This is a genomic window from Providencia xihuensis, assembly GCF_041953405.1.
Taxonomy (GTDB): Bacteria; Pseudomonadota; Gammaproteobacteria; order Enterobacterales; family Enterobacteriaceae; genus Providencia; species Providencia vermicola.
The window spans coordinates 4,090,354-4,148,024 of record NZ_CP169565.1 but is presented as its reverse complement, the minus strand read 5'-3'; the positions used below and the strand labels follow the sequence as shown (position 1 = coordinate 4,148,024).

The window sequence follows — 57,671 nt, the reverse complement described above, 5'->3', positions numbered from 1 at the left end:
TAATAGTTGAGCGTAACTGATAACTTGTGGATCAAAGACAACGCGTACAGCTTCTGCGTGGCCTGTTCGGCCTGAACAAACTTCTTCATAGGTTGGATTGGGAGTCACACCACCGCAATAGCCCGCAGAGGTAGTATAAACCCCTGACTGTTGCCAAAATAATCGCTCAACACCCCAAAAACAACCCATTGCAAAATAAGCTATTTCCATATTCTTAGGAATAATCTCAATCGAATGATGGCTAACAGCGTGATATGGTGAATAAGAAAGTGCGCTGGTTCTGCCATGCAGAGGCTGTGAAATATTTGCAGAGTGAAATTTATTAAAAGGCATAATGATTCCTATTGGTCTTGACCACACAAATAAGCTAAAAATTAGGATAAAAACTTGTGTCTCGCGCTAATTTTACTCAAAATAAATTGATATGAAGCCTTTAGTCAATCTTTTTACCACCTTAGGAGCAGGCGTGTCGAAATACCCTCTAATCTGTTTTCTCTGCTTAACTGCGGCTGTGCCAGTGGTATATGCAGCTAATCTTCGCCTTAATATAGAAGGACTTGAAGGACAACTTAATCAAAACGTTCGAGTACAGCTTTCTAATATATCCCAAGACGAAGTGGTGCCCAATGGCCGTTTTCGAGCGCGTGTCGAGAAAGCAATTCAGGAAGGTTTAAAGCCGCTGGGTTATTACGAACCGACTGTTGAATTTAGTTATGAAGAAAAAACACCGCCCGCACGCTCGATATTAACCGCAAAGGTGAATCCGGGTGAGCCTATCTTACTGAAAGGCGTGAAGGTCGAACTTCAAGGTGGGGCAAAAACAGATCCAGATTTTAAAGAGATGGTGTGGAAATTCACACCAAGGCTCGATATCGTGCAAAACGATGGTCACTATGAAGATTTTAAAGGCCGCTTTAGTAGTTTAGCGATTCGTAAAGGCTATTTCGACGCAGTGATGGAAAAGAGCCAGCTAGGGATTTCCCTCGATCACCATGCCGCATATTGGGATTTTGATTTTAATAGTGGCGAACGTTATCGGTTTGGCTCTATTTCTTATCAAGGTTCGCAAATTCGCTCAGATTACCTCAATAACCTCGCACCCTTTAAAGAAGGGGAATATTACACGTCAGAGCAACTTGCTGAGTTTAACCGTCGCTTAGCGGAAACAGGTTGGTTTTCTTCGGCGATTGTGACGCCAAATATTGCTAAAGCACGCGATGATGGTTCAGATGTATTGCCAATGGAAGGGGTTATGGTGCCTCGAGCGAGGAACTTTATCGAGCTTGGTGGCGGCTATGCAACGGACGTTGGGCCTCGCGTGAAAGCGACATGGAATAAACCGTGGGTTAATTCACGAGGCCAAAGTTTAACGTCAAGTATCAGCTTGTCCCAGCCTGAGCAATTGATTGATGCTAGCTATAAAATTCCCTTAAAAGCCAATCCACTTGAGCAATATTATGCAGTGCAAGGTGGCTTTAAACGTACGGATTTGAATGATACCCAAGCGAATACGACGACACTGAATGTATCTCGTAACTGGGAGTATTCATCGGGTTGGCAGTATGGCGTGAATATGCGCTGGATGCTGAGTAACTTTACTCAAGCTAACGTCACTAATACCACCATGCTGTTATATCCAGGCGCTTATGTTAGTCGCATTCGTCAGCGGGGTGGTGTTATGCCGACGTGGGGCGATAGCCAGCGTTATTCCATTGATTACTCAAATAAAATTTGGGGTTCTGATATCGACTTTGCAGTTTTACAAGCCAAAAATGTGTGGATCAGAACGCCGTGGGAGGGCCACCGTTTCGTTGTGCGTGGTAATGTAGGTTGGATTGAAACCAATGACTTTGACAAAGTGCCACCTGACTTACGTTTCTTCGCAGGGGGGGATGGTAGTGTTCGTGGTTATGGTTACCAAAAAATCTCACCAGAGGATAGTCGCGGTAAGCTCACAGGGGCATCAAAGCTAGTCGTTGGGTCAATTGAATACCAATATAATTTTACGGGAAACTGGTGGGGGGCGACCTTCGTGGATAGCGGCGAAGCCGTCAATGACATTAAAACCAGTGACTTCAAAACGGGGGCTGGTGTTGGTGTGCGTTGGGTTTCTCCTGTTGGGCCGATTAAATTTGACCTCGCAACACCGATTGGCGACTCCAATAATGACAAAATACAGTTTTACATCGGCTTGGGGACAGAATTATGAGGTGGTTGAAGTGGTTAAAATGGGTCAGTCTTGCCATTTTATTCATTCTGGTTCTGGTGATTGGTGCGCTTAGCTGGGTAATTGGCACAAAATCAGGTTTTCACTTTGCCTTAAATTCGGTAACACGCTTTGTCCCTGAATTAACTATTGATGGCATTGATGGTGATATTCGTGACCTCACCTTAACGGGTGTGAAATACCAAATGCCGGGTATAGATGTGAATGCAGGGAAACTGCATTTGGCCGTGAAACTAGGGTGTTTGACTAGTCGTGAACTGTGTATTAACACATTAGGTACGGAAAATGTCACGGTTAACGTTGATACCTCACAGCTTCCGCCATCGGAAGAGACTCCGCCTTCTGAGCCATTGACAGAGCTAAAAGCGCCTTTAACTATCCGTTTAAGTCAGCTGTCATTTGTGGAAACGCATGTCATTGTGGATGGCATGGCTATCGATTTAGCAAAATTTACCACTGGGGCAACATGGGAAGGGAAGGCGATTACCCTCGCTCCAACGGATATTATTAATCTGGCAATTAATATTCCTGAAAGCTCGGATGTGAAGCCTGAAGAAGAAAAACAGCCAGACTTGACACCAATCAATGAGCAAAAATCCCTTGCGGATGAGCTTAATGCGTTATTTTCGAAGCCATTACTAGCCGAATTACCAAAAGTTATTCTCCCTGTTGATTTAAATGTGGAAGGGATTAATGCCTCGAATTTCCAATTAACGGGCAGTACTGACGTTAAAATCAACCAATTGCACCTCAGTTTATCCAATCAAGGGCAGCAAGTATTGGTTAAACAGCTCAAAGTGGATGCGCCGCAAGGCAATGTGTCGTTATCGGGTACTGCAACGCTGCAAGATAAATGGCCAGTTTCATTGTCGGTTATTGGGGAAAGTCGTTTAGATGATTTGGATGGGCAGAAAGTCGATTTATCCCTTAAAGGTGGGTTGATTGATGAATTGAAATTGGCACTTAATTTACAAGGGCCAATTAATGCTACGCTTGATGCAGAAACTGACTTATCCCAAGCAGATTTGCCAATTTTACTCACCCTTGAAAGCGATAAACTTGCGTGGCCGTTAGTTGGGGATGCGCAATATCAATTAGATGGCACGCGCCTGCGTTTAAACGGTCGTCCATCAGCTTATGATTTGTCGTTGCGTTCTGCAATCACGGGGCAAGATTTACCCCCATCGACCTTGATGCTAGATGCAAAAGGTAACGAAGCGCAAATCAATTTAACGCGTTTACGCCTTGCCGCGTTGCAAGGAAATGCGGATATCACGGGTGTTGCTGATTGGAGCAAAGCCATTAGCTGGAATGCAATACTGACTTTGTCTGGGATCAATACAGCAAAACAGTATCCAGAATGGCCTGCAAAAGTGGACGGTAAGATTGCTACCCGTGGTAGTTTATACGGCGGTAGTTGGCAGTTAGATATCCCTGAAATTATGCTCGATGGTAATGTTAAAAATAATTTACTCAAAGCCCGTGGGCAGGCGAAAGGTAATGCCGCAGGCCAATGGGATATCCCTCATTTTAATTTAGCTTTAGGCAAGAATAATGTAGACGTTAAGGGCTCTCTTGCCGAGAAATGGAACCTTGATGCCAAAATTAGTGCGCCCGCACTAAACGGGTTATTGCCAGGGCTTGGTGGCGTGATTGCAGGGGATGTGAAATTACGCGGTAATTTACAAACGCCGGAAGCGTTGGTTGACCTGACTGCACGAGGCGTGAAATGGCAAAATGATCTCGCTATCGAAAATGTTGCTATCAAAGGTAATGTTGCGACTGGTGAGCAAATCAAAGGGGATTTATCTGTTGTTTTACGTCAGTTAAGACAAGGGGATTTAGTCGTTAGCAACTTGACGTTAGATGCCAAAGGTAGCGAAAAACAGCATACCCTGAAATTAAATATGAAAGGTGAACCTGTTTCTGGCCAGTTAGCATTAGCGGGTGGGTTTGATCGCCAAACTGAGGTGTGGAAAGGCACGTTATCAAATACGTTATTTGATACGGTGGTTGGCGAATGGCGCTTAAACCAAGCTATGTCACTCAATTATGCAAACCAAACGCAAGAAGTGACGATTGGCAGCCATTGCTGGGTAAATCCAAACGCGCGTTTGTGTGTGCCAAAACCTATTAAAGCAGGAAAAAGCGGCAGTGCGGACATTGTGTTAGAGCGTTTCGACTTAGCAATGATAAAACCGTTTATGCCAAAAGATACCCGTGTTAGCGGTGTGTTCAGTGGTAAAGCGAACGCGAGCTGGAAAGCGGATGGTAGCATGCCGCAAGTGCAGGTCGATCTACGTGGCAATGATGTGAAAGCGACCCAGTTTGTTGAAGGAACGCGTTTACCCATAGCATTCGATACGTTAACTCTCAGCGCCGCCTTGAAAAATGGTAAAGCAGACCTTAATTGGTTATTTGGCCTCGCCAATAACGGGCAGATGCGCGGAAACTTGCAAGTTTCAGATATTGAAAAACGCCGTTTGTTATCGGGAAATGTTGAAATAAACTCGATTACCTTGGATTTAATCAAACCGTTACTTGGTCAAAAAGAAGTGGCGAATGGCCGTTTAAATGCAAACCTTCGTTTAGGTGGTTCAGCGAATAACCCGCTGTTAAATGGGAACTTATCACTTTCTAGCTTAGAAATTAAATCTGCTATGATCCCGTTTGATATTAAAAGCGGTCATTTAGGCATTAATTTCAATGGCACGAGTTCGGTAATGAATGGGCAGATCAATACCCCTGAAGGGTATCTGAACATTGATGGTGATGCGGATTGGCGAAATATCAATGCGTGGCGTGCGAAAGTCATGGCGCGCGGGAACAACCTGCGTGTGTCCATGCCACCGATGATTAAAATTGATGTGCAACCTGATATTGTGTTTAATGCTTCGCCATCGCTCTTAACGTTAAGTGGTTCTGTGACTATTCCATGGGCAAGAATTACGGTTCAAGAGCTGCCTGAGTCAGCAGTTAGTGCGTCTTCTGATGTGGTGATGTTGGATAACAACTTGCAGCCGATAGAAGAAAAAGCGCCTTCTATTCCGATTCAAACCAATTTAGATATTAAAATTGGTAATGATGTACAGCTAGATGCATTTGGTCTAAAAGCGCGGTTAACGGGCTTACTGAAGGTATTGCAGAATAAGCAAGGGCTCAGCTTGAATGGGCAGATTGACATTCCTGCGGGGCGTTTCCGTGCTTATGGTCAGGACTTAATTGTCCGTAAAGGGCAAATTCAGTTCTCAGGACCTGCGGATCAACCGTTCTTAAATTTAGAGGCGATTCGTAATCCAGAGAACACGGCAGATGATGTTATTGCAGGTGTTAAGGTCACAGGGCTTGCAGACAAACCGAAAGTCGAGATATTCTCTGAGCCAGCCAAGACACAACAAGAAGCGCTTTCCTATCTGTTAAGAGGGGAAGGCTTAGAAAGTGGTGACGCAAATGGCTCCCAAATGACATCGATGATTATCGGCTTAGGTGTGGCTCAAAGTGGGCAACTGGTAGGTAAGATAGGTGAAACATTCGGGGTTTCTGATCTGGCACTCGATACTCAAGGTGTGGGCGATGGTTCCCAAGTTGTGGTGAGCGGTAAGATAACCAATGATTTACAAGTGAAGTATGGAGTTGGTATCTTTGACTCATTGGCAACCTTGACCTTACGCTATCGGTTAATGCCAAAATTGTATTTAGAAGCTGTGTCTGGTGTGAACCAGGCCTTGGATCTCCTTTACCAATTTGAGTTTTAGATTATGCGTGTAATTGTTTATGGCAGCTTAAGACAAAAGCAAGGAAATCATCACTGGATGACTTATGCTCAATTGTTAGGCGAGCACAAGCTAGAAGGCTATGAACTGTATGATCTTGGATTTTATCCCGCTGTGGTGAAAGGCGATGGAGCCATTGAGTGCGAAGTGTACCGCATCAACCCATCGATTTTGACCGAGCTAGATGAGCTAAAGAAAAACTCCCAGGATTATGTAAGAGAGTTGATCCCAACGCCATATGGCAACGCTTGGATTTATCTGTATAAGCATTCGGTTGATGGCCTGCGCCAAATTAAAAGCGGCGACTGGCTCAAACGTGATGAAGAAAAATAACCACACACTATTTTGTTGAGTGGACAATGTGCAGTACGCCGGCAATATTGCCGGCGTTTTTACATTTAAAGGCATAAAAAAAGCTCTGGGGTTAACCAGAGCCTTCAATAATATTTCCTGAAGGGGAAAATTATTTTTTCGCAGCGCGCTCGAAAGAGGCGATAATTTCCGCTTTAGCAGCTTCTGCGTTATCCCAACCATCAACTTTAACCCACTTACCTTTTTCTAAATCTTTGTAATGTTCAAAGAAGTGAGTGATTTGTGCTTTCAGTAACTCAGGGATATCGTTCACATCTTTAATGTGGTCGTATTCTTTGCTCAGTTTAGTGTGTGGAACAGCCACTAATTTCGCATCTTCACCTGATTCATCGGTCATTTTCAGGACGCCAACTGGGCGACAACGAATAACAGAACCAGGTTGTAATGGGTATGGTGTTGGGACTAACACGTCAACTGGGTCGCCATCTAAAGACAGTGTGTTGTTGATGTAACCATAGTTGCATGGATAGAACATTGCTGTTGACATGAAACGGTCTACAAACAGCGCGCCAGATTCTTTATCAACTTCGTATTTGATAGGATCTGCGTTAGCTGGAATTTCGATGATAACGTAGATATCTTCTGGCAGATCTTTACCTGCCGGTACATTGTTCAGGCCCATTTAAATGTATCCTTTGTGTGAATAATGAATTTACCCGTTTACTATTAACGTACTGATTAAATAGTGTTAGTTATCGACTTTCAAGCCGCTCACATTTTCGGGTAGATAGCGTGGGGGACATTATAGCCGCAAAAAGGGGAAAAACTCACTAGTTGGCGAAAAAAAGGGACAAAAAAGGCGGGAAATCCCGCCTGAGCATTAGTGAATTAGATTATTCAGCGTCTGGGAATTCACGCATGAATGATTCAGCTTTTTCCACCATAGATTCGGTTCCGACGAAGAACGGAGCACGTTGGTGTAATTCACTTGGAATAATATCTAAAATACGGTTCGCACCATCGCTTGCTTTACCGCCAGCTTGTTCAGCTAAGAATGCAATTGGATTGCACTCATACAGTAGGCGCAGTTTTCCATTTGGGTGACTTGCTGTGCTTGGGTAGATATAGATACCCCCTTTGAGCAAATTACGGTGGAAGTCTGCCACTAAAGAGCCAATATAGCGCGTGGTATAAGGGCGGTTAGTTGCTTTATCTTCTTCTTGGCAGTATTTAATGTACTTTTTAACACCCATAGGGAACTTGATATAGTTACCTTCGTTAATGGAGTACATTTTGCCTTCCGATGGGAACATGACTTTCTCATGAGATAAGCAGAATACGCCTAATGATGGGTCGTAAGTAAACGCATGCACACCAACCCCTGTGGTATAAACCAACATAGTTGATGAACCGTAAACAACGTAACCCGCAGCAACTTGGCGGTTACCTGGTTGCAGGAAGTCTGCTTCAGTCACAGGTTGGCCAATTGGTGTAATACGGTGGTAAATTGAGAAAATTGTCCCGACGGAAACGTTTACATCGATATTCGAAGAACCATCTAGTGGGTCCATTAATACGACATATTTTGCGTTTTCTGCACGGTCTCCTTCGAAAATGACAATTTCGTCTTCTTCTTCAGAGGCGATACCAGCGACTTCTCCGCGTGCTTTTAGGGCCGCTTTCAGTTTTTCGTTTGCATACAGGTCAAGCTTCATCTGGACTTCACCTTGAATATTCGAAACACCATTAGTGCCAAGAATATCGACGAGTCCAGCTTTGTTAATATCACGGTGGATAATTTTAGCGCCCAGTTTAATTGCTGACAGTAGTGACGTCAGCTCACCTGTTGCATGAGGAAAATCTTGTTGCTTTTCGACGATGAATTCGCCTAATGTTTTCATGACGAAGGTCCTGAATAAAATTGACAAAGGTTTTGCGGGACGATTATACCCCGCGCGGGGGAGAGTTTAACTAAATAAAAAAAAGATTAATAGGTTAATGCATTTATAAACCTGCTATTGATGGGTAGAATAGTGACAAACCTCATGCTAATTGGATGAAAAAGAATGCACATACATATTTTAGGTATATGCGGTACCTTTATGGGAAGTTTAGCAATATTGGCGCGATCTTTAGGCCATAAAGTGACGGGATCAGATGCAAATGTTTATCCACCAATGAGCACATTGCTTGAAAATCAAGGCATTGAGCTTATTCAAGGTTATGACCCTGCTCAGCTCGAACCGATCCCAGATATGGTGGTGATTGGCAATGCCATGACGCGTGGTAACCCGTGTGTTGAAGCTGTATTAGAACGAGGTTTACCTTATACTTCAGGCCCTCAATGGTTACATGACCACGTATTACCTGAGCGTTGGGTACTTGCTGTGGCGGGAACACATGGTAAAACCACGACAGCAGGAATGTTAGCGTGGATCTTAGAAGACTGCGGTTATAAGCCAGGCTTCTTAATTGGTGGTGTGCCAGGCAATTTTGATGTGTCCGCTAAACTTGGCGAAAGCCCATTTTTTGTGATTGAAGCCGATGAGTATGATTGTGCATTCTTCGATAAACGCTCAAAATTTGTGCATTACAGTCCAAAAACCTTGGTTTTGAATAACCTTGAGTTCGACCATGCGGATATTTTCGAAAATCTCGAAGCAATTCAAAAACAATTTCATCACCTTGTTCGTATCGTCCCTGCCAGTGGAAAAATCTTTACCCCAGACAATGACAATCATTTAAAACAAGTGATTGGCATGGGGTGTTGGAGTGAGCAAGAGCTGGTGGGCGGTGAACATGGCGAATGGCAAGGGGTGAAGCTAAACCACGATGGTAGCCACTTTGAAGTGTATTTTCAGCAAGAAAAAGTGGGCGAAGTCTCTTGGTCACAAGTGGGTAACCACAATATCCAAAATGGTTTGATGGCGATTGCAGCTGCTCACCATGTTGGTGTACCTGCTAAAGAGGCTTGTATTGCATTGGGTAAATTTATCAATGCACGTCGTCGCCTTGAATTGCGTGGTGTGGAAAATGGTGTCAGCGTTTATGATGATTTTGCGCATCACCCAACCGCAATTTTGGCAACACTCGAAGCGTTGCGTAGCAAAGTGGGTGGGACTTCACGAATTATTGCTGTGTTAGAGCCCCGTTCAAATACCATGAAAATGGGGGTGAATAAAAATGACATTGCGCCTGCTTTAGGCCGTGCAGATGAAGTCTTTTTATTCCAACCAACCAATATTCCGTGGATGGTCACTGACATCGCTGAAAAGTGCGTTCAGCCCGCTCGCTGGAGCGCGGATATTGACACACTGACGAACATGGTGATTGAAGCTGCACAGCCTGGTGACCATATACTTGTCATGAGCAATGGTGGCTTTGAGGGCATCCATGGGAAATTGCTAGCGGGTTTGAAAGCGAAAGCGGAAACTGAAGTAGATGAGTAATTAAGCCTACTGATAATAGTCTAGATAGACCCCAGTGTTCATTAAGATTGCTGGGGTTTTTTAATGTCTGATGTATCGAATGGGCATTGGTCTATCACCCAGCTTAATGTTACTGGGTTATTCATTTCTTTTTTTAGGCTGCCCATATAGCAATCGAGTGAATCGGTAAAAAGATGGAATAAGCACCCGACAGCTACAGCTTTAAGCTTCCAGGATGGCATAAACAGTAAAATGACATAGGCAATCGCGGCCCAAAGGGAATGAAGGGGATGGAAGCCAATGCCACAGCGATCAGGGTCAAAAATAGGGTCTGCTAATAAGTGGTCTAAATCGATAGCCATTGTTGCAATCATAATCAATGCGGCTAACTTCCAATTTTTTCGCCAAAATAGATAGGCGAACAAAATTGGCATCAAAAAATGAAAGCCGTAATGCACAATATTGCGAAAAATTTCGAATAGCACGGTAAAGCCCCTAATCTTTGGCTTAAATAAAAAAGGGAAAGTCGATACTTTCCCCCTTAGTTTGGCATCAAACGATTGATGTCAATTAGAGCTCTTGCTCGAACAACGCTAAAATCGCTTCGTATAGCTCTTTCGTCGTGAAGTTATTCGCTGGTGTAGAGAAAATCGTATCATCCCCTGCAATACTCCCTAAAATACCTTCGGCTTTACCTAATGAGTCTAGTAAGCGAGCAATTAATTGAGCTGCGCCTGGGCTAGTTCTAATTACCACAACTGATGGGTTGTAATCGATATCCAAAACGAGGTTTTTCAATGGACTGGTGGCGGTTGGCACACCAGGCTCACTTGGCAAGCAATACACCATTTCCATTTTCGCATTACGAGTGCGAACAGCGCCAAACTTGGTGAGCATTCTGGAAATTTTAGATTGATTAATGTTTTCGTAGCCTTCTTCCTGCAAAGCCGTGACAATTTCAGCCTGAGAGCTAAATTTTTCTTCTTTGAGTAGGGCTTTAAAAGCCTTAACTAAGTCTTCTTGTTTAGACGGAGTACGCATAATTAACCCATTCATCGGCATTAAACTAAGTTGTATTATCCGTAAAAGTGCATTTTTATGCAACAAAATTGCGTTATGATGATTTAATAATCAATGATAATGGAATCTTTTAGGTTTTATGTTGTTTTATTTGCAGCGCTAAAAGTCAATTTATCTTAAATTGTTAGTGTGGAAAATTAGCATAATATATCAATGAATTTAGCTTATTAAAGTTGTAAGTTTATTGTTAATAAAAGGGTTTGTGCTTGAATAATGAACAGTAAAAACAACTTATTGTGCGAAAAGCAATAGAGAGAAAAACTATTTGTTAAAAAAGTGCCCGTTATCTCATTAACAGATAAGGAATTTGTTTAGAATAGGGGGAATTAGTCAACAAATTCTCTAGCGTTAAACTCTCTCTCTATCTGTTAAGAAATTGTTTTTTATACGTAATGCGTTTAGTGCATAACCAAATAAAGTCATATTTTTTTAAAGTACAAATTAAGGAGTTTCAGAATGAAAGTTGCAGTCCTAGGTGCAGCAGGTGGTATCGGTCAGGCTCTCGCCCTTCTTCTCAAAAATCAGCTTCCAGCTGGTTCAGAACTCTCCCTCTACGACATCGCACCCGTTACTCCAGGTGTTGCTGCTGACTTAAGCCACATCCCAACAGACGTTAAAGTGGCTGGTTTTGCTGGTGAAGATGCGAAACCTGCACTGAAAGGTGCGGATATTGTTCTTATCTCTGCGGGTGTTGCACGTAAACCTGGCATGGACCGTTCAGACCTGTTTAACATTAACGCAGGCATCGTTCGTAACCTTGTTCAACAAATCGCAGAAACTTGCCCGAAAGCATTAATTGGTATTATCACTAACCCAGTGAACACAACTGTTGCAATCGCTGCCGAAGTTCTGAAAAAAGCAGGTGTATACGACAAAAACCGTTTATTCGGTGTGACAACATTAGATATCATCCGTTCTAATACTTTTGTTGCGGAATTAAAAGGCAAAAACGTCAACGATATCGAAGTTCCAGTTATCGGTGGTCACTCCGGCGTGACGATCCTGCCTCTGTTATCACAAATTGAAGGTGTAAGCTTCTCTGATGACGAAATCGCAGCATTAACTAAACGTATCCAAAATGCAGGTACTGAAGTAGTTGAAGCAAAAGCCGGTGGCGGATCAGCGACACTGTCTATGGGACAAGCAGCAGCACGTTTAGGTTTATCTTTAATTCGTGGTCTGCAAGGTGAAAGCAACGTGGTTGAGTGTGTTTACACTGAAGGTGAAGGCCAACATGCACGTTTCTTCGCACAACCTGTTGTTTTAGGTAAAAACGGTATCGAAAAACACCTGCCAATTGGCAAATTAAGCGCATTTGAAGAAAAAGCGCTGAAAGACATGTTAGATGTCCTGAAAGCGGATATCGAATTAGGTGAAAAATTCATTAATGGCTAATGCTAATTAATTTTTCCTAATCGAAAAGGTTGAGTTTCTTTTTATAGAACTCAACCTTTTTAATTTCTATGAGACGACTACGAGGCATGCTGTCGCATCCAATGATCCCAGTGTGGATCTGACGGTATTTTTTCCACTAAAAAATCAATAAATGTTCTGATTTTCGGTGAGTGTGTATGAGCTGGGTGATATAACGCATACAGTGCAAATGGTGTCGATTTGGGGTCATAATCCAGCAAGACAGGGATCAGCTCGCCATTTTCAATATAATTGCCTAACATATATGTGGGTAAGCAAACAATGCCCTGGTGGCAACGTGCAGCTTCTAATAAACCTAAGCTACTATTCACCTCAATCATATTATTAATTTCCAAAGGATAAGCGCTACCATCTTTATCCGTCATTCGCCATGTGTCAGGAATATTCGGGTTAATTAAGCAATTATGTAATGCAATATCGGCGGGGGACTGAGGAATACCATAACGCTCAAAATACGTCCGACTACCACAATATACCCAGTTAATGTTGCAAATTTTTCGCAGCGCAAAATTCTCAGGCGGGTGACTAGTAATACGTAATGCAATATCAAAATCCACTTCATTTAAATTAATTAGCTCATCATTAAGGTCAACGGATAAACTGACTTTGGGATTCGTTTCGCGGTATTCACTGTAGATTTGCATTAAATGGCAGACACCAAATGCAATGGAACAGGTGATCTTTAATTGCCCTTGAGCATGTTGGTAGAAACTTGCGGTATTGATCAGAGAGTCATCAAGATCAGCCAATAAGTTTTGCGATCTCTGCAATAAATAGCGCCCGGCATCGGTCAAAATAAAATTTCGGGTTGTTCGTTTTAGCAAGACTACACCCAATTGATCTTCTAGCTGCTGTAGCCCTCGGCTGACGGATGACGGCGTTACATTCAGCTTCTTCGCCGCTAGGCTAAAGCTATTACATTCGACGATTTTGATAAATAACTCTAAATGTCGAAAAATCGCGTAGCTGTCAATTTTTGCTTTGAACGCAAAAGTGTTTTTATTTATTAGCATTGTCCCGCCCTATCAAACCCATTTATTCCAGCATACTATAATTGTGAATTTATCGCAGTTTGCTCGAGCCACACCAGTATTAAAAAACGGCGATAATGAAAAATTAACGCCTACAAATAATGTTGTTCCTAACTTTTTTAATAATTAAATCTATAACGTTGAGGAATAGACTATGTCTAATAGTATTCAGGCAAGTGCAGGTAATCCTATTGATACCAAAAAGATCCCTTTTACAAAATATGATGTAGGTTGGGTGATTTTATGTATCGGGATGGCGATTGGCTCAGGAATTGTATTTATGCCTGTGCAAATTGGTATTAAAGGCATCTGGGTGTTTATTGCCGCAACCATGCTTTCTTATCCAGCCATTTATTGGTTACAAAACTTATATCTTAGAACGCTATCTGAATCTGAAGAATGCAATGATTATGCGAGTGTTATTACGCAATACTTGGGTAAAAATTGGGGGATAGCATTAGGGATAGCTTACTTTTTAATGCTATTGCACGGTATGTTTTCTTATTCATTAGCCGTGACCTTCGACAGCGCCTCGTATATTAAAACCTTTGGATTAACCGAAGGGTTATTATCTGACTCTATCTGGTATGGGTTGATTATTATTTCCGTATTGGTCGCGATAGCGGCGCAAGGAGAGAGGCTACTGTTTAAAGTGTCAGGCCCAATGGTTATTGTGAAATTTGGGATTATTGTGCTGCTTGGTGTTGTCATGGTGCCATATTGGAACTTTGCGAATATCACTGCCTTTCCTGATTTTCTCCCATTTATGCGAGATGTTTTCTTAACATTACCATTTACGTTGTTTTCTATTTTATTTGTGCAAATTTTGAGCCCAATGAATATTGCTTATCGTAAGTTAGAAAGCGATAAACGCATTGCGACTTACCGTGCAATACGGGCTAACCGCGTTGCCTATATTATTTTAGCCGTCGCCGTATTATTCTTTGCATTTTCGTTTACCTTTTCAATTAGCCATGAACAAGCGGTATCCGCTTTCGAGCAAAATATTTCTGCATTAGCGATTGCTGCGCAGGTGATACCAGGTGCTGTGGTGAAAGTGATGACGGCATTATTGAATATTTTTGCAATCTTAACGGCATTCTTAGGGATTTACTTGGGCTTCCAAGAAGCGATAAAAGGCATTGTGGTGAATATTCTCACTCGATTCATGCCTGAAGAGCGCATTAACCAAACGGTACTGCACTATGGCGTATGCTTAGGCGTGATTATCGCACTGTGGTTCTGGGTTTCAACACGATTCTCAATCCTGTTTTTTATGCAGTTAGGTGGTCCATTGTTTGGTATCGTTTCTTGTTTGATCCCATGTTATCTGGTTTACAAAGTCCCAGCACTGCACAAATTTAAAGGCCCAACAGTGTGGTTTATCATTTTCTTTGGTGTGCTGTTGTGTCTGTCACCATTCTTTAAGTTTTTCGAATAAATAATGATGTTGATGAGAGGATCTCATGAAGAAAAAAGCAGTTTCTGAGTTTCATGTTGATACACAAGTGACCCAGCTTGGAAGAGACCCTGCGAAGCAATCAGGGTTCGTGAATGCCCCAGTTTATCGTGGTTCGACGGTGGTGTTCCCAACGGTTGATGCCTTAATCAACGATAGAGCCGAATTTAACTACGGTACAGCGGGCACGCCAACCATTAAGCAACTTGAACAGGCGTGGTCTGTTCTCGCAGGGGCAGAGGGGACGGTGTTGTCACCGTCAGGATTAGGAGCAATAGTCCTAGCCTTGTTAACGACACTGAAATCGGGTGATCACCTACTGATGCCAGACAGTGTTTATCGGCCAACCCGTAAGTTTTGCCACGGGTTATTGGATAAAATGGGGATTGAGACCACTTATTACGATCCGATGATCGGTACAGAGATTGAAACACTTGTGCAGCCAAATACCAGCACCATTTTTTTAGAGTCTCCAGGTTCTCAAAGTTTTGAAATTCAAGATGTTCCTGCGATTGTTGATGTTGCGAAACGGCATAATATTGCCACCATCATCGATAACACATGGGCAACACCGTTGTTTTTTAAAGCGCATGAACTGGGCTGTGATATTTCACTCGAAGCAGGAACAAAATATTTAGGTGGCCACTCTGATTTGCTGATGGGGATTGTGTCTGCAAATCAAGCATGGTGGCCAAAACTACGTGAAACTTATGACTACATGGCGATGTTGCCTGGAGCGGAAGACTGTTTTCTGGCTTTACGTGGTATGAGAACGTTGCCTATTCGCTTAAAAGAAGCCCAAGAAAGAGCGCTAAATATTGCTCACTGGTTACAGCAACGCCCTGAAGTTATTAGAATTTTACACCCCGCATTTCCTGATTGTCCTGGGCATGAAATATGGAAAAGGGACTTTACAGGGTCATCAGGGTTATTTTCCATCGTGTTAGACCCGAAATACACCCAGACTGATATTGCGAACATGTTAGATGGGCTATCCATTTTTGGTATGGGCTACTCATGGGGTGGCTTTGAAAGCTTAATTATTCCATTTAATTGCGCTGAATACCGTACAGTCACACATTGGGAGCCAGGTGGCCCAACACTGCGACTTCAGATTGGTTTAGAAAATCTGGATGATTTAAAGCAGGATCTGTCTGACGGTTTTGCGCGTATGAAATAATATTTTCTTTATTGAGTAATGATAAAAAGATAAAGCCGTGGATCAATAAAGTTATTATTCACGGCTTTATAACTATTTTCATTCGATTTTAATCTTCCATTGGTGTTTTTTCTCTCACTTTCCTTTCTAATAAATTACCTGTTATCGGGTCGTAATATCGGCTTGGCCAGATTTCAGATGGGTGAATTCCTAAAAAATTGGCAATAATCCATTCTCCTTTAGGCCATGGACGTGAAAGGGCATTCGCGAGAGTTGAAGAGCTCAGCCCTGCTTCACGTGAAATAGCAGCAAGTGTTGTTCCACGCTTACGTAATGCTGCGATGATGTCTGCTGGGTGCCAGTCTGACTTCCGTAAAATCATTTTTTAGTCCTTTTTTCATTCAGAATCATGTAGAGTTAATGGTACGAGTAACGGGATATTGTGATACATTCAATACAATCTCCCTGTTATTGGAAATAAAATAACAGAAATTTTCCAAAATAATTTCTGGTTTTTTCTAAAAATTCTATTTTATGAAACTATCGTGGTTTTTGTGAAATTAAATGGAAAGTTAGAATTAATAACTGTGAATTAAGATAAAACTTTGAAAATAAAACTAACTCTTTCGAGTTAGTATTGGGAATGGCGTATTTACTGTTACCCGTTACTTGTATTGGTAATATATCTAAATTACTCAACAAAATTACTTAAATTATTAGCGAGTAAATTATTTAATTGTCTGTTATTAAAAGAAATTAAAATGCAAATAACATATATGATTTGTATATTATTATTTCCTGTTATTAATAAAATGAATGATTTAACTGTTTTTAAGAAAGTATAGATAGTTTTCAGCAACTGAAAGTGCGTTGTCATCAGGACTAGGAGGGTCAGTATGTACAAGGAATGGCTAACAGCAAAAGAGTTAGTTGGGTTGCAAGGGCTTCCAATGACGACTCAGGGTATTAATGCCATGGCTAGGCGTGAAAATTGGACTTGCCGCAAAAGGAAAGGTATCCAAGGAAAAGCGTTGGAATACCACATTAGTTCGATATCGATAGATATTTTTGACGGTCAATTTGTTAGCGAAGCTTTGCCAAGCTATCAGGTAAAACGAAATGACAATTCGTTTATTTGGCAAGAAGCTTATAACCAACTCTCTAATGATGAGCGTGAGGTGATCTTGGCATTCATTATACGGGAAGGGGCTTTAGCACTAATTGATTTAATTAATAAAAAGTCGTTTACAAATACTTAAGTTGTGAATAATTAATTATATAAAAATAATATTATATTCAGTCTAAATCTTTTTTAACAGATGACGATTCGGTAAAGCTGCAATAGCAGGTTTCATAATATAAGCGTGAAAGTGAAGATATGAAAAAATTGTGGTTCACTGCGAAAGAGCTCGCAGGGCTAGAAGGACTGCCAACCTCGCCACAGGGTGTTAACCTGATGGCAAGAAGAGAGGGCTGGAAACATCGGCGAAAGCGAGGTGTCCAAGGTAAAGCTGTTGAATATTATATTGAAAGCCTACCAGGAGAGATCCAAGGCCAATTAAGCTTATGCGAGCCGTCAGTGCCTTATCAAAGCCAAAGAACAGATGCATTACAGATCTGGTCAGAAGCTTATTATCAACTGACAGAGACTGAACGTAATAAAATCGTAAAATACATTTTGCGTTATGGTCTATCTTCACTACTTGCACAGATAGCTGAAGACGAAAAAGGGGAAAAATAATTTTCCCCTTTTCTTAAATAGCCTATAGCGAGTTTTAGGAATGACGTTGGATGGCGATGTGAGCAAGTCCAATTAAAGCTTCTTTATAAATAGAATCATCAATGACATTTAGCGCATTAATCGCTTTTTGTACTTCTTCTTGTGCACGAATATAAGTGTACTCAAGTGAGCCACAGCGCTTCATCGTTGCTAAAACGGTCTCTAACAAATGGCGGCCGTTACCTTGTTCTATCGCTTGGCGAATCAATGCTGATTCTTCTTCATTCCCATTTTGCATGGCGTGAAGAAGAGGAAGCGTGGGCTTACCTTCATCAAGGTCATCACCTGTATTTTTGCCTAACTGGGCGTTATTAGCATCGTAATCCAGTAAATCATCGATCAGCTGGAAGGCTGTGCCGATATAACGACCATAATCTTGTAATGCCTTTTCTTGCTCAGGTGTTGCATTCGCTAAAATAGCAGATGCATGAGCCGCTGCTTCAAACAAACGTGCTGTTTTGCTGTAGATCACCTGCATATAGTTTTCTTCAGTAATATTAGGATCATTGCAGTTCATGAGTTGTAAAACTTCACCTTCTGCAATCACGTTAGTGGCTTCGGACATGAGTTTAAGGACTCGCATCGAATCAAGATCCGTCATCATTTGGAAGGATCGAGTATAAATAAAGTCACCCACCAATACACTTGCAGCGTTACCAAACACGGCATTTGCGGTTTGTTTTCCACGACGCATGTCCGATTCATCAACAACATCATCATGCAATAATGTTGCGGTATGGATGAACTCGATCAATGCCGCGACTTGGGTATGTTTATGCCCCGCGTAGCCTAAGGATCTTCCTGCCAGTATCGCGATCATTGGGCGGATCCTTTTGCCTCCACCACTGACAATGTAATAACCAAGCTGGTTAATTAGTGCAACATCTGAATTCAATTGACTGAGGATGGCTTTGTTTACTGCTGACATATCCTCAGTTGTTAGTTCAATAATAGATTCTAAATTCATCGTAATTTATTCATATTATTAGTTTTTGGTTCATTCCCTGAATAACAAAATGGGAGACCGAATAGAACACTTATACCATTAGCATAACATTATTAATAATAAGATTATCAGGTGTGATGCAAAAAATGTTTAAATAAGTAACAATTTGAGTAATTAGTACCAAATCAGTACTAAAAAGAGGTTGTTGAGAAAAAAGTCGTATTTTTTGTCATCTAACCGCATTATTGGCTTGTGTTCTGATGCTTTTTTGCGTAGAATTCGCGCCCTATTGTGAATATTTTATAGCGTGCTCTGGAATTGAAATATTTAGCGAGTACGCGGAAAGCGGAGTTAATATGTACGCGGTTTTCCAAAGTGGTGGTAAACAACACCGAGTTAGCGAAGGTCAAACTGTCCGCCTAGAAAAGCTGGACATCGCAACAGGTGAAACTGTTGAATTTGATCAAGTTTTAATGGTTGCTAATGGCGATGAGATCCAAATCGGCGCTCCTGTCGTTGAAGGCGTTAAAGTGAAAGCGGAAGTGGTTGCACACGGTCGTGGCGAGAAAGTAAAAATCGTCAAATTCCGTCGTCGTAAACATAGCCGTAAACAACAGGGTCATCGTCAGTGGTTCACTGATGTTAAGATCACTGTCATCGCTTAAGATTTAGGAGAGCAGATTAATGGCACACAAAAAGGCTGGTGGTTCGACTCGTAACGGTCGTGACTCAGAAGCAAAACGTTTAGGTGTTAAGCGTTTTGGTGGTGAAGCTGTATTAGCAGGTAGCATCATCGTTCGTCAACGTGGTACTAAGTTCCACGCAGGTAACAACGTAGGTTGTGGCCGTGACCACACTCTGTTCGCATTAGCGGATGGTAAAGTGAAATTTGAAGTTAAAGGTCCTAACAATCGTAAATTTATCAGCATCGAAGCTGAATAAGTTTTCTGATCTTTAATTCAGACTTAAAGCCCTGCAAAACTTTTTGCGGGGCTTTTTATATTCAGATATTTGATCTTTAATGAACTACACACATATTAAAGATACACCATCTCTGAGTAGAACAGCCATCCAGCGTTATGCGGCTCAGAAGCGGAGAGAGAAATATGAAATTTGTAGATGAAGCCAAAATATTGGTCGTGGCAGGAGATGGTGGCAATGGTTGTGTCAGCTTCCGCCGTGAAAAATATATCCCGAAAGGGGGGCCAGACGGTGGTGACGGTGGCGATGGTGGGGATGTTTACTTACAAGCAGACGAAAACCTCAACACGTTAATCGATTACCGTTTTGAAAAATCATTCCGTGCAGAACGTGGTCAAAATGGCCAAAGCCGTGAATGTACAGGTAAACGTGGTCAAGATATCACAGTGAAGGTGCCCGTAGGTACGCGTGTACGCGATCTTGGCACTAATGAAGTACTTTGTGATATGACGCGCCATGAACAGCGCCACATGGTCGCTAAGGGCGGTTTCCATGGCCTTGGGAATACTCGCTTTAAATCATCAGTAAACCGTGCTCCACGCCAACGTACTATGGGTACGAAAGGTGAGACTCGCGAAATACTGTTAGAATTGATGCTGTTAGCAGATGTTGGGATGTTGGGAATGCCTAATGCAGGGAAGTCCACATTCATTCGTTCTGTCTCCGCGGCAAAACCAAAAGTGGCAGATTATCCATTTACCACATTAGTACCAAGCCTAGGCGTGGTGCGTATGGACAACGAACAAAGCTTCGTTGTGGCGGATATTCCTGGGTTGATCGAAGGCGCTGCGGAAGGTGCAGGGCTTGGGATCCAATTCCTAAAACATTTAGAACGTTGCCGCGTCTTGCTGCACCTGATCGATATTTGCCCGATCGATGAGTCAGATCCTGTTGAAAATGCGCAGATCATCATCAGCGAATTAGAAAAATACAGTGAAAAATTGGCAGCGAAACCACGTTGGTTAGTCTTCAATAAGATTGATATCTTAGGCGAAGAAGAATCTGCAATACGTGCAGCCGAAATTGCCAAAGCAATGGGCTGGGAAGATAAATTCTACATGATTTCAGCGGTTAACCATGAAGGTGTGAAAGCACTGTGCTGGGATATCATGGAATTTATGAATACTCAACCTCGTGATATGGCAACGACTGAAGATGTCCAACAGCCAGAGAAAGTCGAGTTTATGTGGGATGATTACCACAAAGAGCAACTTTCAGGTGCTGAAGACGTTGACGATGACTGGGATGATGATTGGGATGAAGATGACGATGAAGGTGTCGAAATCATTTACCAAAAATAATTTATCTTAGAAATACAAAAAGGCGCAAAAGCGCCTTTTTTAATGAATGAAACTTAGCAATTAGTTGTTTTTATACAGGTCTTTATATAACCGGCTCTCGAAACGAACTAATGGTACTCGGCGGCTACGTTGCTGGCTTTGTGGAACCGCATAAGCAGAGATAAACTGCACAAATGCAACGCGTTGCCCGCTCGCGGTGGTAATAAAGCCTGCGAGGTTATACACTCCTTGTAATGCACCTGTTTTCGCTGAAACTTTTCCATTTACGCCTGCTTCATCGAAGCCTCCACGGTAGCGTAATGTGCCATCATGTCCAGCGAGAGGGAGCATGGAAATGAAATCAAGTTGTTGATCATTTTTGGCTATAAACTGAAGGATCTCCATCATCGTTGCTGGCGTGATCAAGTTATGGCGCGAAAGCCCAGATCCATCCACCATCACTGTATTACCAAGGTCGATCCCTGCCTTTTGTTTTAACACTTGTCTAACAGCATCGGATCCTGATCGCCATGTACCTGGAATGCCATAATATTCGCGACCAATCGTCCGAAAAACAGTATCGGCGATCATATTGTCAGATTTTTTAAGCATCACCTTGAGTAAATCATGAAGAGGCTTAGATTCCGTTTTAACCAACACTTGTGACTGTGTGGTTGGCTGCGTGCGTTTTTTCACATTACCAGTCAGTTCAATACCCGCAGTTTTTAATTCATTTTTAACAATTGCCCCTGAATAGCTCGCCCCATTTTGTACGGCAAAAGCAAGGGGAAGTGGTTCACTACGTTGAGTCAGGCAGCCTGTTAGTGTGTAGCGGTTTAACTCCCCAGGTACGACGTCCAACTCACAGTAGCGCGCCTCAGGTGAGCCTTTAGCGAGCGTTTTGACCTCACTAAACATATTCACAGGGTAAAAATTGGCAGTTTTGATAAACGCCATATCGCCAGCACGCTCAGCAGGGTAAAGGGAAACAGAAAAACAGTTTCGGTCAATAATTGCGGCTGCTGGAGGAGCGCTAAAACACTGAGTCATATCATTCCACACCCAGCCAGGTGCTTTATCGTGGCTAGCGAATGCAGAAATATCGACAATTAAGTCCCCGTCAACTTTATGGATCCCAATTTGTTTCAATGCATTCGCCATATTGCGAATTTGTTGGCGGGTCAGTGTTGGGTCGCCACTAAAGCGAATGACTAAATCCCCCGACAATGTATTATTATTCAATTTGGCGCTGGTTTCGAAATTGGTGACAAAACGGTAATCAGGCCCTAATTGCAATAAGGCGGCGAGTGCAGTAACCACTTTTTGTGTACTTGCAGGGAGCGCCATTTGTTGTGCGTTATAATCAATTAATGGGGTGTTACTTCCCACTTTCTGCGCAACCAGAGCGAGGTTAGTGCCGTCTGGCAGGTGTTGCTTGTACTCATCAATGGGGATAGCAAGAACTTGACTACTGGCTAAGGTAATCCCGAAAGTGAGTATCCATTTTCTGGTTAAGTTAAGTAATGACATAGATTTCACGCATTAAAGTGGACATACTGCACATACTAAAGTGTAATGCCTTATAAAGTAAACGATGACCCGTTATTAAGTCTCAGTTAAAATAACGTACATTATGATAAGATAAATGAGTACATGAGTCTGATTGAGTTATTTACTTGGAGCCCCCCTGGTATTCAGAGGTGCTCGGTGTACTGTTGTTACAAAATCAGGAAGATACTTGTTTTTAGATAGGATTGAAACCGAGGTATTTATTAATGAAACAGATCCCGATGACGGTATTTGGTGCGGACAAACTAAGAGAGGAACTTGAGTTCCTGAAATCGGTCCGCCGTCCAGAAATCATTGCGTCAATCGCTGAAGCGCGTGAACATGGTGATTTAAAAGAAAATGCGGAATATCATGCAGCTCGTGAGCAGCAAGGCTTTTGTGAAGGCCGTATTCAAGAAATCGAAGGGAAACTTTCACACGCACAAGTCATTGATGTGACCAAAATGGTCAACAATGGCCGTGTAATTTTCGGTGCAACAGTAACGGTATTGAATGTTGATACTGATGAAGAGCTGACGTATCGTATTGTGGGTGATGACGAAGCGGATATCAAAGTGAATTTAATTTCTGTTAACTCACCAATAGCGCGTGGTTTGGTTGGGAAAGAGGTCGATGACGTGGTCTCAATCAAAACCCCAGGCGGAGATGTTGAGTTCGAAATTCTTAAAGTTGAGTATATCTGATTCCTATTTCCCTGAATTAGCTATATTATTTCCCTGATTTAACGAAAAAGGCCGCAGGCGGCCTTTTTCTTCATATAAAACGTGCTTTCAATGGCATTTTTATATAAATGATGGGTTATTATTTAGGTAAAATGATTTTGCGATCTGCCGACGGGCGATAGATAACAAGAATTTTACCGATAATTTGTACATTTACTGCACCAGTTTCGCGAACAATCGCATCAGCGATCAAATTTTTAGTATCACGATCTTCGCCTGCGATTTTGACTTTGATAAGCTCATGATGTGCTAGTGAGATTTCAATCTCAGCCAAGACACCTTCGGTTAATCCGTTGTTGCCAATCATAACAACAGGGTTTAAGTGGTGAGCGAGACTTTTAAGGTGCTGAATTTGTTTTTTATTAAGATTCATCGATTTTTTGCTTGGTTAGTATTGAAAATGGCTTATTCTACCGCCATCTGATATCTATCACCATCAATTATATCTGTTCGATGGTAAAGAAGCAGCAATATCGTTGTAGATCTTTTAGTATAGTTGGAAAGCACAATGGCCAATAAAAAACGTTCGGCAAGCTCAAGTCGCTGGTTGCAAGAGCATTTTAGTGATAAATATGTTCAGCAAGCACAAAAGAAAGGGTTACGCTCACGTGCATGGTTTAAACTGGAGGAAATCCAGCAAGGTGATAAAATTTTTAAACCAGGTATGACCGTTGTTGATTTAGGTGCCGCCCCAGGGGGTTGGTCACAATACGTTGTTAGTCAAATAGGTCATAATGGTCGAGTGATTGCATGTGACTTATTACCGATGGACCCAATCGTTGGCGTGGATTTCCTTCAAGGGGATTTTCGTGACGAAGCAGTGCTCGCCGCTTTGCTCGAACGAGTTGGCGACAAAAAAGTACAGGTGGTCATGTCTGACATGGCGCCAAATATGAGTGGGACACCGGCTGTTGATATTCCTCGCTCTATGTATCTGGTTGAATTAGCATTGGATATGTGCCGTGCAGTATTGGCACCTGGAGGAAGTTTCATTGTCAAAGTGTTTCAGGGAGAAGGCTTTGATGACTACCTTAGGGATATCCGTTCCCTGTTTACGAAAGTAAAAGTTCGTAAACCTGAATCTTCGCGGGCTCGATCGCGTGAAGTATACATTGTAGCGACAGGACTAAAACTATAGTACCCTGAGCGTTATTTGTTAACACAGTTGTAATATGAGGTTAATCCCTTGAGTGACATGGCGAAAAACCTGATTCTCTGGTTAGTCATCGCAGTTGTTCTGATGTCCTTGTTCCAGAGTTTTGGCCCAAGCGATTCGAATAGTCGCAGAGTTGATTATTCTACGTTTATCAATGAGTTAGCCCAGGATCAGGTACGTGAAGTTCGTATCACAGGTCGTGAATTGAACGTCAGAAAGGCTGATAATAGCCGCTATACAACTTATCTTCCTATGCAGGACGAGAAGCTGTTAGACACCATGCTGAATAAGCATGTGACTGTCGTTGGTGAACCACCAGAAGAACCTAGCTTACTGACATCTATTTTCATTTCCTGGTTCCCAATGCTTCTGTTGATTGGTGTCTGGATTTTCTTTATGCGCCAAATGCAAGGTGGCGGCGGCAAAGGGGCAATGTCATTCGGCAAAAGTAAAGCCCGCATGCTGACAGAAGATCAGATCAAAACAACATTTGCAGACGTTGCTGGGTGTGACGAAGCCAAAGAAGAAGTGGGTGAGATAGTCGAGTTCCTGCGTGAACCCGCTCGCTTCCAAAAACTGGGTGGTAAAATTCCTAAAGGCGTCCTGATGGTAGGCCCTCCAGGTACAGGTAAAACCTTACTTGCGAAAGCTATCGCAGGCGAAGCAAAAGTGCCATTCTTCACTATTTCGGGGTCCGATTTCGTCGAAATGTTCGTGGGTGTGGGTGCTTCTCGTGTTCGTGATATGTTCGAACAAGCGAAAAAAGCAGCGCCTTGTATCATCTTTATTGATGAAATCGATGCCGTGGGTCGTCAACGTGGTGCTGGTTTAGGTGGTGGTCACGATGAGCGTGAACAAACCCTGAACCAGATGCTGGTTGAGATGGACGGCTTCGAAGGCAACGAAGGGATTATTGTTATCGCGGCAACTAACCGTGCAGACGTTCTTGACCCAGCGTTATTACGTCCAGGTCGTTTTGACCGTCAAGTTGTGGTTGGTTTACCAGACGTACGTGGCCGTGAACAAATTCTGAAAGTGCATATGCGTCGTGTGCCTATCGACCCAAGCGTAGACACATTCATTCTTGCGCGTGCAACACCAGGTTTCTCTGGTGCTGAATTAGCAAACTTGGTTAACGAAGCAGCTCTGTTTGCGGCTCGTGCAAATATGCGTGTCGTTTCCATGGTTGAATTTGAAAAAGCGCGTGACAAAATTTGGATGGGTGCAGAGCGTCGTTCTCTGATGATGACCGAAGAGCAAAAAGAATCAACGGCTTACCACGAAGGTGGCCATATGATTATCGGTCATTTGATGCCAGAACATGACCCTGTTCATAAAGTAACTATCGTTCCTCGTGGTCAAGCGTTAGGTGTGGCATTCTTCTTACCAGAAGGTGATGAAGTGAGCCGTAGCCGCTTGAAACTCGAAGGTATGATTGCAACAGCTTATGCAGGTCGTATTGCTGAAGAACTGATTTACGGTCGTGAAAAAGTCACCACAGGTGCTTCTTCCGATATTCAGTTTGCCACCAATACAGCACGTAACATGGTCACGCAGTGGGGCTTCTCAGACCGTTTAGGCCCAATGCAATACTCGAAAGAAGAAGGTCCTGCATTCTTAGGTCGTTCTTCTGGTAATGGTTCAGGAATTTCTGATGAAACAGCGCGTATTGTCGATGAAGAAATCAAGAAAATCCTAGATCACTGTTACCAATTGGCATACAAAACATTGGAAGACAATATTGATATTCTGCATGCAACGAAAGATGCATTACTGAAATATGAAACTATCGATATGCCAATGATTGATGATTTAATGAATCGTCGTCCAGTACGTGAACCTGCGGGTTGGGATGAGGACAAAAAAGTCAGCAATGTGACAGGAACATTTGGTAAAGGTCCATCAAATGTTGAGAAAACAGCTGAAAAACCTCAATCTGAAGAACCACAGAACAGTGCTGAAGAGCCAAGTAATAATTCTGGTGAATCAAACCCATCAGATAATAACGATAACAAGCCACAATAAGCTGTCGTTAAAATAAATCATAAAGCCCCAGTTCGCTGGGGTTTTTTTCGTTAAGGAAAAATAAATATGCATATCAAAGCCAGAGGCCGCCTCCTTGACTTATCTACTGTGCAAGTGATGGGGATTTTGAATGTTACTCCTGATTCATTTTCAGATGGTGGCACCCATAATCTTTATCATGATGCGCTAGATCATGTTGCTAAAATGGTACAAGAAGGTGCAACGATTATCGATATCGGTGGCGAATCAACACGCCCTGGTGCCGCTGAGGTATCAGTGAATGAAGAATTAGACCGTGTTGTTCCTGTTGTGGAAGCCATTGCTAAGCAGTTTGATGTATGGATTTCTGTTGATACTTCGAAAGCGCAAGTCATGGCTGAAGCAGCAAAAGCAGGTATGCATATCATTAATGATATTCGTTCACTTCATGAACCAGACGCATTACGCGTGGCGGCGCAAACGGGGTTGCCCGTGTGCATTATGCATATGCAAGGTCAGCCAAGAACGATGCAAGAAGCACCTAATTATGAAAATGTGGTACACGAAGTACAAACCTATCTTGAAGGCGAAATTGCCCGTTGTATGGCCGCGGGAATTGAGCGGCAGCAAATAATCCTTGATCCAGGCTTTGGATTTGGGAAGAACTTGTCGCATAATTACCAATTATTGGCAAACTTAGAACAATTTCATAATTTCGGACTACCGCTATTGGCAGGGATGTCACGTAAATCTATGATTGGACAATTATTGAATGTTCCACCGCAAGAACGCCTCGCGGGCAGCCTCTCTTGTGCAGTGATTGCAGCAATGCAAGGGGCACATATCATTCGTGTTCATGATGTGAAAGAAACCGTACAAGCGATGCAAGTGGTACAGATGACTCTGTCAGAAAAGGAAAGATAAGCGTATGAGCTCTCGTAAATATTTTGGTACTGATGGTATTCGTGGCAAAGTGGGTGACAGCCCAATTACCCCTGATTTTGTTTTAAAATTAGGTTGGGCTGCAGGAAAAGTGCTAGCTCGTCACGGTTCACGTAAGATTATCATCGGTAAAGATACGCGTATTTCTGGCTATATGTTGGAGTCTTCCTTAGAAGCAGGTTTAGCTGCCGCGGGTTTATCGGCCTCTTTTACGGGTCCAATGCCAACCCCTGCTGTTGCTTATTTGACTCGTACTTTCCGCGCTGAAGCGGGGATTGTTATTTCGGCTTCTCATAATCCTTATTATGATAATGGCATTAAATTTTTCTCTATTGATGGGACAAAACTTCCTGATGAAGTAGAGGAAGCTATTGAAGCCGAAATGGAAAAACCGATTACTTGTGTTGAATCTGCCGAATTAGGCCGTGCAAACCGTATCGTGGATGCGGCGGGGCGTTACATCGAATTCTGTAAAGGGACGTTCCCGAACGAACAAAGTCTCTCTAGTTTAAAAATTGTCATCGACTGCGCAAATGGGGCGACTTACCATATTGCACCAAACGTATTTCGCGAATTAGGTGCTGAAGTTATCACGATTGGTTGCGATCCAAACGGTATCAATATCAACGAAGAATGTGGTGCAACAGATGTTCGCCAGTTGCAACAAAAAGTGTTAGAAGAAAAAGCCCATGTTGGCTTAGCGTTTGATGGTGATGGTGACCGTATTATTATGGTTGACCACCTCGGCGAAAAAGTTGATGGCGACCAGATCCTCTTTATTGTTGCTCGTGAAGCACTACGCCAAGGTCAATTAAAAGGCGGTGTTGTTGGTACATTGATGAGTAATATGGGGTTAGAAATCGCCCTGAAACAGCTTGGCATTCCATTTGAACGTGCAAAAGTGGGTGACCGCTATGTACTCGAAAAACTACAGGAAAAAGGCTGGCGCATGGGGGCTGAAAACTCAGGCCACGTGATTTTGCTGGATAAAACGACTACAGGTGACGGGATCGTTGCGGGTTTACAGGTGCTGAGCGCCATGGTTCGCAATCATATGAGCCTTCACGACTTGTGCAGCGGTATGAAATTATTGCCACAGGTGTTAGTCAACGTACGCTTTAAAGGTAAGCACGATCCTTTGCAAAGTGATGCCGTGGTTGCTGCTAATGAAGAAGTTGAAAAACAATTGGCAGGCAAAGGCCGTGTATTGCTGAGAAAATCAGGAACTGAACCGTTAATTCGCGTCATGGTTGAAGGTGAAAATGAAGCTGATGTCACTGCGATGGCAAATCGTATTGCTGATGCGGTAAAAGCGGCAGGTTAATTGCGGTTAAGTTAGGTTGAGTAATATTTCACTGATTTGTTGTTTTTTTCTGCAAATAAGCAAATGAGCTCAAAATAGACTTGCTTGTCGGCTCAGCTTTGGTTAGTATTCGCACCTGCTCAATCCTGTAAGGGCTTTCCTTTATCGCAGTGAATGAGTAGGTGTGCAGTAATAGAGGTCATAGCAAAGGCTATGCACCGCAACTGAATAGGTAACTCAAATGTACGTAGCTCTTTTAATTATCCTCTTGATAGCAGCTATCAGCCTGATTAGTCTGATTATGTTACAGCAAGGTAAAGGTGCTGACATGGGTGCATCATTCGGTGCGGGCGCTTCTGCAACACTGTTTGGTTCATCGGGTTCAGGTAACTTCATGACCCGTATGACTGGAATCTTGGCTGCTGTGTTTTTCATCGTCAGTTTAATACTTGGCAACATGACTGCGAATAAGTATGGAACTGGTAGTGGTAGTAAGTGGGAAAACATTAGTGAACCTACAAAAGTCGAGCAACCAACAGACGTTCCGGCAGCACCAGCTACACCAACGAGCGACATTCCTCGTTAAGTGTTAAAGATTCCGAATGAAGGCAATTATGCCATCATTAAGCAGTAAACTCAGAAATGAGTAAGAAGTTAAAAATTTGAGGTTATTGATGTCCCATTGGTAACCTCGCCTCAGTGCCGAGGTGGTGAAATTGGTATACACGCTACCTTGAGGTGGTAGTGCCTACAAAACGGGCGTACGGGTTCAAGTCCCGTCCTCGGCACCATTATTTTAGATAGCTTGTGATTTACAGGTTATCTGTGTAGAATATGTCACGTTTTCGAACGCGGGATGGAGCAGCTTGGTAGCTCGTCGGGCTCATAACCCGAAGGTCGTTGGTTCAAATCCAGCTCCCGCAACCATTTCTTATTTAACATACCTTGTTAGTATCATAGTCAATAACAGTTATCCGATGTAGTCATCATGCAGTAATAAGGTTTATTATCAAACCTAGCGCTCAAATTTCTCATCGATTTCTCTAGACTTTAAAGGTATAATAAGAACATGGTGAACCCGTGCACTACAGGGTCCAGTTACAAAAGCCCCGAATTTCGGGGTTTTTTGTTATTTGACAATCGAATTAACTGGGCTATATGCCCTTTTTTTATGTCTGGGGGTGGGCTTGTCCACATTAGAACAGAAATTAACAGAGATGATTTCAGCACCGGTGGAGGCACTAGGCTTTGAATTTGTTGGCTTAGAGTTTGTCCGTGGTCGCACATCGACACTGCGTGTCTTCATCGATAGTGAAGAAGGCATCACTGTTGATGATTGTGCTGATGTCAGCCATCAGGTGAGTGCGGTATTGGACGTCGAAGACCCAATTTCCGTGATTTATAACCTGGAAATATCGTCACCAGGGCTTGAACGCCCATTATTCACCGTTGCTCACTATGAGCGTTTTATCGGTGAAGAGGTTGCTCTGGCTTTACGTATAGCGATGCAGAACCGCCGTAGATGGCAAGGTATTATCAAATCCGTAGACGGTGAAATGATTACGGTTACTGTAGATGGTAAGGATGAGGTGTTCGCCCTCGGCAACATCCAGAAAGCTAACTTGGTACCCCACTTTTAATAAAGTTCAATGAGGCAACTAGGATGAATAAAGAAATTCTGGCTGTTGTAGAAGCGGTTTCTAACGAAAAATCCCTCCCTCGTGAAAAAATCTTCGAGGCTCTGGAAACTGCATTAGCGACGGCGACCAAAAAGAAATACGAGCAAGAAATCGATGTCCGTGTTGAAATTGACCGTAAATCAGGTGATTTCGACACTTTCCGTCGTTGGTTAATTGTTGATGAAGTGACAATGCCAACGCGTGAAATCACGTTAGAGGCAGCACAATTTGAAGATCCAGAACTGCAATTAGGCGGTTATGTTGAAGATCAAATTGAATCTGTTGTGTTCGACCGTATTACGACGCAAACAGCAAAACAAGTTATCGTACAGAAAGTACGTGAAGCAGAACGTGCGATGGTTGTTGACCAATTCCGTGAGCATCAAGGTGAAATCATCACCGCTCAAGTGAAGAAAGTTAACCGTGAAAACATCACATTAGACTTAGGTAACAATGCTGAAGCGGTTATTTTGCGTGAAGATATGTTGCCACGTGAAAACTTCCGTCCAGGTGACCGCATCCGCGGAGTCCTGTATGATGTACGTCCTGAAGCTCGTGGCGCACAACTTTTCGTTACGCGTTCTCGCCCTGAAATGCTGGTTGAATTATTCCGTATTGAAGTGCCAGAAATTGGCGAAGAAATTATTGAAATTAAAGCTGCCGCGCGTGATCCAGGTTCTCGTGCCAAAATCGCAGTAAAAACCAACGATAAGCGTATTGACCCAGTGGGTGCTTGTGTTGGTATGCGTGGTGCGCGAGTTCAAGCCGTTTCAAGTGAATTAGGCGGCGAGAGAATTGATATTGTGTTATGGGATGATAACCCAGCTCAATTCGTTATTAATGCAATGGCTCCGGCTGATGTTGCATCTATCGTAGTCGATGAAGACAAATGTACGATGGATGTTGCCGTAGAAAGCAGCAACTTAGCCCAAGCAATTGGACGTAACGGACAAAACGTGCGTTTAGCGGCTCAGTTACTGAAGAAACACCGTGGTGATGACAAATGGGAACTCAACGTCATGACCGCAGAAGAGCTGCAAGCAAAACATCAGGCAGAAGCACACGCTTCTATTGACACATTCACCAAGCATCTTGATATTGATGAAGAGTTCGCCACTGCACTTGTTGAAGAAGGCTTCTCGACGTTAGAAGAACTGGCTTACGTGCCTATTAATGAACTTCTGGAAATTGACGGTCTTGATGAAGATACCGTTGAAGTTCTACGTGAAAGAGCGAAAGCGGCCCTCACCACCATTGAATTGGCTCAAAAAGAGAGTCTTGGTGATAATCAGCCAGCAGAAGAATTGTTGAATCTTGAAGGTATGGATCGTACTCTGGCCTATAATTTGGCAACTCGTGGTATCTGTACACTGGAAGATCTTGCTGAGCAGGGCATCGACGACCTGATTGATATTGAAGGTCTGGATAATGAGAAAGCAGGTACGCTCATTATGGCCGCACGTAATATTTGCTGGTTCGGTAACGATGCGTAAACACTGTAGCAGGAAGGAACGGCATGACAGAAACTGTAAAATCATTGGCAACGGAAATTCAAACTACTGCTGATCGCCTGGTACAGCAATTTGCTGAAGCAGGGATCACAAAAAGTGAGAATGACTCTGTTAGTCAGTCTGAAAAAGAAGCTTTACTGAACCACTTAAACCGTGAACAAGGCGGAGCAGCGGGTCAGCCAAGCAAATTGACACTACAGCGTAAAACTCGTAGTACGCTGAGCGTCCCCGTCACCGGTGGCAAAAGCAAATCGGTAAATGTTGAAGTCCGCAAAAAACGCACTTATGTGAACCGTGATGCTGAAGAAGCTAAAGCGGAAGAACAGGCGCAGCGTGAAGCGGAAGAGCAGGCACAGCGCGAAGCTGAAGAACTGGCACAACGTGAAGCACAAGCTAAACGTTTAGCAGAAGAGACTGCAAAACGCGAAGCGGATGAATTGGCAAAACGTGACGCCCAAGAGAAAGCAAAACGTGAAGCAGCAGATAAAGCGACGCGCGAAGTAGCGGAAAGAGAAAAAGTGAAACCAAGCGAAAATCAACAAAAAGCAGGCAAAGCGCCAGAAAGCAATGCCGACAAACAACGCCGTGAAGCCGAAGCTGCGGAATTAAAACGCAAAGCGGAAGAAGAAACTCAGCGTAAAGTTGAAGCAGAAGCGCGCCGCGTTGCTGAAGAAGCTCGTAAAATGGCTGAAGAAAACGGCGAAAAATGGACGGCTGAAACGAAAACTGAAGAAGACAGTGATTATCACACAACCACCTCTACGCACGCTCGTGCTGCAGAAGATGAAAGTGATGAGAAAGAAGAAGGCCGTCGTTCACGTAATCGTACAGCGAAAGCACCTCGTCAGAAAAAAGGTAACAAACTTTCTGAGAAAGCTGATCGCGAAGAAGAGCGTGCAGCAGGTCGTTCTGGTCGTACGAAAGGTAAACAGCGTAAAGGGAGTTCTTTACAGCAAAGCTTTACTAAACCAGCCGCTGCCGTAAACCGCGATGTCATTATCGGTGAAACCATTACTGTTGGCGAATTGGCTAACAAAATGGCGGTTAAAGGTTCTCAAGTCATCAAAACGATGATGAAGATGGGTGCAATGGCAACCATCAACCAAGTTATTGACCAAGAAACTGCACAATTAGTGGCAGAAGAAATGGGTCATAAAGTTATTCTGCGTCGTGAGAACGAGTTAGAAGAATCGGTAATGAATGACCGTGACACTGGTTCTGCGGCACAAGAACCACGTGCACCCGTTGTGACCATCATGGGTCACGTTGACCACGGTAAAACCTCTTTACTTGACTACATTCGTTCAACGAAAGTGGCATCAGGTGAAGCGGGTGGTATTACTCAGCACATTGGTGCTTACCACGTTCAAACTGACAAAGGTATGATTACCTTCCTAGACACCCCAGGTCACGCCGCGTTTACATCTATGCGTGCTCGTGGTGCTCAGGCAACAGATATCGTTGTTCTGGTTGTTGCAGCGGACGATGGCGTAATGCCACAAACTATCGAAGCTATCCAACACGCGAAAGCAGCGGGTGTGCCGATCGTTGTTGCTGTGAACAAAATTGATAAGCCAGAAGCTGATATTGACCGCGTAAGAAATGAACTGTCTCAGTACGGTGTTATTTCTGAAGAGTGGGGCGGCGACACTCAATTTATCGGTGTCTCTGCGAAAGTGGGTACTGGTATTGACGATTTACTTGATGCGCTGTTACTGCAAGCAGAAGTTTTAGAGCTGAAAGCGGTTTATACAGGCATGGCAAGCGGTGTGGTTGTTGAGTCATACTTAGACAAAGGTCGTGGCCCAGTGGCAACAATCCTTGTTCAAGAAGGGACTCTGAATAAAGGTGACATCGTACTTTGTGGATTTGAATATGGCCGTATTCGTGCAATGCGCAACGAACTCGGTAAAGATGTTCAATCTGCAGGTCCATCAATGCCTGTTGAGATTTTAGGTCTGTCTAGCGTTCCTTCTGCTGGTGACGAAGCGACTGTTGTTCGTGACGAGAAAAAAGCGCGTGAAGTTGCTCTGTATCGTCAAGGTAAATTCCGTGATGTTAAATTAGCACGTCAGCAGAAATCTAAACTGGAAAACATGTTTGCTAACATGGAAGATGGTAAAGTTTCTGAACTGAACATCGTACTGAAAACGGATGTTCAAGGTACGTGTGAAGCGATCACTGACTCTCTGATGAAACTGTCAACAGATGAAGTTAAAGTGAAAATCATCGGTTCTGGCGTTGGTGGTATCACCGAAACAGATGCAACACTGGCTGCGGCATCTAATGCAATTATCCTTGGCTTTAACGTTCGTGCAGATGCATCGGCTCGTCGCGTCATCGAAAGTGAAAGCGTTGATTTACGTTACTACTCCGTCATCTATAGTCTGATTGATGAAATCAAACAAGCGATGAGCGGTATGCTGGCGCCTGAATACAAACAGCAAATCATTGGACTTGCAGAAGTTCGTGATGTGTTTAAATCACCGAAGTTTGGTGCAGTTGCTGGTTGTATGGTTACAGAAGGTACCATTAAACGTAACAACCCAATCCGTGTCCTGCGTGATAACGTGGTTATCTACGAAGGTGAGTTAGAATCTCTGCGTCGCTTTAAAGATGATGTCAGTGAGGTTCGTAACGGTATGGAATGTGGTATCGGCGTTAAGAACTACAACGACGTCCGCGTCGGCGATATGATCGAAGTCTTCGAAGTCATTGAAGTTAAACGTTCTATCGACGGTTAATTTTGTGAGAGCCCACGAAGTATCGTGACTACAAAATAGTGTTAATAAGGGGGCGATTGCCCCCTTTATTGTCAGGAGACATAACGATGGCAAAAGAATTCAGTCGTTCTCAGCGCGTTGCGCAAGAGATGCAAAAAGAAATTGCGATCATTTTACAACGTGAGATTAAAGACCCACGTATTGGCATGGCGACCGTTTCAGGTGTCGAATTATCTCGCGACCTTGCATACGGTAAAGTCTTTGTCACTTTCTTCAATATCGCTAATGATAAAAGTGAAGAGGAAATGGTGGCAGATGGTATTAAAGCATTAAATGAAGCCGCTGGTTTTATTCGTTCGTTAATTGGGAAAGCAATGCGCTTACGTATTATTCCTGAATTAACGTTTGAATATGACAACTCCCTTGTTGATGGCATGCGGATGTCTAATTTAGTGTCAAACGTGATCCGTGATGATGAAAAACGTCGTGCGGATGTTAGTGATAAAGAGGAAAAATAATGGGGCGTCGTCGTAGCGGCCGTAATATTGACGGCGTAGTGCTGCTGGATAAACCCACGGATATTTCTTCAAATGATGCGCTGCAAAAAGTGCGGCGCTTTTTTAATGCTAACAAGGCTGGACACACGGGGGCACTAGACCCACTTGCGACAGGTATGCTGCCTGTTTGCCTTGGTGAAGCAACGAAATTTTCCCAATTTTTACTCGATTCAGATAAGCGTTATCGCGTGATTGCTCGTCTTGGGCAACGTACTGACACGTCGGATTCACACGGCGAAATTATCAGTGAGCGTAACGTAGAGTTTACACAGCAGCAACTGGATGATGCCTTAGAATTTTTCCGTGGTGATACATTGCAAGTTCCTTCAATGTATTCGGCGTTGAAACACCAAGGTCGTCCATTATATGAATATGCACGTAAAGGCATTACTGTCGAACGTGAAGCGCGTCCAATTACCGTCTATGAATTACTGTTTATTCGTTTAGAAAATAATGAGTTAGAACTTGAAGTTCATTGTTCGAAAGGCACGTATATTCGCACTATCATTGATGATTTAGGTGAGATGTTAGGTTGTGGTGCGCATGTCACTTATTTGCGTCGATTACAAGTGGCGAACTACCCTTACGAACGCATGGTGACATTAGAACAATTGGCGGCATTGAGAGCGAAAGTGGATGCAGAAGAAGGGTCATTTGAATCCTTGCTGGATGCCTTATTGCTACCGATGGATACCGCAGTTGTTCATTTTCCCGCGGTGAATATTACAGAGGAAACAGCGGCTTATTTCAAGCAGGGGCAACCTGTGCGAGCTGCAGTTCAAGGCCTTGAAGCTGGTTGCATGATTCGTGTCACCTGTGGTGAAGAGCAACGGTTTATTGGTATTGCGCTTATCAGCGAAGATGGCCGCCTTGCACCGAAGCGTTTGGTCGTGGAAAATGAACAATCCGCATAGTGGCTCTTATTGCTTTGCGGCGTTAAGCAGCGTAGAATAGCGGCGCTTAATCTTGAGATGCTAAATTAGAGATTGGCTCTCATCACTTACATTAATCATTTTGGAGTTTATTATGTCTCTAAGTAATGAAGCGAAAGCTAAAATCGTTGCTGAGTTCGGCCGCGGTGAAAATGACACTGGTTCAAGCGAAGTTCAAATCGCTCTGCTGACTGCACAAATCAACCACCTGCAAAGCCACTTTGCAGAGCACAAAAAAGATCACCACAGCCGTCGTGGTCTGCTGCGTATGGTTGCTCAGCGTCGTCGCTTACAAGCTTACTTGAAAGGTAAAGATATCGCACGCTACACAGCTCTGATCGAGCGTCTGGGTCTGCGTCGTTAATCTTGTCAGTTTCAGAGGAAAGGGGCCAAATGGCCCCTTTTCTTCTAAAAGTTATTTTGAAAGTTGAAGTAATACTCGAATTGTACTTAACTTAAATGTTAAGCTATAAGTCGTAATTAACTGTTTTAGTATGCCTCTTCGCTACATCCGATTCGCGCGGCTAATGAGAACGTTGATGACTGGAATATCAATCTTCTCATTAGTCGCGAGGCTGTAGGAAGAATAAGCCAATGCTACCCGAGATGCTCAGGTAGCCTTACAAAAAGGGTATTATTGTGTTAAATCCTATTGTTCGTAAATTCCAGTACGGTCAACATACCGTCTCGATTGAAACAGGCATGATTGCTCGTCAAGCATCAGCCGCAGTTATGGTTAACATGGATGACACCGCAGTATTTGTGACTGCCGTGGCACAGAAAAAAGTTAAAGAAGGCCAAGATTTCTTCCCTTTAACGGTTAACTATCAAGAGCGTACTTACGCTGCCGGCCGTATCCCAGGGAGTTTCTTCCGCCGTGAAGGTCGTCCTGGTGAAGGTGAAACGTTAATCGCTCGTTTGATTGACCGTCCACTGCGTCCTCTGTTTCCAGAAGGTTTCTTGAACGAAATCCAAATTATTGCAACCGTTGTGTCTGTTAATCCACAAGTTAACCCAGATATCGTTGCGATGATCGGTGCATCTGCAGTATTAGCACTGTCAGGTGTTCCATTCAATGGCCCAATCGGTGCTGCGCGTGTTGGTTTTATCGATGACCAATATGTTCTGAACCCAACGGCTGATGAACTGAAAAAAAGCCGCTTAGATTTAGTCGTTGCAGGTACTGACAACGCAGTATTGATGGTTGAATCTGAAGCTGAGCTGTTAAGTGAAGAGCAAATGTTAGGTGCAGTGGTATTTGGCCATGACCAACAGCAAGTTGTTATTCAGAACATCAATGAATTAGTTAAAGAAGCGGGCAAAGAGAAATGGGATTGGCAGCCAGAGCCAGTTAACCAAGCCCTGCATGATCGCGTGGCTGCATTAGCAGAAAGCCGCATGGGTGATGCTTATCGTATCACTGAGAAACAAGAACGTTACGCACAAGTTGATTTAATCAAAGAAGAAGTCACTGCAGTATTAGTTGCGGAAGACGAAAACGTTGATGTATCTGAAGTGTCAGATATTTTAGCTAACTTAGAAAAGCAAGTTGTTCGTACTCGTGTTATCCGTGGTGAGCCGCGTATCGATGGTCGCGAGAAAGACATGGTTCGTGCACTGGACGTTCGTACGGGTGTTTTACCACGTACTCACGGTTCCGCACTGTTTACGCGTGGTGAAACTCAGGCGCTGGTAACGGCAACTCTGGGTACTGAACGTGATGCGCAAGTTATCGACCAATTAATGGGCGAATACACTGATCGCTTCTTGTTCCACTACAACTTCCCTCCATACTCTGTTGGTGAAACAGGCATGGTAGGTTCACCTAAACGTCGTGAAATCGGTCATGGTCGTTTAGCGAAGCGTGGTGTGTTAGCGGTGATGCCAGATCACGCTGATTTCCCATACACAGTCCGTGTTGTTTCTGAAATTACTGAATCCAATGGTTCATCATCAATGGCGTCTGTTTGTGGTGCATCATTAGCACTGATGGATGCAGGTGTACCAATCAAAGCCGCTGTTGCTGGTATTGCAATGGGCCTGGTGAAAGAAGGTGACGATTTCGTTGTTCTGTCTGACATCTTAGGTGACGAAGACCACCTAGGTGATATGGACTTTAAAGTTGCAGGTAGCCGTGAAGGTATCAGTGCACTGCAAATGGACATCAAAATCGAAGGTATCACACGTGAAATCATGCAAGTTGCTCTGAACCAAGCAAAAGGTGCGCGTCTGCACATTCTTGGTACAATGGAACAAGCGATTAATGGTCCACGTGAAGAAATCTCTGAATTTGCACCACGCATTTATACAATCAAAATTAATGCAGACAAAATCAAAGATGTCATCGGTAAAGGTGGTTCAGTGATCCGTGCATTAACGGAAGAAACTGGCACAACGATTGAAATCGAAGATGATGGTACTGTGAAGATTGCAGCAACTGATGGCCTGAAAGCGAAAGAAGCAATTCGTCGTATTGAAGACATCACCGCTGAAGTTGAAGTCGGTCGCATTTACCCAGGTAAAGTGACGCGTATCGTTGATTTCGGTGCATTTGTTGCAATCGGTGGCGGTAAAGAAGGTTTGGTACATATTTCTCAAATCGCGGATAAACGCGTAGAGAAAGTGACTGATTACCTGCAAATGGGTCAAGAAGTTCCTGTTAAGGTATTAGAAATCGACCGTCAAGGCCGTATTCGCCTGAGCATGAAAGAAGCCGTTGCACCAACTGAAGAGTCAGGTGCACAGCCACAGGACTCAGCAGAGTAAGCTGACCTAAAAAACAGCACCCTACATTGTAGGGTGCTATCGGCCAATTGGCTGAAACCATAATTTGTAAAGCGTGGTAATGTAAGGACGGAGTATGCTGAACAGTATCTGTCTTCGGGTGAGAGATTATCGCACGCTCCCGCGTGTGCTCTTGGCGCTTATCTTTTTTGTTATTATTGGATGTAGTAGCAAAGATTGGCGAAAGAACGAGGTATTTGCCGTTCCTCTTCAACCTTCATTACAGCAAGAAGTGATATTGGCTCGTATGGAACAAATCCTTGCGAGCCGATCTTTAACCGATGATGAGTACGCACAGCTTTTATATGAGCGCGGTGTGTTGTATGATAGTCTCGGTTTAAGGGCGCTGGCACGTAACGATTTTTCGACTGCGTTAGCCATACGTCCTGATATTCCTGAAGTTTTTAATTTTTTAGGGATATATTTTACGCAGGCAGGCAATTATGATGCTGCCTATGAAGCGTTTGATTCTGTTTTAGAGCTTGATCCAACTTACAATTTCGCGCGGATGAATCGTGGCATCGCATTATATTACGGTGAACGGTACAAACTAGCGCAGGATGATCTGCTGGCGTATTATCAGATAGATCCAAATGATCCTTTTCGTACTCTGTGGCTTTATCTCGTCGAGAAAGACATAGACCCGCGTATGGCGCAAGATAATCTTGCTGCCCGCTACAACCAAGCGGAGAAAGGGCAATGGGGCTGGAATATCGTAGAATTCTATCTTGGCAATATCAATGAAAATACATTGATGGCGCGTTTGAAGGAAACATCTACGGATAACACTTCGCTCGCTGAGCATCTCAGTGAAACTAACTTCTATTTAGGTAAACATTACCTAAGTCTGGGGGATAAGGATAGCGCACTTGCGTTATTCAAACTGACGGTAGCTAACAACGCTCACAGCTTTGTTGAACACCGCTATGCATTGTTGGAATTGGCGCTGTTAGGCCAAGAACAAGACGACCTTTTAGAATCGGGCCAGCAATAGCTGACGAACATTTCATTGAAAAATTTTTAAGTCATCATCCCTCGGGGTGAAGGCCTATTTGTTCGTTTAATAAACACAATTTGAGCCAGTTCACATTTTAAATGAAAATGACCGAAATAATTTTCCGATGGTTATGTAAACTGGCTGCCACTATGTATGAGGCACCTTTACATGACTACTGAGACCGATATTTCTTTTGCTGAGTTAGGTTTATCAGCATCTATTTTGACAGCACTGAACGACCTGGGATACGAAAAACCCTCTCCAATCCAGCAACAATGTATTCCATTGTTAATGGATGGCAACGATGTATTAGGTATGGCACAAACAGGTAGTGGTAAAACCGCTGCATTTAGCTTGCCATTACTGCAAAACATTGACCCAGACTTGAAAGCTCCGCAAATTTTAGTGCTTGCACCAACTCGTGAGTTGGCTGTACAAGTTGCTGAAGCAATGAGCGATTTCTCTAAACATATGAACCGCGTGAACGTTGTTGCCCTGTATGGTGGTCAACGTTATGACGTGCAATTACGTGCATTGCGCCAAGGGCCACAAATTGTTGTGGGTACACCAGGTCGTCTGCTTGATCACCTGAAACGTGGCACGTTAGATTTATCTAAATTAAAAGGCTTAGTCTTAGACGAAGCTGATGAAATGCTGCGTATGGGCTTCATTGAAGATGTTGAAAACATCATGAGCCAAATTCCAGCAGAACACCAAACTGCGCTGTTCTCTGCAACAATGCCTGAGCCAATTCGTCGTATTACACGTCGTTTTATGAAAGACCCGAAAGAAATTCGTATTCAGGCTAGCATTACAACTCGTCCAGATATTGCTCAAAGCTATTGGACTGTGTACGGTATGCGTAAAAATGAAGCGTTAGTACGTTTCTTAGAAGCAGAAGACTTTGACGCAGCGATTATTTTCGTGCGTACCAAAAATGCAACATTAGAAGTCGCTGAAGCGTTAGAACGCAATGGCTACAACAGTGCGGCACTAAACGGTGACATGAACCAAGCACTGCGTGAACAAACTTTAGAACGCTTAAAAGATGGCCGTTTGGATATCTTGATCGCGACTGACGTTGCAGCGCGTGGTCTGGACGTTGAGCGTATTAGCTTAGTGGTTAACTACGACATCCCAATGGATGCAGAGTCTTACGTTCACCGCATCGGTCGTACTGGCCGTGCAGGTCGTGCAGGTCGTGCATTACTGTTCGTTGAGAACCGTGAGCGCCGTCTGCTGCGTAACGTTGAACGTACCATGAAGCTGACTATCCCTGAAGTTGAGCTACCAGATGCCGATCTGCTGAGCCAACGTCGTCAGGCGAAATTTGCTGAGAAAATTCAACAGCAATTAGAAAGCAGTGATTTAGACCAATATCGTTCACTGTTAGCGAAAATGTCTCCATCAGAAGATGTGGATATGGAAACGTTAGCTGCGGCGTTATTGAAGATGGCTCAAGGTGAACGTGCTCTGATCCTGCCACCAGATGCACCGCGTCGTCCACGTCGTGAATTCAATGACCGTGATGACCGCCGTGGTGGTGACCGTCGTGACCGTAATAGCAATGGCAACGGTTTTGACCGTGCAGAGCGTGGCGAACGTGGTGGCCGTCGTGAGCGTCGTGATGTTGGTGACATGGAAATGTACCGTATCGAAGTTGGTCGTGATGATGGTGTGGAAGTTCGTCACATTGTTGGTGCGATTGCTAACGAAGCGGATATCAGCAGCCGTTATATCGGTAATATCAAATTGTACGGAACTCACTCGACAATTGAATTACCAAAAGGTATGCCAACAGATGTGCTAACTCACTTAAGCCGTGCGCGTATTTTGAATAAACCAACGCAAATGCAACTGATCGGTGATGCACAGCCATTCGAACGCCGCGGTGGCGGTGAGCGTCGTGGTGGCCCACGCCGTGAAGGTGGTAGCGAAGGTGGTTTCGGTGCAGGTCGTCGAAATGACCGTGGCGGTGAGCGCCGTGGTGGTGGTGAACGTCGTGGTGGTGGTAACCGTGACCGTGGTAATTCCGCTCCACGCCAAGATGGCCCGAATGCGGCACCTCGTCGTCGTAGCAGCAGTCATAACGCGTAATTGCTAGGTTTTAGGGAAGTTATTCCCTAATAAAATGAAAACCCGCACTTCTTGGAAATGCGGGTTTTTTGTTAGCCATTTTTACCTAAGTATGTAGTAGCGATAAAGCGTTTTTTCTAAATCTTGTGCTGTGCTGATAAAAAGTAGGATAACAACGTGATTTGTTTGCATATCAAATTCATATAAACAACGATACTGGCTAGTTATATCGATTCGCTCCCGAATTAGTAGACCATTATCGGCTAACATTTGATTTGGGCGATAACACTTAGGATCTTCTGATATTGCTCTAACGGATGATAAAAGTAGCTCATCAACAAACGCGGCTGCTTGAACACTGCTCATAAAATTGATTTTAAACGATTCTACATCCTGTAGTGACCATAATGCAGTTTCTGCGAGGGTGACCGTATAGGGGTGTTCCATCACAATTTCCTTTCATTATTTTCTTGCTGCACGTAATTTTTCTAGCGCTTCTTCTGGTGATAAGGTTCTTTTATTTTTAACATCATCTTTTGCTGCCATCACCAATTTTAGCAGCGCATTTGCTTGGCGCTCTCTTTCCCTTTCTTTTAGCTCTATTTCACGTTCTTCACTTGTTTGGATAAACAGCTCAGATTGCCCATTTTTTGTTACAAAAACGCCGCCCTTAAAGAGCTCAGGGTTACCAAGGCCTTCACGTGCTGCTTTTTGCGACATTGTATTAGACATATTTTGTTCCTATAAATAGTGAACACACAACCCAGAATAACGTATTGTGTATTTTTTGAACTTATATTTCTGATTATAGAAAAAATCAGTTAGATGTACAAATTTATTATTAATTTATACACCAAGTTTGTTCGTAGGAAGTTGAAGCGTCACTCAAACCAACCCCAGCGCCTCTTTTAGCGGCTTTAGGTAGCGGCGGCTGACAGGAATATGTTCACCAGAGCTGAGCACCAACTCGGCTTGCCCGCTATCACCAAACAAAATTTCATTCAGTTGGGTCATATTCACCAAATATTGTCGGTGGCAGCGCACCAGCGGGGTACGCATCTCTAATGTGCGTAGTGTCAGCTCAGTAAAACCTTCTTGTCCTTGTGTGCTCATCACATAAACACCGCTCATACGCGATGTGACATACAAAACTTCATCAAGCTTCATTAAGTAAATACGGCTATGGCCTGTACACGGGATAAATTTCAGCGGTTCATTGTTGCCCAGAAGTTCAAGGTTCTGCTTTTGCTTACCTTGGCGTAAGCGATTTAAGGTTTTTTCGAGTCGTTCAGGTTCAAGGGGTTTTAACAGGTAATCAAACGCATGTTCTTCGAATGCTTGGATGGCAAATTCATTGAAGGCGGTCAGAAATACAATATAAGGGCGGTCTTCGGGATCCAACATGCGCACCATTTCTAAGCCTGTTAGTCGCGGCATTTGGATATCAAGAAAGACCACATCAGGCTTTTTTTTATGAATGATGCCTATTGCCTCGATGGCGTTCGCGCATTCACCAATAATGTCAATATCATCGTGTTCTTCGAGTAAGCAACGGACGTTTTCCCGCGCAAGGGGTTCATCATCAACAATTAATACATTCATAGGGTTACATTATCATTATTAGGGTGCCGCCAAGTACGGCAGACGGATTTTCATTCGGGTAAATTTTTCTGGTTCATGTTCTACGTTAATGCCATATTGTTCGCCATATTTTAAGCGCAGGCGTCTATCGACCAAGCCCATCCCAAGGCCATCACTTTGTTTTGCTGGTTTATATAACCCCGCATTGTCCTCTATTTCGATATATACATGTTCACTGCCGATATAGCTGCGTATTGTAATATATCCTGTCTCTAATAACTGTGAGGTGCCGTGTTTAATTGCATTCTCAACAAGGGGTTGCAAGGTAAATGCGGGCAGTTCGACGTGTTTAGCTTCTTCTTGAATTTCAATATGGATTTGCAAGCTATCTTGAAAACGCGCTTTTTCTATCTGTAAATAGGCATTGATATGTTCGATTTCCTCACCCAAGGTAGCGCTTTGTTCTGGACGTTTGAGGTTATTACGGAAAAAGGTCGAAATATATTGAACCAACTGCCCCGCTTGTTGGCTGTCTTTGCGGATCACGGCCTGCAACGTATTGAGTACATTAAACAAAAAGTGAGGATTCACTTGGGCATGGAGTAGTTTCACTTCCGATTGCAGTAGTGACTGTTTATTGCGTTCGTATTGACCCGCTAAGATTTGTGCAGAAAACAAGCTGGCAATACCTTCGCCTAATGTACGGTTAATTGAGCTAAATAAGCTATTTTTGGCCTCATAAAGCTTTATGGTGCCAATGACTCGGTCATTTTCACCCCGTAAGGGGATGACGAGAGCAGAGCCGAGTTTACACGTTGGGCACAGAGAACACTTATAGGGTGTTTCATTGCCATCAGCATAAACAACTTCGTTATTATCAATGGCTTGTCTGGATTGATTGGATGAGATTGGTGTGCCAGGTCGGTGATGGTCTGCACCGATACCAATAAAGGCGAGTATTTTTTCTCGATCCGTAATTGCAACCGCGCCAATTTCGAGTTCTTGATAAATAATTTTGGCGACCTTCATACTGTTATCTGCATTGAAGCCTTTGCGTAAAATACCCTCAGTGGTTAAGGCGATTTTAAGGGCTTGTGCAGAAAAGGCAGTGGTGTATTTTTCCACAATCGCACGTCTGTCGAGCAGAATACGAATAAACATGGCAGCGCCAATGGTATTCGCGACCAGCATTGGTGCGACAATACTTCTCACCAGTTCAACCGCTTCATCGAAGGGGCGAGCCAATAACAGGATAATGAGCATCTGAAGGACTTCAGCAACAAACGTGGCACAACTGGCGGTAACAGGGTTAAAAATTTTATTAATTTCACCGCGTTTCATATAGTAACGATGCACCAACCCACCAATTAGCCCTTCCACAATCGTCGAAACCATACAGGCAAATGCACTCATTCCCCCTAATGAATAACGGTGGATCCCACCTGTAAAACCGACAGCAAATCCAACAGCAGGGCCACCAAGTAAGCCGCCTAATACCGCACCAATAGCACGAGTGTTAGCGATGGAGTCATTGATATGCAGGCCGAAATACGTCCCGATAATACAAAACACAGAGAAAATCAGGTAACACATCACCTTATGAGGTAAGCGGATAGTGACCTTTAATAATGGAATGACGAGCGGAGTGCGGCTAAGGGCCCAAGCAATAACCAGATAGACGCACATTTGTTGGAGTAATAGTAAAATTAAATCAAATTCGTACATGCTTGTCATATGCTCGTCATATTTCACATTGTGGGGGTGTTGACTGCGTTCGGCTACTTGGGTCACATACTGATGTATGCTCCCCAAGATATCCTCTCTAGTCGCCTACCCACAATGCGAACTATTTAGAGCATGGCTCGTCATATTTCACATTGTGGGGGTGTTGACTGCGTTCGGCTACTTGGGTCACATACTGATGTATGCTCCCCAAGATATCCTCTCTAGTCGCCTACCCACAATGCGAACTATTTAGAGCATGGCTCGTCGTGTTTCACATTGCGGGGGTGTTGGCCGCACTCGGCTACTTGGGTCACATACTGATGTATGCTCCCCAAGATATCCTCTCTGGTCGCCTACCCACAATGCGAACTATTTAGAGCATGGCTCGTCGTGTTTCACATTGCGGGGGTGTTGGCCACACTCGGCTACTTGGGTCACATGCTGGTATATGTTCCCAAGATATCCTCTCTGGTCGCCTACCCACAATGCGAACTATTTAGAGCATGGCTCGTCGTGTTTCACATTGCGGGGGTGTTGACCGCACTCGGCTACTTGGGTCACATGCTGGTGTATGTTCCCAAGATATCCTCTCTGGTCGCCTACCCACAATGCGAACTATTTAGAGCATGGCTCGTCATATTTCACATTGTGGGGGTGTTGACCGCACTCGGCTACTTGGGTCACATGCTGGTGTATGTTCCCAAGATATCCTCTCTGGTCGCCTACCCACAATGCGAACTATTTAGAGCATGGCTCGTCGTGTTTCACATTGCGGGGGTGTTGACCGCACTCGGCTACTTGGGTCACATACTGATGTATGCTCCCCAAGATATCCTCTCTGGTCGCCTACCCACAATGCGAACTATTTAGAGCATGGCTCGTTAAATTTTGCATTGTGGTAAGTGGAGAATTCGGCGATTTCACGACAGACTTTTTAGCGCTGTGTATGAGCGGAATTATTCACTTGGGCTATCTATTTTTAATATTTATTTTCTTCGTAATTATACCGTAAGTCATTGGTTAAGTAATCGACATTTGAATTAGGGTGTTTCATCACTATTTGACATAAGAAAAAAATCGATTCAATATTAGACAAAGACCTGCCTTTTCGTGATCTTGCGCACGAATATATTAACGCTATACCTAATTTTCTTGTCATACTCTAGGGATAATAGTTTCCCCCGTTATTATTTAAGGTTCGCATAAATAATGAAAAAAAGAACAATAGTACTGATTTTGCTGATGCTTATCTTAATTGCAGCAGCGGCGTTGTTTCATTCCCATAATCAATATTTATTGTTACAGGGAGAAGTGGATGCGCCTGAAGTGATTGTGACTTCAAAAGCCAAAGGACGTGTGATGGAACGGCATGTAGAGCGTGGCGATGATGTTAAACAGGGACAATTATTGTTAACCCTTGAAAGCCCTGAACTGCAAGCACAGTATGAAGCTGCAAAAGCAGCAAGAGACCAAGCCAAAGCACAACTTGACCAATCTCTAAATGGGACACGAGCGGAAACTATTCGCGACTTACAAGCATCGTTAGCGCAAGCCAATTCGCAATACCAAAATGCATCCCGAGAATATGCGCGTTTAAGTAATTTAAAAAGCAAAGGCTATGTTTCAGCAAATGAGCTGGATAATGCACGTAAAGCCAAAGAGGTTGCTTTCTCACAAGTCCAAGGGGCAAAAGCCCGTTTAGATGAAGGGCAACATGGGGACCGTATTGAGCAGCGTCACCAATATGAGGCGGCTTTACAGCAAGCAGAGCAAAAACTGGCTGAGATCCAAGTACAAATTGATGATTTACAGGTCAAAGCCCCTGTCGATGGTGAAGTTGGCCCCATTCCTGCCGAAATTGGTGAGTTATTCAATGCGGGGAGCCCGCTGGTATCACTGATCCGCCTACCGCAAGCATATTTTATTTATAATCTGCGCGAAGATATTTTAGTGGGTGTGAAAAAAGGCGATAAAGTTCAGCTCGATATCCCCGCTTTAGGTAATAAAATGGTTGAGGCAGAAATTCGTTATATTGCACCAAAAGGGGACTATGCGACGAAACGAGCGACGCGTGCAACAGGGGATTTTGACTTAAAAACCTTTGAAATTCGTTTATATCCTGTTGAGCCAATCGATGGGTTAAGACCTGGTATGAGTGTGTTATGGCACTGGGATAAGTAAAGGTGTTGCCATGAAATTAAAGTTCGCTTGGCACGGCTTTGAACATGCTTTTAGCCGCGAAACACAAATGGCTATCCGTAGCCCTGTTTTTCATTGGTTGAGCTGGTTGTTCCCGCTGATGTTGTTTACGTTAGTTAGCGCTAACTTTTCTGAGGGAACTTTGATGGATCTGCCTGTTTCGGTGGTGGATGATAACCATAGCCCAGTGTCTCGGCAAATTATTCGCGATCTGAATGCGGGACCTCATGCAGATGTAAAAACGGTGGACGATAACCTCAGTACCTCCATTAAAAGGCTGGGGAGCTCAAAAGACTACGCATTATTGTATATTCCCCATAATTTCGAAGAGGATGTTCTTCGCGGGCGTCAGCCTGAATTACGGATGTATTACAATGCATTATTTTACGCGTCAGGGAGTTACGCTATTCAGGACTTTAGTGGGCTGGTGGCAGAACTCAATGCGAAATACCGTCAAGAAATGGCAAAGTCGATGGGGAAAGCCTTGCCGCCGTTAGCGCAAGTGACACTTTCCTATGACAGCTTGTTCAATCCAAGTGGCAGTTATATTTATTATCAACAGTTTGCCGCGACAATCCATATGCTCCAACTGTTTGTAGTAACGGCGACAATTTACACGATGTCGCGCGGTACGACTTTGCAGAGTGTCAAGCCTTTTGCCACTGCTTTGTTAGGTAAAATGGCACCTTATACGTTATTTTTCAGTACATTATTATCCATTGAACTGGCAGCATTAGTCACAATTTTTGACGCCAAAGTGATAGGGAACCCGCTGTATATGATTGTGGTTGGTTTCTTCTATGTGATAGCGGCGCAAAGTATCGGGTTGTTGCTCTTTAGCTTTACCTCGAGCGCCATCATGGCTTACAGCTTAATCGGGATGCTAGTGAGTATCGCATTAGCTTTCTCTGGGATGGCTGTGCCTGAATTAGCGATGATTTTGCCTGCGCAGATTATTTCGAATATCGAGCCGTTAACTCATACGCTTAATGCAATGTTTGATATTTTCTTACGAGAAATTTCGTTTGGTCGGATAGTCGAAGTCTGTTTGTTTTTACTGATTTACCCTGTTGTTACCGCTTTTTTAGTGCGTAAGCGTTTGGTGAAACGATTGGAAACCCAAGGAGGCGCTGCATAATGACTGTGTATTTTGCGACCTTCCGGAAAGTGTTACTTGGGATGCTAGAAAAACCTATGTGGCTGCTCCTTTTGGTGTCACTGTGTGTGATGAGTTTGGTGTATGCGAGACCCGTATTATGGGACTTACCTGTTGCGGTGATTGATATGGATCACAGCACGGCGAGCCGCGAATTGATCCGTGATTTAGATGCGACCCCTAAAGTGCAGTTGCACGGTTATGATAATCTTGCGCAAGCTCGCCAAGATATGATTGCTCGAAAATTATTTGCGATAATTATCATTCCAACAGATTTTCAACAACATTTATTAAGTGGTAAAAATATTACCGTGCCTGTGTATGGGGATGCAACAAACCGCTTGGCGAGTGGGCAAATTCAGCAGGAGCTTTCTAAGGCGTACCAAACATTGCTTAATGCCTATAACACGCAATTATTAACCAAAGCGGGTTATAGCCAAGAACAAGCCAAGGTCATTATTACCCCTGTGCGTAGTGAAACAGAGCCCTTGTATAACCCAGGTGTTAGCTTTGCGGCGATTGTTTTCCCAGGCTTGTTGGTTATGCTGTTACAACACTCCTTGTTGATTGCTTGCGTGCGAGTCAGTATTGCTGTTCGTTCTACACCTAAAGGAAAACCGCCGTTAGCTGTTTATTTAGGGGCATTATCGGCGTTGATCCCGATTTGGCTGTTTTTATCAACGGTATTTTTTGCCCTTTGGCCATGGGTATTGGGGTTCCGACAAGAAGCGCCACTGTATGTGATTTGGTTGTTTACTTTCCCATTCTTGTTAGCTGTACTTGGCCTTGGCAAGTTGGTCACGGAATGCTTACGCAGTGTGGAAATGATTTACTTAACATTGGCGTTTATCACTACACCCGTGTTTTATATGTCAGGTACGATTTGGCCGTTACAAGCCATGCCCGATTGGGTGCGAATGATAGCCTCTGCACTGCCGTCTACATGGGCAACAAATGCCATGGCTGGCCTTAACCAAATGGGCTTACCGTTTAGTGATGTACTTATGGATATTGTGATGATGCTGACGCTAGGCGTGATTTATACCGTCATCGGGGTCTTTATTGGTATGCTGCGTGATGGGGAGTTACGTCATTTAACTCACTCGTTTAACCGCTGGCGCAGGCATCGGCATTAATATTTAATAGTGTTTATGGTTTATTGGAAAAGGTAACTTAGAGAGAGAGTGTGACTAATTTATCGGCAAATGCTATACTAAGCCATAATGTAGCCACAATGTAGCTACATTTAGCATGTGTGAGGTATGATATGTCAACACTATTGAAAACAACTGATGTTCGTAGTCGAATTGATGAACAATTAAAAGCGGAAGCCGCAAGTGTATTACAAGACTGTGGTTTGACTATTAGCGCAGCTATCCGCTTGTTTTTAGAGCAAGTGGTTCAAGAGCAAAGAGTTCCTTTTGAAATCAAGCGTAAACAACCTTCGCTAAAAACGACACTAGCGTTGAAAGAAGCTAAAGTTATTGAGCAGCATTACGATTCAATTAACGAAATGATGGCGGAGTTAAGCAAAGTTGACTCAAAAGCCAAATAATAAGCGAGCTAAGCAACCAAGGCAGGTTGCTTATACACCGACGTTTAAAAAGTCATGGGAACGATATAATCGAGCAGGTCGTAGGGACATGAATGCGGCTATTCTTGTTATGGAACTTCTGTTTTCTCAAAAAATGATACCAAAAGAATATTTTGATCATGAATTAGAAGGTCATGAATGGCAAGGGGCTAGGGAGCTTCATATTGGTGGTGATTTCTTACTGGTTTATCGCTTGTCAGATAAGGGTAATTTAATCACTTTCGTTGATATTGGTTCGCACAGTGAACTATTTGGTTAAGGTAATGAGCCATAGTTCGAGCTCATTACCTATTGTATATCAAGGCACCATCAACAAGCCCGCAATTTGTCGCCAGTAGCCGTTACAGCTCTGGTTTTCAATACGCAATGGCACCATGCCATCTTCATTGGCTTTAAACTGAGTAAGTATATCTAAGGACTCAACGCTTTCAGGGGAAATGCGCACAATATCCACCAAACCTTTCATCGATGCCAACTCATTCCCGAGGTTATAGCAGTCACCACTGAGTGTTTGGATACCATTTAAGGTAAACACTTGTTGTTGCTCTTGGGAAAGCACCTTGCGCCCTTGAGGGTAATTAATACAGCAGGTTTCACAATCATCTTTTTGTTTGTTTTCTGAACGTGCGGTAAAGCAGCGTGCAGAATAGGCAAGGGGAAGATGACCGTAACTCATGACCTCCACCTCGAATTTATGACGAATACCGATTTCTTCACATTGATTGAGTAAGTTAATCAGCCAATCACGGGAGAGCTCAACAGGCATGCACCAACGGGTCATTCCTTGGCGCAGTAGAATATTCAGCGCTTGGGCGTTGTAGCAGTTGAGGCCATGCCCAGCCACAAATGGCAGTTTTCTATCCACTAACATGTTAATCACGCCAAAGTCGTGCGCTTCAAGTAAAAACTCGCCGTTATCGACTAATTTTGTTATTTCTTTTAGTTCTGAAGGTGCTTGCAGTAGAGCAAGGGAGCTCAATACAATCTGCTTGCCACTTTTAGCTAATTGCTGGGCAAGATCTATCCAATCATTGGGTTTCATTTCACGGCGCTTGCTACACACCATTTCACCGAGATAGATAATATCAGCTTCACTTTGCATAGCGAGTTGATAAAAGTCGTTTAATGTCTGTTTTGACCAGTAATAAAGCACTGATCCTAAAGAGTACTGCATGATAGTTTTACCTTTTAATTATTGCCATTTGCGATGATAAGCACCCAATGTGGTTTGACTTCCTTCAGAAAGCTTTCCTAGCGCTTTCATCCATTTAGGATCGGTGACAAAGTTATCGGGGTTGGCTTTATAACGGTCAATGGCTTGGCGCCAAATACGTGCCACTTCAGAAACATAAGCGGGGCTACGTTGGCGACCTTCAATTTTCACGGAGGCAATATTCGCCGCCATTAGCTCAGGTAATAATTCAATCGTATTCAAGCTGGTGGGCTCTTCGAGAACATGGTATTTCTGCTCATCCACCAAATAGCGCCCTTTACACAAAGTGGGGTAACCTGCGTTTTCATCGGCTTTATAGCGGTCGATAAGTACATTATTTAGGCGTGATTCCATGCCATCAGCCGTTTGTTGCCAACGCACAAAGCGGGCAGGGGAACAGGCTCCAACGGTATTTGGGGATTCTCCCGTTAGATAAGAGGATAAATAACAGCGCCCTTCAGCCATAATACACAGGCTGCCAAATGCAAACACTTCGAGGGGAACAGGGCTATTTTTTGCCAGCTGTTTAACTTGATGAATCGAGAGTACGCGAGGCAGTACCACACGGTGAACATCAAAGTTGCGTTGGTAAAAGCGGATCGCTTCGGTGTTGGTTGCAGAGGCTTGAACAGAAACATGTCTTTCAATGTGCGGATATTTAGTGGCGGCGTACTCTAGCATCGCGATATCGGCGATAATCAGGGCATCAGCACCAAGGTCAGCGGCAAGATCTACCGAATCTTGCCACCTTTGGTAGCCATCTGGGTGAGCAAATGTATTGATGGCGATATGTAGTTTGCGATTGCGGCTGTGAATATAACGTTCTGCTTCATGCAGTTTTTTTTGCGTAAAATTTAAACCTGCAAAATGGCGTGCGTTAGTATCATTTTTTAGCCCGATATACACCGCATCAGCCCCATTATCCACGGCGGCTTTTAAAGCAGGTAAGTTTCCTGCTGGGCAGAGTAATTCCATTGACCTATCCCTGTATAAATTTTGATAGCCGCTATTTTAGTCAAGGGAACTGTTATAGATTTTGATTTAGAGCAGAGAAATTGTTAATGGATGTTTGTATTCGTTAAGCAAATAGCAAAACAGGTAGATAAAAAATAAATATTGGCGAGATGGGCAAAAATTGATATAGGATCAGACTCATGACCCTATTTTTTGGCAAGATACTTATCATAACCCAAATAACGCATCAATAATATCAATGAATGTGATTATTGATTGTTAGAATTTTTTTAAATTGTGTGTATAGACAACATGTTACCCTAATTACTTCGAGCTGCTACTCTGATTAGGTAGTTACACGAAAACGGGCAGACAATGAATACGGGAGTCAGTATTGTGTTAGGTAAAATTCGTTCTCAACTCATCACAAAAGGCCCTTCACTTTTGAAATTGCCTTTAAAAGTGACCCCATTTGCTGTGCAGCGTCAGGTACTTGAACAACTGTTAAGTTGGCAGTTTCGTGAGTCAGTAAAAGAAGGGGAGCTTGATTTTCTAGAAGATAAATGGCTCAAAGTCGAGATCTACGATTTAGCGTTGGTGTGGTTTATCAGCTTGCAAGACGGCCAGCTTGTGGTTAAGAAACATGCAGAAGAAGATGTCAGCGTCAGCGGTAATGCCAATGATTTAGTACTGATCGCGGCTCGCAAAGAAGACCCAGATACATTGTTTTTTCAACGCCGTTTGGTAATTGAAGGGGATACCGAGTTAGGGTTATACGTGAAAAACTTGATGGATGCTTTTGAGCTCGAAAATATGCCAGCGCCATTGCGGTTTGCATTATTGCAACTCGCTGGAGTGATAAAAACGGTACAAGACAACGAGGACGCAGAGCATAAAACGCCTGTGTTGACCTCATGCTAATTCGGGTTGAAATTCCTGTTGATGCCATGGGCATTGATAGATTGCTGCGTGAAAGCTTCCCAACTGAAGCGGAAGCTAACCTTGTTCAGCATTTACGTGAAGATGGTTTGCTGACATTGGGGGTTGTTGCCACGAATGATAATGGCGAAGTGATAGGTTATGTTGGTTTCACGCCTGTTGACCTAAATGGTGAAGATGTACAGTGGGTAGGGTTGGCACCTTTAGCTGTTAATAAAGCTCATCAAGGGCAAGGCATTGCAGAGAAACTGGTTTATGAGGGGTTAGATAGCCTGAATGAATTTGGTTATGCTGCAGTCGTTGTGCTTGGCGATGAACGTTACTATTCACGCTTTGGGTTTGTCCCTGCTTCTAAACATCATATTCGTTGCCAATGGCCAGAGCTACAAGCTCACTTTTTAATTTGTGGGTTAGAAAATGGTGGGATAGGCGAGCAGCAAGGTGATGTGGTCTATTCTTCACATTTTGATAATTTGACCTGAGTTAAATAAGCGGTCAAATCGCTGGGCTGGTCGATGACCAGCCTTTCTTTTGTCTTTTTACTCAGTTGCTTCACCTTATATTCCATTTGGGATGCGGCTGAACGCGAACCGATCAGACATGAAAATGCTAATGTTAATGGCATTTTCCCTCTCAATGCTTTTGCCCCCGTTCCTGCTTTGTGTTGCTCAAACCGGCGCTGCACATCCGTCGTGATCCCACAATAAAGTGCGTTATTTTTCTCTCGCACTAGGTAGATATACCAGCTATTTTGCTTTAGCTCGCTTTTTTCTGAGGTGATATTTGTCATTTTGTGCTGATTTTTTAGTTAAAAACAATGGGTTAAAGACGAATATATTCGTTAAGGGAGTTATTTATAACACATTAATATATAAATAAAAAAGGCAATAAAGTTGTCACAAAGCTGTAACCTCAACATAGGTTATCATTCAGTTTATTTGAACAACTATAGCAAAATATGCTAATTTTCATTCCAATTTAAAGCGCATAATATGATCCATATCACAGGGGGACAGTAAAAACCCCGATTAAAAATCAAGTTTACAAAAAGGAACATACGATGAAAAAATCAACATTATTTGCTGCTGCTTTAGCTTTGGGTGCTGCATCATTTGGTTCAATGGCGGCTGATGAAGTTCAACATTCTAGTCAACCAGCTGCGGGTTATGTCTCAGTTACTGGTGCAGTTAGCGTAAATGACCTGACAGCACAATTAGCCAAAAAAGCTGATGAAGCTGGTGCAACTTCTTTCCGTGTGATTTCTGCTGGCGGTGAGAATTCTATGAATGGTACTGCGGCTATTTATAAATAATTTTATTCGTCATAATTCACGTTACAGCGTTGTTGGCTACGTTTACTCGCACTAGTCACATACTTATGTATGCTCCTAGCGTCTCGTTCACTTGCCGCCTAGCTGTACCACGAATTATTTAGAATAAATACTCGAATTTAGTTGGCGTATAGACCTAAAAATATTTAGGTTAATATTTCAGCTAGTTAGAGTATAGTAATAGCGAATTTTATGCCTACGTTCAGAACAGTTTAAGCAAGCTTAAGGGGAATCCCCCAAAAGCTTGTTCTGAACGGGTTTATATGGAAACCGCTATGACGCCTGAACAAACTTTAAAACACATCCAACGCTATATTGCCCGCCAACACGTTTTCTCTCTTTTTACTCATCATAACAATGATATTTGGCCTGCCAGTTGTTACTATGCATTTGATGCGAAAACGATGTGTCTGATTTTAATGACAGACCCGAATTCAAGGCATGGGCAATTGATGGTGGCTAACCCGCAAGTTGCTGGCACAATATCAGCGCAGACCAAAGCTGTTAATGCAATACAAGGTATTCAATTTACAGGTGAAATTAAAATATTAGAAGGTGAGGAAGAACGGCTTGCCCGCGGTTTTTACTGTCGTCGTTTCCCTGTGGCATTAGTAGCGAAACTGCCTGTTTGGCAGCTTCACTTGCAGAATATTAAAATGGTCGATAATAAATTAGGTTTTGGCACCAAGCTATATTGGGAACAGCAAATTTAACGTAGTTTGTGGATCACCTGATTTGAACTGCCGCGCCAAATTAAGCGCGGGTCATGTAAATCCTGCTCAAATTTACCGTCAATCACGGTATTAACTAAACTCACCACTTTTTGTTGTTCAAGCGTCAAATCACTCAATATGTATCCTGTCCATAACCAAATGTCTTTATCTGGGCAAACCGCTTTCACTCGCTTCACTAACTTGAGCACCGCTGGCAAATTAGCTGGGTGCAGAGGGTCTCCGCCAGAAAGGGAGAGCCCTTGTCGGCGGATGCGGGTATCTTGCAAATCTTGAATAATTTGGTCTTCCATTTCTTGAGTGAATGGCACACCTGAATCCACTCGCCACGTACTTTGATTGTAGCAACCGCGGCACTGGTGGACGCACCCCGCGACAAACAGTGTGCAGCGGGTACCAGGGCCATTAACCACATCAACAGGGTAATATTGGTGATAATTCATACCATTAACCTATTTGACCATTGCCTAAATGCTTGATACGGCGCTTTACTTCTTCTTGTTTACCTGCATTAAACGGGCGTGCATCTGGGCTACCTAAATAACCACATACACGGCGGATCACTGAAACGCGGTTGGTGTCATGGTTACCGCAAGCTGGGCAGGTAAACCCTTTGCTGGTACAAGAAAACTCGCCAGAAAAGCCACATTCATAACATTCATCTATCGGTGTGTTGGTGCCATAATAAGGAACGTGTTGATAGCTATAATCCCACACGTCTTCTAGCGCTCTGACATTATGTTGCAAGTTCGGGTATTCGCCGTAACAGATAAAACCGCCATTCGCGATTGCAGGGTACGGCGCTTCAAAGTCAATTTTGTCGTACGGATTGACTTGTTTTTCAACATCTAAATGGAAGCTATTGGTGTAGTAGCCTTTATCTGTGACGCCATTAATGACGCCGAATTCCGCGGTATCGATGCGGCAAAAACGGTCACACAAGTTTTCGCTCGGCGTGCTATATAAGCTGAAGCCGTAGCCTGTTTGTGCTTTCCACTCATCGGTTGCTTGGCGTAAGCGAGCGACAATAGCGACTGCTTTTTCACGTAACTTTTCGTTGTCATACACGTGGGTTTCTGAACCGAATAGTGCATTGATCGTTTCATGTAACCCAATGTAGCCTAAGGAAATTGATGCTCGACCATTTTTGAAAATCTCAGCAACATTGTCGTCTGCTTTTAATCTTACACCACACGCACCTTCCATATATAGGATAGGAGCTACGCGGGCTTTTACGGTTTCTAAGCGGGCAATGCGTGTCATTAAGGCTTTTTTCGCGATAGCGAGGCGCTCATCTAAGAGTGCCCAGAATGCATCTTCACTACCTTGTGCTTCAATAGCGATACGCGGTAAGTTCAGGCTAATGACACCTAAATTGTTGCGGCCATCATGAATTTGTTCGCCATTTTCTTCATAAATCCCTAAAAAGCTACGGCAACCCATTGGCGTTTTAAATGAGCCAGTGACATCAACAACACGATCATAATTGAGAATATCGGGGTACATGCGCTTGCTGGCGCACTCTAATGCTAATTGCTTAATATCGTAATTTGGATCGCTAAGTTTGTGGTTTAGGCCATCTTTGATAGCGAAAACCAGTTTAGGGAATACGGCGGTTTTGCGGTTTTTACCTAGGCCCGCAATACGGTTTTTTAGAATAGATTGCTGAATTAAACGCGCTTCTTTTGACGTACCCAACCCAAAGCCAAATGTAACGAATGGCGTTTGGCCATTAGCAGTATGTAGCGTATTTACTTCATACTCTAAAGACTGGAATGCATCGTAGCATTCTTTATCGGTACGGCTTTGCGCGTAACCTTCTGCATCTGCAATTCCCCACTCTTGTGCGACTTCTAAGTGTTTTTGGTAACTGATTGCCACATAAGGGGCTAAAATTTCATCAATTCGATTGATGGTTGTACCGCCATAAATATGGCTAGCAACTTGAGCAATAATTTGTGCTGTTACCGCTGTTGCAGTTGAAATAGATTTAGGAGGCTCAATTTCTGCATTTCCCATCTTAAATCCATCAGTTAACATACCTTTTAGGTCAATAAGCATACAGTTAAACATGGGGAAAAATGGCGCATAATCGAGGTCATGGTAGTGAATTTCGCCTCTTTCATGAGCTAGAACGACATCGCGAGGTAAAATATGTTGTTTGGCGTAATGCTTTGCCACAATCCCTGCGAGTAAGTCTCGTTGAGTTGGGATCACTTTACTGTCTTTATTGGCATTTTCGTTGAGTAAGGAAACATTACTTTGTTCAATCAATCCGCGAATATCATGGGTTAGTTGACTGCGTTTTTCACGCTCACTGTCCCTATCATGGCGATATTCGATGTAGGCACGGGCTAAATCTTTGTATGGCCCTGCCATCAGTTGGTTTTCGACAGCGTCTTGG

General features: G+C 43.4%; 55 protein-coding genes and 2 tRNA genes (2 of these 57 only partly in view). 38 read left to right on the top strand and 19 right to left on the bottom strand.

Features of this window, described 5'->3' with window-relative positions; genetic code table 11:
* A protein-coding gene (gene msrA, locus ACE2AL_RS18825) for a peptide-methionine (S)-S-oxide reductase MsrA (RefSeq protein ID WP_349421926.1) crosses the window boundary here: on the bottom strand, window positions 1-333 show its 5' portion. 309 nt of this gene lie to the left of the window's left edge; 333 of the gene's 642 nt are visible here — the first part of the coding sequence; the start codon lies at window positions 331-333; its stop codon lies off the left edge, out of view.
* Window positions 334-466: 133 nt separating this feature from the next.
* On the opposite strand from msrA, the gene ACE2AL_RS18820 reads away from it, so the two are divergent.
* The 3 genes from ACE2AL_RS18820 to ACE2AL_RS18810 are packed head-to-tail and all read left to right on the top strand — an operon-like array spanning window position 467 to window position 6,333.
* Entirely contained in the window at window positions 467-2,209 is a 1,743-nt protein-coding gene (locus ACE2AL_RS18820; protein WP_206083198.1) for an autotransporter assembly complex family protein, read from the top strand.
* Window positions 2,206-5,982, top strand: a complete 3,777-nt coding sequence (locus tag ACE2AL_RS18815) for a translocation/assembly module TamB domain-containing protein (RefSeq protein WP_375083763.1) — start codon at window positions 2,206-2,208, stop codon at window positions 5,980-5,982. The genes ACE2AL_RS18820 and ACE2AL_RS18815 overlap by 4 nt, the downstream gene beginning before the upstream one ends.
* Window positions 5,983-5,985: 3 nt before the next feature.
* Entirely contained in the window at window positions 5,986-6,333 is a 348-nt protein-coding gene (locus ACE2AL_RS18810; RefSeq protein ID WP_206083200.1) for a gamma-glutamylcyclotransferase, read from the top strand.
* Between the two features lie 130 nt (window positions 6,334-6,463).
* Here ACE2AL_RS18810 and ppa read toward each other — a convergent pair whose 3' ends face one another.
* Both ppa and fbp read right to left on the bottom strand, forming a co-directional pair.
* Window positions 6,464-6,994, bottom strand: coding sequence for an inorganic diphosphatase (gene ppa, locus ACE2AL_RS18805; protein WP_206083201.1), 531 nt, complete (start codon window positions 6,992-6,994; stop codon window positions 6,464-6,466).
* A 211-nt stretch (window positions 6,995-7,205) separates the two neighbouring features.
* Window positions 7,206-8,213 (bottom strand): class 1 fructose-bisphosphatase, encoded by a 1,008-nt coding sequence (fbp, locus tag ACE2AL_RS18800; protein WP_047756321.1) that lies wholly within the window; start codon window positions 8,211-8,213, stop codon window positions 7,206-7,208.
* Window positions 8,214-8,378: 165 nt separating this feature from the next.
* Between fbp and mpl the strand changes: the two genes are divergently transcribed.
* The gene (gene mpl / locus ACE2AL_RS18795; protein ID WP_206083202.1) at window positions 8,379-9,761 is read left to right on the top strand and encodes a UDP-N-acetylmuramate:L-alanyl-gamma-D-glutamyl-meso-diaminopimelate ligase; all 1,383 of its coding nucleotides are present in this window, start codon (window positions 8,379-8,381) and stop codon (window positions 9,759-9,761) included.
* A gap of 41 nt (window positions 9,762-9,802) precedes the next feature.
* Here the strand turns inward: mpl and ACE2AL_RS18790 are convergent, their stop codons facing one another.
* A complete protein-coding gene (locus ACE2AL_RS18790; protein ID WP_272539539.1) occupies window positions 9,803-10,225 on the bottom strand; it encodes a DUF6122 family protein in 423 nt (140 codons plus the stop codon).
* An 85-nt stretch (window positions 10,226-10,310) separates the two neighbouring features.
* On the bottom strand, window positions 10,311-10,781 hold the full coding sequence (gene argR / locus ACE2AL_RS18785) for a transcriptional regulator ArgR (RefSeq protein ID WP_225820573.1): 471 nt from the start codon (window positions 10,779-10,781) through the stop codon (window positions 10,311-10,313).
* A 495-nt stretch (window positions 10,782-11,276) separates the two neighbouring features.
* Here argR and mdh point away from each other — a divergent pair, with 495 nt between their 5' ends.
* Entirely contained in the window at window positions 11,277-12,215 is a 939-nt protein-coding gene (gene mdh, locus ACE2AL_RS18780; protein WP_047756324.1) for a malate dehydrogenase, read from the top strand.
* Between the two features lie 77 nt (window positions 12,216-12,292).
* Here the strand turns inward: mdh and ACE2AL_RS18775 are convergent, their stop codons facing one another.
* Entirely contained in the window at window positions 12,293-13,267 is a 975-nt protein-coding gene (locus ACE2AL_RS18775) for a LysR family transcriptional regulator (protein WP_206083207.1), read from the bottom strand.
* Window positions 13,268-13,439: 172 nt separating this feature from the next.
* On the opposite strand from ACE2AL_RS18775, the gene ACE2AL_RS18770 reads away from it, so the two are divergent.
* Entirely contained in the window at window positions 13,440-14,726 is a 1,287-nt protein-coding gene (locus tag ACE2AL_RS18770; RefSeq protein WP_206083209.1) for an amino acid permease, read from the top strand.
* Between the two features lie 25 nt (window positions 14,727-14,751).
* Window positions 14,752-15,924, top strand: coding sequence for a cystathionine beta-lyase (gene metC / locus ACE2AL_RS18765; protein ID WP_206083211.1), 1,173 nt, complete (start codon window positions 14,752-14,754; stop codon window positions 15,922-15,924).
* Between the two features lie 88 nt (window positions 15,925-16,012).
* Here metC and ACE2AL_RS18760 read toward each other — a convergent pair whose 3' ends face one another.
* The gene (locus tag ACE2AL_RS18760; RefSeq protein ID WP_206083213.1) at window positions 16,013-16,285 is read right to left on the bottom strand and encodes a helix-turn-helix transcriptional regulator; all 273 of its coding nucleotides are present in this window, start codon (window positions 16,283-16,285) and stop codon (window positions 16,013-16,015) included.
* 514 nt (window positions 16,286-16,799) lie between these two features.
* On the opposite strand from ACE2AL_RS18760, the gene ACE2AL_RS18755 reads away from it, so the two are divergent.
* Both ACE2AL_RS18755 and ACE2AL_RS18750 read left to right on the top strand, forming a co-directional pair.
* Window positions 16,800-17,162, top strand: coding sequence for a DNA-binding protein (locus tag ACE2AL_RS18755; RefSeq protein WP_206083215.1), 363 nt, complete (start codon window positions 16,800-16,802; stop codon window positions 17,160-17,162).
* Between the two features lie 119 nt (window positions 17,163-17,281).
* Window positions 17,282-17,644 carry a DNA-binding protein gene (locus ACE2AL_RS18750; protein WP_206083217.1) on the top strand — a complete coding sequence of 121 codons (363 nt, stop codon included), beginning with the start codon at window positions 17,282-17,284 and terminating at the stop codon, window positions 17,642-17,644.
* Window positions 17,645-17,678: 34 nt separating this feature from the next.
* Here ACE2AL_RS18750 and ispB read toward each other — a convergent pair whose 3' ends face one another.
* Complete coding sequence (ispB, locus tag ACE2AL_RS18745) at window positions 17,679-18,650, bottom strand: octaprenyl diphosphate synthase (protein WP_206083219.1); 972 nt, start codon at window positions 18,648-18,650, stop codon at window positions 17,679-17,681.
* A 335-nt stretch (window positions 18,651-18,985) separates the two neighbouring features.
* On the opposite strand from ispB, the gene rplU reads away from it, so the two are divergent.
* From rplU to cgtA, 3 genes are all read left to right on the top strand, one after another.
* A complete protein-coding gene (rplU, locus tag ACE2AL_RS18740; protein WP_004905925.1) occupies window positions 18,986-19,294 on the top strand; it encodes a 50S ribosomal protein L21 in 309 nt (102 codons plus the stop codon).
* Window positions 19,295-19,313: 19 nt separating this feature from the next.
* On the top strand, window positions 19,314-19,571 hold the full coding sequence (gene rpmA / locus ACE2AL_RS18735) for a 50S ribosomal protein L27 (RefSeq protein ID WP_004905922.1): 258 nt from the start codon (window positions 19,314-19,316) through the stop codon (window positions 19,569-19,571).
* A gap of 164 nt (window positions 19,572-19,735) precedes the next feature.
* Window positions 19,736-20,911, top strand: a complete 1,176-nt coding sequence (gene cgtA, locus ACE2AL_RS18730) for an Obg family GTPase CgtA (protein ID WP_206083221.1) — start codon at window positions 19,736-19,738, stop codon at window positions 20,909-20,911.
* A gap of 60 nt (window positions 20,912-20,971) precedes the next feature.
* On the opposite strand, the gene dacB is transcribed toward cgtA, so the two are convergent.
* A complete protein-coding gene (gene dacB / locus ACE2AL_RS18725) occupies window positions 20,972-22,420 on the bottom strand; it encodes a serine-type D-Ala-D-Ala carboxypeptidase (RefSeq protein WP_375083762.1) in 1,449 nt (482 codons plus the stop codon).
* 245 nt (window positions 22,421-22,665) lie between these two features.
* Between dacB and greA the strand changes: the two genes are divergently transcribed.
* The gene (gene greA / locus ACE2AL_RS18720; protein WP_206083224.1) at window positions 22,666-23,142 is read left to right on the top strand and encodes a transcription elongation factor GreA; all 477 of its coding nucleotides are present in this window, start codon (window positions 22,666-22,668) and stop codon (window positions 23,140-23,142) included.
* 118 nt (window positions 23,143-23,260) lie between these two features.
* On the opposite strand, the gene yhbY is transcribed toward greA, so the two are convergent.
* Window positions 23,261-23,554 carry a ribosome assembly RNA-binding protein YhbY gene (gene yhbY, locus ACE2AL_RS18715; RefSeq protein WP_047755891.1) on the bottom strand — a complete coding sequence of 98 codons (294 nt, stop codon included), beginning with the start codon at window positions 23,552-23,554 and terminating at the stop codon, window positions 23,261-23,263.
* Between the two features lie 135 nt (window positions 23,555-23,689).
* Between yhbY and rlmE the strand changes: the two genes are divergently transcribed.
* From rlmE to ACE2AL_RS18635, 16 genes are all read left to right on the top strand, one after another.
* Complete coding sequence (rlmE, locus tag ACE2AL_RS18710; RefSeq protein ID WP_004905912.1) at window positions 23,690-24,319, top strand: 23S rRNA (uridine(2552)-2'-O)-methyltransferase RlmE; 630 nt, start codon at window positions 23,690-23,692, stop codon at window positions 24,317-24,319.
* 57 nt (window positions 24,320-24,376) lie between these two features.
* Window positions 24,377-26,362 (top strand): ATP-dependent zinc metalloprotease FtsH, encoded by a 1,986-nt coding sequence (ftsH, locus tag ACE2AL_RS18705; RefSeq protein ID WP_206083779.1) that lies wholly within the window; start codon window positions 24,377-24,379, stop codon window positions 26,360-26,362.
* A 66-nt stretch (window positions 26,363-26,428) separates the two neighbouring features.
* Window positions 26,429-27,265, top strand: coding sequence for a dihydropteroate synthase (gene folP / locus ACE2AL_RS18700; RefSeq protein ID WP_375083761.1), 837 nt, complete (start codon window positions 26,429-26,431; stop codon window positions 27,263-27,265).
* A gap of 4 nt (window positions 27,266-27,269) precedes the next feature.
* Window positions 27,270-28,607, top strand: coding sequence for a phosphoglucosamine mutase (gene glmM / locus ACE2AL_RS18695; protein ID WP_206083226.1), 1,338 nt, complete (start codon window positions 27,270-27,272; stop codon window positions 28,605-28,607).
* 220 nt (window positions 28,608-28,827) lie between these two features.
* Window positions 28,828-29,172 carry a preprotein translocase subunit SecG gene (gene secG, locus ACE2AL_RS18690; RefSeq protein ID WP_206083227.1) on the top strand — a complete coding sequence of 115 codons (345 nt, stop codon included), beginning with the start codon at window positions 28,828-28,830 and terminating at the stop codon, window positions 29,170-29,172.
* A gap of 115 nt (window positions 29,173-29,287) precedes the next feature.
* Window positions 29,288-29,377, top strand: a tRNA-Leu gene (locus tag ACE2AL_RS18685).
* A 59-nt stretch (window positions 29,378-29,436) separates the two neighbouring features.
* A tRNA-Met gene (locus ACE2AL_RS18680) sits at window positions 29,437-29,513 on the top strand.
* 260 nt (window positions 29,514-29,773) lie between these two features.
* Window positions 29,774-30,226, top strand: a complete 453-nt coding sequence (gene rimP / locus ACE2AL_RS18675; protein ID WP_206083228.1) for a ribosome maturation factor RimP — start codon at window positions 29,774-29,776, stop codon at window positions 30,224-30,226.
* A 23-nt stretch (window positions 30,227-30,249) separates the two neighbouring features.
* The gene (gene nusA, locus ACE2AL_RS18670; protein WP_206083229.1) at window positions 30,250-31,758 is read left to right on the top strand and encodes a transcription termination factor NusA; all 1,509 of its coding nucleotides are present in this window, start codon (window positions 30,250-30,252) and stop codon (window positions 31,756-31,758) included.
* Between the two features lie 23 nt (window positions 31,759-31,781).
* Window positions 31,782-34,520: a translation initiation factor IF-2 gene (infB, locus tag ACE2AL_RS18665; RefSeq protein ID WP_206083231.1), complete on the top strand. Its 2,739-nt coding sequence runs from the start codon at window positions 31,782-31,784 to the stop codon at window positions 34,518-34,520.
* Between the two features lie 86 nt (window positions 34,521-34,606).
* Window positions 34,607-35,017, top strand: a complete 411-nt coding sequence (rbfA, locus tag ACE2AL_RS18660) for a 30S ribosome-binding factor RbfA (RefSeq protein WP_047755882.1) — start codon at window positions 34,607-34,609, stop codon at window positions 35,015-35,017.
* Window positions 35,017-35,970 carry a tRNA pseudouridine(55) synthase TruB gene (gene truB, locus ACE2AL_RS18655; protein WP_206083233.1) on the top strand — a complete coding sequence of 318 codons (954 nt, stop codon included), beginning with the start codon at window positions 35,017-35,019 and terminating at the stop codon, window positions 35,968-35,970. Before rbfA ends, truB begins: the two co-directional genes overlap by 1 nt.
* A 112-nt stretch (window positions 35,971-36,082) precedes the next feature.
* Window positions 36,083-36,352, top strand: coding sequence for a 30S ribosomal protein S15 (gene rpsO, locus ACE2AL_RS18650; RefSeq protein ID WP_004905890.1), 270 nt, complete (start codon window positions 36,083-36,085; stop codon window positions 36,350-36,352).
* A gap of 275 nt (window positions 36,353-36,627) precedes the next feature.
* Window positions 36,628-38,754: a polyribonucleotide nucleotidyltransferase gene (gene pnp, locus ACE2AL_RS18645; protein ID WP_206083235.1), complete on the top strand. Its 2,127-nt coding sequence runs from the start codon at window positions 36,628-36,630 to the stop codon at window positions 38,752-38,754.
* 94 nt (window positions 38,755-38,848) lie between these two features.
* Window positions 38,849-39,766: a lipoprotein NlpI gene (gene nlpI / locus ACE2AL_RS18640; protein WP_241016799.1), complete on the top strand. Its 918-nt coding sequence runs from the start codon at window positions 38,849-38,851 to the stop codon at window positions 39,764-39,766.
* 171 nt (window positions 39,767-39,937) lie between these two features.
* Entirely contained in the window at window positions 39,938-41,866 is a 1,929-nt protein-coding gene (locus ACE2AL_RS18635; protein ID WP_206083237.1) for a DEAD/DEAH family ATP-dependent RNA helicase, read from the top strand.
* Between the two features lie 81 nt (window positions 41,867-41,947).
* Here ACE2AL_RS18635 and ACE2AL_RS18630 read toward each other — a convergent pair whose 3' ends face one another.
* From ACE2AL_RS18630 to ACE2AL_RS18615, 4 genes are all read right to left on the bottom strand, one after another.
* Window positions 41,948-42,292, bottom strand: coding sequence for a type II toxin-antitoxin system RelE/ParE family toxin (locus tag ACE2AL_RS18630; RefSeq protein ID WP_272539533.1), 345 nt, complete (start codon window positions 42,290-42,292; stop codon window positions 41,948-41,950).
* Window positions 42,293-42,307: 15 nt separating this feature from the next.
* The gene (locus ACE2AL_RS18625) at window positions 42,308-42,577 is read right to left on the bottom strand and encodes a hypothetical protein (RefSeq protein WP_094961647.1); all 270 of its coding nucleotides are present in this window, start codon (window positions 42,575-42,577) and stop codon (window positions 42,308-42,310) included.
* 153 nt (window positions 42,578-42,730) lie between these two features.
* Window positions 42,731-43,447, bottom strand: a complete 717-nt coding sequence (gene btsR / locus ACE2AL_RS18620; protein WP_206083240.1) for a two-component system response regulator BtsR — start codon at window positions 43,445-43,447, stop codon at window positions 42,731-42,733.
* A gap of 18 nt (window positions 43,448-43,465) precedes the next feature.
* Entirely contained in the window at window positions 43,466-45,151 is a 1,686-nt protein-coding gene (locus tag ACE2AL_RS18615; RefSeq protein ID WP_206083781.1) for a sensor histidine kinase, read from the bottom strand.
* Between the two features lie 1,209 nt (window positions 45,152-46,360).
* Between ACE2AL_RS18615 and ACE2AL_RS18610 the strand changes: the two genes are divergently transcribed.
* The 5 genes from ACE2AL_RS18610 (at window position 46,361) to ACE2AL_RS18590 (ending at window position 50,359) form a co-directional block, all read left to right on the top strand.
* Complete coding sequence (locus ACE2AL_RS18610) at window positions 46,361-47,332, top strand: HlyD family secretion protein (RefSeq protein ID WP_206083242.1); 972 nt, start codon at window positions 46,361-46,363, stop codon at window positions 47,330-47,332.
* A 10-nt stretch (window positions 47,333-47,342) separates the two neighbouring features.
* A complete protein-coding gene (locus ACE2AL_RS18605; protein WP_206083244.1) occupies window positions 47,343-48,488 on the top strand; it encodes an ABC transporter permease in 1,146 nt (381 codons plus the stop codon).
* A complete protein-coding gene (locus ACE2AL_RS18600; protein WP_375083760.1) occupies window positions 48,488-49,642 on the top strand; it encodes an ABC transporter permease in 1,155 nt (384 codons plus the stop codon). Before ACE2AL_RS18605 ends, ACE2AL_RS18600 begins: the two co-directional genes overlap by 1 nt.
* Window positions 49,643-49,773: 131 nt before the next feature.
* Complete coding sequence (locus ACE2AL_RS18595) at window positions 49,774-50,061, top strand: type II toxin-antitoxin system RelB/DinJ family antitoxin (protein WP_206083248.1); 288 nt, start codon at window positions 49,774-49,776, stop codon at window positions 50,059-50,061.
* The gene (locus ACE2AL_RS18590) at window positions 50,042-50,359 is read left to right on the top strand and encodes a type II toxin-antitoxin system YafQ family toxin (RefSeq protein WP_206083250.1); all 318 of its coding nucleotides are present in this window, start codon (window positions 50,042-50,044) and stop codon (window positions 50,357-50,359) included. Before ACE2AL_RS18595 ends, ACE2AL_RS18590 begins: the two co-directional genes overlap by 20 nt.
* Before the next feature lie 39 nt (window positions 50,360-50,398).
* On the opposite strand, the gene ACE2AL_RS18585 is transcribed toward ACE2AL_RS18590, so the two are convergent.
* Together ACE2AL_RS18585 and ACE2AL_RS18580 are read right to left on the bottom strand one after the other, a co-directional pair.
* Complete coding sequence (locus ACE2AL_RS18585; protein ID WP_206083252.1) at window positions 50,399-51,274, bottom strand: U32 family peptidase; 876 nt, start codon at window positions 51,272-51,274, stop codon at window positions 50,399-50,401.
* A gap of 18 nt (window positions 51,275-51,292) precedes the next feature.
* Window positions 51,293-52,288: a peptidase U32 family protein gene (locus ACE2AL_RS18580; protein WP_206083254.1), complete on the bottom strand. Its 996-nt coding sequence runs from the start codon at window positions 52,286-52,288 to the stop codon at window positions 51,293-51,295.
* Between the two features lie 375 nt (window positions 52,289-52,663).
* On the opposite strand from ACE2AL_RS18580, the gene ACE2AL_RS18575 reads away from it, so the two are divergent.
* Window positions 52,664-53,188, top strand: a complete 525-nt coding sequence (locus tag ACE2AL_RS18575) for an SCP2 domain-containing protein (RefSeq protein ID WP_206083782.1) — start codon at window positions 52,664-52,666, stop codon at window positions 53,186-53,188.
* Window positions 53,182-53,688 (top strand): GNAT family N-acetyltransferase, encoded by a 507-nt coding sequence (locus tag ACE2AL_RS18570; RefSeq protein WP_375083759.1) that lies wholly within the window; start codon window positions 53,182-53,184, stop codon window positions 53,686-53,688. Before ACE2AL_RS18575 ends, ACE2AL_RS18570 begins: the two co-directional genes overlap by 7 nt.
* Here the strand turns inward: ACE2AL_RS18570 and ACE2AL_RS18565 are convergent.
* Window positions 53,658-53,996: a GIY-YIG nuclease family protein gene (locus tag ACE2AL_RS18565; protein ID WP_206083258.1), complete on the bottom strand. Its 339-nt coding sequence runs from the start codon at window positions 53,994-53,996 to the stop codon at window positions 53,658-53,660. The two genes, ACE2AL_RS18570 and ACE2AL_RS18565, sit on opposite strands and share 31 nt — an antisense overlap.
* 270 nt (window positions 53,997-54,266) lie before the next feature.
* On the opposite strand from ACE2AL_RS18565, the gene ACE2AL_RS18560 reads away from it, so the two are divergent.
* Both ACE2AL_RS18560 and ACE2AL_RS18555 read left to right on the top strand, forming a co-directional pair.
* The gene (locus ACE2AL_RS18560; RefSeq protein WP_272682143.1) at window positions 54,267-54,518 is read left to right on the top strand and encodes a DUF1471 domain-containing protein; all 252 of its coding nucleotides are present in this window, start codon (window positions 54,267-54,269) and stop codon (window positions 54,516-54,518) included.
* A gap of 293 nt (window positions 54,519-54,811) precedes the next feature.
* On the top strand, window positions 54,812-55,249 hold the full coding sequence (locus tag ACE2AL_RS18555; RefSeq protein ID WP_272539526.1) for a YhbP family protein: 438 nt from the start codon (window positions 54,812-54,814) through the stop codon (window positions 55,247-55,249).
* On the opposite strand, the gene nrdG is transcribed toward ACE2AL_RS18555, so the two are convergent.
* Both nrdG and nrdD read right to left on the bottom strand, forming a co-directional pair.
* Window positions 55,246-55,710, bottom strand: a complete 465-nt coding sequence (gene nrdG, locus ACE2AL_RS18550) for an anaerobic ribonucleoside-triphosphate reductase-activating protein (RefSeq protein ID WP_004907505.1) — start codon at window positions 55,708-55,710, stop codon at window positions 55,246-55,248. The two genes, ACE2AL_RS18555 and nrdG, sit on opposite strands and share 4 nt — an antisense overlap.
* Before the next feature lie 4 nt (window positions 55,711-55,714).
* A protein-coding gene (gene nrdD, locus ACE2AL_RS18545) for an anaerobic ribonucleoside-triphosphate reductase (protein WP_206083261.1) crosses the window boundary here: on the bottom strand, window positions 55,715-57,671 show its 3' portion. It continues 182 nt past the right edge of the window; only the last 1,957 of its 2,139 coding nucleotides appear in the window; its start codon lies off the right edge, out of view; the stop codon is at window positions 55,715-55,717.

Coding starts and splice junctions, on each gene's coding strand:
- ACE2AL_RS18815 (WP_375083763.1), top strand. CDS start 2,206: ATGAGGTGGTTGAAGTGGTTAAAATGGGTCAGTCTTGCCATTTTATTC.
- ACE2AL_RS18810 (WP_206083200.1), top strand. CDS start 5,986: ATGCGTGTAATTGTTTATGGCAGCTTAAGACAAAAGCAAGGAAATCAT.
- ppa (WP_206083201.1), bottom strand. CDS start 6,994: ATGGGCCTGAACAATGTACCGGCAGGTAAAGATCTGCCAGAAGATATC.
- fbp (WP_047756321.1), bottom strand. CDS start 8,213: ATGAAAACATTAGGCGAATTCATCGTCGAAAAGCAACAAGATTTTCCT.
- mpl (WP_206083202.1), top strand. CDS start 8,379: ATGCACATACATATTTTAGGTATATGCGGTACCTTTATGGGAAGTTTA.
- argR (WP_225820573.1), bottom strand. CDS start 10,781: ATGCGTACTCCGTCTAAACAAGAAGACTTAGTTAAGGCTTTTAAAGCC.
- mdh (WP_047756324.1), top strand. CDS start 11,277: ATGAAAGTTGCAGTCCTAGGTGCAGCAGGTGGTATCGGTCAGGCTCTC.
- ACE2AL_RS18775 (WP_206083207.1), bottom strand. CDS start 13,267: ATGCTAATAAATAAAAACACTTTTGCGTTCAAAGCAAAAATTGACAGC.
- ACE2AL_RS18770 (WP_206083209.1), top strand. CDS start 13,440: ATGTCTAATAGTATTCAGGCAAGTGCAGGTAATCCTATTGATACCAAA.
- metC (WP_206083211.1), top strand. CDS start 14,752: ATGAAGAAAAAAGCAGTTTCTGAGTTTCATGTTGATACACAAGTGACC.
- ACE2AL_RS18760 (WP_206083213.1), bottom strand. CDS start 16,285: ATGATTTTACGGAAGTCAGACTGGCACCCAGCAGACATCATCGCAGCA.
- ACE2AL_RS18755 (WP_206083215.1), top strand. CDS start 16,800: ATGTACAAGGAATGGCTAACAGCAAAAGAGTTAGTTGGGTTGCAAGGG.
- ACE2AL_RS18750 (WP_206083217.1), top strand. CDS start 17,282: ATGAAAAAATTGTGGTTCACTGCGAAAGAGCTCGCAGGGCTAGAAGGA.
- ispB (WP_206083219.1), bottom strand. CDS start 18,650: ATGAATTTAGAATCTATTATTGAACTAACAACTGAGGATATGTCAGCA.
- rplU (WP_004905925.1), top strand. CDS start 18,986: ATGTACGCGGTTTTCCAAAGTGGTGGTAAACAACACCGAGTTAGCGAA.
- rpmA (WP_004905922.1), top strand. CDS start 19,314: ATGGCACACAAAAAGGCTGGTGGTTCGACTCGTAACGGTCGTGACTCA.
- cgtA (WP_206083221.1), top strand. CDS start 19,736: ATGAAATTTGTAGATGAAGCCAAAATATTGGTCGTGGCAGGAGATGGT.
- dacB (WP_375083762.1), bottom strand. CDS start 22,420: ATGTCATTACTTAACTTAACCAGAAAATGGATACTCACTTTCGGGATT.
- greA (WP_206083224.1), top strand. CDS start 22,666: ATGAAACAGATCCCGATGACGGTATTTGGTGCGGACAAACTAAGAGAG.
- yhbY (WP_047755891.1), bottom strand. CDS start 23,554: ATGAATCTTAATAAAAAACAAATTCAGCACCTTAAAAGTCTCGCTCAC.
- rlmE (WP_004905912.1), top strand. CDS start 23,690: ATGGCCAATAAAAAACGTTCGGCAAGCTCAAGTCGCTGGTTGCAAGAG.
- ftsH (WP_206083779.1), top strand. CDS start 24,377: ATGGCGAAAAACCTGATTCTCTGGTTAGTCATCGCAGTTGTTCTGATG.
- folP (WP_375083761.1), top strand. CDS start 26,429: ATGCATATCAAAGCCAGAGGCCGCCTCCTTGACTTATCTACTGTGCAA.
- glmM (WP_206083226.1), top strand. CDS start 27,270: ATGAGCTCTCGTAAATATTTTGGTACTGATGGTATTCGTGGCAAAGTG.
- secG (WP_206083227.1), top strand. CDS start 28,828: ATGTACGTAGCTCTTTTAATTATCCTCTTGATAGCAGCTATCAGCCTG.
- nusA (WP_206083229.1), top strand. CDS start 30,250: ATGAATAAAGAAATTCTGGCTGTTGTAGAAGCGGTTTCTAACGAAAAA.
- infB (WP_206083231.1), top strand. CDS start 31,782: ATGACAGAAACTGTAAAATCATTGGCAACGGAAATTCAAACTACTGCT.
- rbfA (WP_047755882.1), top strand. CDS start 34,607: ATGGCAAAAGAATTCAGTCGTTCTCAGCGCGTTGCGCAAGAGATGCAA.
- truB (WP_206083233.1), top strand. CDS start 35,017: ATGGGGCGTCGTCGTAGCGGCCGTAATATTGACGGCGTAGTGCTGCTG.
- rpsO (WP_004905890.1), top strand. CDS start 36,083: ATGTCTCTAAGTAATGAAGCGAAAGCTAAAATCGTTGCTGAGTTCGGC.
- nlpI (WP_241016799.1), top strand. CDS start 38,849: ATGCTGAACAGTATCTGTCTTCGGGTGAGAGATTATCGCACGCTCCCG.
- ACE2AL_RS18635 (WP_206083237.1), top strand. CDS start 39,938: ATGACTACTGAGACCGATATTTCTTTTGCTGAGTTAGGTTTATCAGCA.
- ACE2AL_RS18630 (WP_272539533.1), bottom strand. CDS start 42,292: ATGGAACACCCCTATACGGTCACCCTCGCAGAAACTGCATTATGGTCA.
- ACE2AL_RS18625 (WP_094961647.1), bottom strand. CDS start 42,577: ATGTCTAATACAATGTCGCAAAAAGCAGCACGTGAAGGCCTTGGTAAC.
- btsR (WP_206083240.1), bottom strand. CDS start 43,447: ATGAATGTATTAATTGTTGATGATGAACCCCTTGCGCGGGAAAACGTC.
- ACE2AL_RS18615 (WP_206083781.1), bottom strand. CDS start 45,151: ATGTACGAATTTGATTTAATTTTACTATTACTCCAACAAATGTGCGTC.
- ACE2AL_RS18610 (WP_206083242.1), top strand. CDS start 46,361: ATGAAAAAAAGAACAATAGTACTGATTTTGCTGATGCTTATCTTAATT.
- ACE2AL_RS18605 (WP_206083244.1), top strand. CDS start 47,343: ATGAAATTAAAGTTCGCTTGGCACGGCTTTGAACATGCTTTTAGCCGC.
- ACE2AL_RS18600 (WP_375083760.1), top strand. CDS start 48,488: ATGACTGTGTATTTTGCGACCTTCCGGAAAGTGTTACTTGGGATGCTA.
- ACE2AL_RS18595 (WP_206083248.1), top strand. CDS start 49,774: ATGTCAACACTATTGAAAACAACTGATGTTCGTAGTCGAATTGATGAA.
- ACE2AL_RS18585 (WP_206083252.1), bottom strand. CDS start 51,274: ATGCAGTACTCTTTAGGATCAGTGCTTTATTACTGGTCAAAACAGACA.
- ACE2AL_RS18580 (WP_206083254.1), bottom strand. CDS start 52,288: ATGGAATTACTCTGCCCAGCAGGAAACTTACCTGCTTTAAAAGCCGCC.
- ACE2AL_RS18570 (WP_375083759.1), top strand. CDS start 53,182: ATGCTAATTCGGGTTGAAATTCCTGTTGATGCCATGGGCATTGATAGA.
- ACE2AL_RS18565 (WP_206083258.1), bottom strand. CDS start 53,996: ATGACAAATATCACCTCAGAAAAAAGCGAGCTAAAGCAAAATAGCTGG.
- ACE2AL_RS18560 (WP_272682143.1), top strand. CDS start 54,267: ATGAAAAAATCAACATTATTTGCTGCTGCTTTAGCTTTGGGTGCTGCA.
- ACE2AL_RS18555 (WP_272539526.1), top strand. CDS start 54,812: ATGACGCCTGAACAAACTTTAAAACACATCCAACGCTATATTGCCCGC.
- nrdG (WP_004907505.1), bottom strand. CDS start 55,710: ATGAATTATCACCAATATTACCCTGTTGATGTGGTTAATGGCCCTGGT.